We start from the raw sequence: 41,152 nt of genomic DNA, 5'->3' as shown, positions 1-41,152 counted from the left end.
GGTTGGGGCGGCTGTTTGGGGGGGGGGCGCATTTAGCGACAGTCAATAAGGTGTCGCCCCGGATGCCTGCTCACCGGGACGTTCGTCCCGATCTGTGCCGCTCACACCGTCACGAAACCACTACATGTTGTGGCCTCCGCGTGTCGCGGCACAAGATGTGCCTCTCGCGAGTGAATCTAGGTGGGCAGCCGAAAGCTCCGCACGCGGGGCCTATCGGCACATCGAAGCACACCACCCCATTTGCGATAGGAGCGCACCATGCCCGCACGCCACCACGCCGAGCGCACCCTTGTAGACCCGATTTCGACGATCAATGATTATCTTGGCCGCGCCGATTGGCGCGTGAATGCGAACGCGAACCAGGGGTACAGCGTTGGCGGGCTCGTGCTCAACTCGGCGGGAAAGCTGGTCGCGAACTACTGGCTCGATGAGGTTTTCAGCGCGGAGGCTGGCCAGGCCCACCGCGAGGGCGATCTCTATATCCATGACCTCGACATGCTCACGGGATACTGTGCGGGCTGGTCGCTGCGCACGCTCTTGCAGGAGGGCTTCAATGGTGTGCCGGGCGCGATTGCCTCCGCGCCCCCGAAGCATTTTTCCAGTGCCTGCGGGCAGATCGTGAACTTCCTCGGGACGCTGCAAAATGAGTGGGCGGGTGCGCAAGCGTTCAGCTCATTCGATACCTACATGGCGCCGTTTGTGAGGCTCGATGCGATGAGCTACGAAGAGGTGCGGCAGAACATGCAGGAGCTCATCTATAACCTGAACGTTCCGAGTCGCTGGGGGAGCCAGTGCCCGTTTACGAACTTGACGTTTGATTGGAACTGCCCGGATGACCTCAAGGATCAGTATCCGCTTATTGGCTCAGAGGTGTGCGACTTTACGTACGGCGAGCTGCAAGAAGAAATGGACCTGATTAATCGCGCGTACATCGACGTGATGACGGAGGGGGACGCGAATGGTCGCGTGTTCACCTTCCCGATTCCGACGTACAACATCACGCGGGACTTTGATTGGGACTCACCGAACTCAGAGCGTCTTTTCCGGATGACCGCGAAGTACGGCCTCCCGTACTTCCAAAACTTCATCAACTCGGAGCTTGATCCCGGGCAGATTCGCTCGATGTGCTGCCGCCTCCAGCTCGATCTTCGAGAGCTCCTCAAACGCGGCAATGGCCTTTTCGGAAGCGCTGAACTCACGGGCTCGATTGGCGTGGTCACGATCAATATGGCGCGCCTGGGCTACCTCCACAAGGGTGATGAAGCCGCGCTCATGGATGCTCTCGATCGCCTCCTTGACCTGGGTAAAGACACTCTCGAGAGGCGGCGCGCGACGGTGCAGGAGCTCATCGATCGCGGGCTTTACCCGTACACGAAGCGCTACATGGGCCACCTCGGTAACCACTTCTCGACGCTCGGGGTTAATGGCATGAACGAAATGGTGCGGAACTTTACGGGTGATGCCCACAATCTCGTGACGGGCGAGGGGCGCGCGATGTGCGTGCGGATTCTCGACCATATTCGCGGGAAAATGGTCGAATTCCAGGAAGAAACCGGGAATCTCTACAACCTTGAGGCGACCCCCGCCGAAGGCGCTACCTACCGCCTCGCGAAAGCGGATCGCGAGCGCTTTCCCGCGATCATTCAAGCGGGTACCGCCGAAAACCCGTACTACACGAACTCCTCCCAAATTCCCGTGGGTGCGACCGACGATCCATTTGAAGCGTTGGAATGGCAAGACGAGCTGCAGACCAAATACACGGGCGGTACGGTTTTGCACCTGTACATGAATGAACAGATGAGTTCGCCCGAGGCGGCGAAACAGCTCGTGAAGCGTGCCCTCTCGAACTTCCATCTTCCGTATCTCACCATCACTCCAACCTTCTCGATCTGCCCGAGCCACGGCTACCTCAAGGGTGAACACCACGAGTGCCCCGCATGCGGCGACGTGTGCGAAGTATGGACGCGTGTCATGGGTTATCACCGGCCAGTAAGCTCGTTCAACATCGGGAAGAAGGGCGAGTTCGAGGAGCGTAAGTTCTTCACGGAAGGTGCGGCTGAGCGCCACGGGGAACTTCGCGCGTCCGAAGCTCGCCCGGAAACCGTCGTCCCTGCATGAGTGAGCATTCCGCAGCCCTGAGTCCGCATGATCTCGCAATTGCGGGCCTCGTGCCGCTCTCGACGGTGGATTGGCCTGGAAAGCTTGCCGCGACGCTCTTTCTCCAGGGCTGCCCGTGGCGGTGCAGCTATTGCCACAACCACGCGATCCTCGACCCCCGAACTCCGGGCACGGTCACGTGGGGCGAGGTCGAGGATCTCTTGGCAAGAAGGCGCGGGCTCCTCGATGGTGTCGTGTTTTCCGGGGGAGAGGCGACGCTCCAGCGTGCCATCATCCCTGCGTTTCAAGAGGTGCGGGCGCTTGGGTTTCGCACCGGCCTGCACACGGGAGGTGCCTTTCCGTCCCGGATTCACGACATCGTCTCCTCGGACCCAGGCGGGCCTCTCGTCGATTGGGTCGGATTTGACCTCAAAGCACCGCCCGAAGTGTTTGAGGAAACCGTCGGACTGAGAAGCGTGAACCCGAACGCGAGCCGCGCCTTTGAACGCTCACGCGAGTCGTTCCTCGCACTTGCGCGCGCCGGTGTGGAGATTGAGCTGCGCACGACCCTCACCCCGGTGCTCGCCCCGTACGCCCCGCGCATCGTTGAGGTCGCCTCGGATCTCTGGCGCGAGGCTGGGGTGGAGAGGGGAGCGCGAACGCTGATTTTTCAGCAGGCGAGGTCCGACGGCACTTCCGACACCTTTGCGCGCACGCTTCCCGAGCGCCCCCGCTGGGATCGAATGTTCGAGGCGGTGCTCGAAAGTGCGCGGACGACCGGCGACGTTGTGGGTGTTCGAGTCGAGGCTCGTGCCTAGGTAGGACCTTCTGCCGCACCTACAGGATTAGGTTGAGGGGAATCGATCCTGGGCTGGGGCGCCGATCAAGGTGTCCCCCTGTACGCTCTCTGCCGCGTGCGAGGGATCTAAACCCAACGTTTGTGGCGGAATGAGGCCGGATACCGCCACAAACGTTGGGTACAGAACCGAAGGAGGGGAGGCGAGGAGGGAAGGGGAGACGCGGCGAGGAGGGGAGGCGAGGGGGACACGGCGAGGGAAGACGAGGGGCGGGGCGCAGACGGGCCGTGAGCGAGGCGAGCCCGCCGCCCTGCTCCGTTTGTCACGTTCCGCCGCGCACCCCTTGGTGAGGCGGGCAGGAGGCGATAGTCTCCCACACGTTAAGGATTTTGCAGTCGCTGCATAATTTTTGTGGCGGTGCACGGACGAAAAGGGGACCATGTCTACATCACTTCAAACTCGCGCGGCGCGCGGCGACGCTCCCGTGGAATTCACCGGCCTCGACCGCGACGGTAAACTCGTGTTCCTCGGCCTCATGCTCGGTATGTTTGTCGCGTCGATCTCGCAGACGATCGTCGGCCCCGCCATGCCGCGCATCGTCGCCGAACTCGGCGGCATGGAGCACTACAGCTGGATCGCGACCGCGGCCATGCTCGTCTCGGCGGTCGCGGTGCCGGTCGTCGGCAAGCTCTCCGACATGTACGGCCGCAAGACGTTCTATATCGCGGGCCTCGTCGTGTTCATGATCGGTTCGGCCCTGTCCGGCATGGCCACAAACTTCTGGTTCCTTGTGTTCTCGCGTGCCGTCCAGGGCCTCGGTATGGGCACGATCATGCCGCTCAGCCAGACGATCATCGGCGACATCATCCCGCCGCGCCAGCGCGGAAAGTATCAGGGCATCATGGGTGCCGTGTTCGGCGTGTCCTCGATCGCTGGTCCGCTTTTCGGAGGCTGGGTGACCGACAACTTCGGTTGGCGCTACCTGTTCTATCTCGCCCTTCCGCTCGGTGTCGCTGCCCTCGTGTTCCTCACAAAGTTCATGCGCCTGCCGCATACGGCAAGCGCTGGAAAGTTCGACCTCATTGGCGCGCTGACTCTCACGCCCGGCCTTGTCATCGGCCTGCTCGCCGTGTCGTGGGGTGGCAATACCTACGATTGGGACTCCTCGGTCATCATCACCATGTTCGTGGCTGCGGCAATCCTCCTTGCGCTTTTCGTGGTCGTCGAGATGCGAGCGGAGAACCCGCTCGTCCCGCTCCGCATGCTCGCCGACTCCCGCATCTCCCTATCGATCCTCGCGAGCTTCGCGATCGCGGTCGCAATGTTCGGCGGAATCATCTACATCCCCGTGTTCGCGCAAGGCGTCCTCGGGGTATCCGCAACGAATTCGGGCGCGATCCTCATCCCGCTCAACGTCGCCATGATCGTGACGTCGATTCTCATGGGCATCATGATCACCAAGTGGGGCCGCTACAAGGGACTCCTCGTTCTCGGCGGTATCGTCATGAGCGTCGGATACATCCTTCTTGCAGGCCTCGACTGGCAATCCTCGCAACTGCATCTCACGCTCGTCATGATCGTGATCGGCACGGGGCTCGGCATGTGTATGCAGACCTACACCCTCATTGTCCAAAACGCCGTCGCTCGTGAGGATCTCGGTGTCGCGACGTCTGCCGTGCAGTTCTTCCGTAACGTCGGTTCGACGATCGGCACCGCCGTTCTCGGCTCCGTCATGTCGGCGAATCTCATGCCAAAGATCCAGGCGCAGCTTCCGCCGCAGGTCGCAGCCGCAATGGGAAAGATCGGTGGCGAGTCCGGCGGTAGTGCAGCGGCGATTCTTGACCCCTCGAAGCTCGAGGGCATTCCCGCCCCGATCGTCGAGGCCATTCGCCACGGCATGGGAGACGCCATGCAGGTTGTCTTCACGACGGCGGCCCCGTTCGCGGTTGTCGCTCTCGTGCTTTCCCTGTTCATCCGCCACACCGAGCTGCGCAGCACCAACTAGCGCCCGGCCATGCTGAGAGGGACCGCTTGACGGTCACCTCGAACACGAAGATGCACCGCACGTCGATACGAGGAGGCGTGATTGACATGAGCGACACAGCCGCAACGGAGAAAGAGCAGGCGTCAGACCTGGCCGCCAGCCACGAGGGTTTGCGCGAGCGAAAGAAACGCGAATCGCGCGAAGCGATGCATCTTTCGGCGCTCGAACTCGTAGCCGAGCACGGTCTTGCCCAGGTGACGGTCGATCAGATCGCGGAGAGGGCGGGGGTATGCTCGCGCACGTTCTTCAATTACTGGGGTTCCAAGGAAGCGGCCGTGCTGGGCGTCGATCCTGAACAGAGCAGTCGTTTTGTGGACATTCTTGCCTCTCGCCCCGCGCAGGAGCCCGTTCGCGACTCTATTCGTGCGCTCCTTCGCATCCACGCTGATGACGCTTCTCGTCGCAGTGACACCCGCGAGCTCACACACCGCGTGCTTTCTCGCGAGCCGCAGCTGCTGCAAATCCTCACCGACCGTAACAGGGGAGTGAGCCGCGAACTCAGCGCGGTCATCGCCGAGCGTCTCACCCCGAGCATGGGGGCGGACGACGCTCGTGATGCAGCGGCGATTCACGTTGCCTGGGGATTCGCCATGGCGCGCAGCGTCTACGCTATTGCTGTGCGCCGCGATCTCTCGCTCGCGGACGCTTTGCCGATCGTTCTCGACTTTCTTGACTCAGGTCGTGTTCGCCTCTAACTGACCACCGCGAAGGAGCTCCTACCTCATGGCCGATATCTCTCAGCCCGACACGAACGACCTCGTTGCCGCCTACGCGTTTGAGGAGCCGCGGATTCATCTCGGCGCGGTCGTCGATGGCGGCGAGCCGAACCCCGAAGCGCCGCTTTACATGCCACTCGGAATGCTCAATAGGCACGGTTTGATCGCCGGCGCTACCGGCACCGGCAAAACAAAAACTTTGCAGCTCATCGCGGAGCAAATCGCGGCCGCCGGTACCTCCGTTTTCGTCGCGGATATGAAGGGTGACCTTTCCGGCATTGCTGTTCCCGGGCAGGCGTCGGAAAAACTCACCGAACGTGCGAAGGCTCGCGCCCAAGACTGGGTATCTCGCGCTGGCACCACCGAATTCTTTTCGCTGGGTGGACACGGTAAGGGCGTGCCGATTCGCACGACGGTTACCGAATTCGGGCCGGTTCTCCTCTCGAAGGTGCTGGGTCTCAACGAGACTCAGGAATCCTCCCTTTCGCTTATCTTTCACTACGCTGACCAGACTGGCCTTGCCCTCCTCGACCTCAAGGATCTGCGCGCCCTCATCCAGTACCTCACGACCGATGGCAAGGATGAGCTCAAGAGCATCGGCGGTATTTCCACCGCGACCGCCGGCGTTATTCTGCGCAACCTCACCCAGTTCGAAAACTCCGGTGCAGACGTGTTTTTTGGAGAGCCGGCTTTCAACGTCGAGCATTTCCTCCGGAAAGATTCCGACGGTCGCGGGATCATCTCGTGTCTCGAACTTCCCGGCGTTGCCGAGCGGCCAGAAGTGTTTTCAACCTTCATGATGTGGATGCTCGCTGAGCTCTACCAGGTGCTGCCGGAAGTGGGCGATCTTCCCCAGCCGAAACTCGTGTTCTTCCTCGACGAGGCGCATCTGCTTTTCAAGGGCGCATCCAGTGCCTTTATCGACCAAGTCATCCAAACCGTGAGGCTTATTCGCTCCAAGGGCGTCGGCGTATTCTTCATTACCCAATCGCCCAAGGACATTCCCGCCGACGTTCTCGCGCAGCTCGGCAACCGCGTCCAGCACGCTTTGCGCGCCTTCACGCCCGATGACGCAAAGGCCATCAAGAAAGCAGTCGCCACCTACCCCACAACCGAGTACGACCTTGAAAAGCTCTTGACCTCCCTCGGCACGGGCGAAGCGGTCGTCACCGTCATGAACGAGAAGGGCGCGCCGAGCCCCGTGGCCTACGCCGCGATGCGCGCTCCCGAATCCTCGATGGAGCCCGCGCCTGAAGCTGAGATCGATCGGATTATCGCGTCCAGCCAGATCGCGGTCCAGTACAGCACTGTTGTGGATCGCGAAAGCGCGTACGAGATCCTCAAGGCGCGTGCGGAGGGTGGCCAGGTCGGGCAGGGGGAGTCCGACGTTTCCCCGGCAGCCGTCGGAACTGAAAAGCCCGGTGCAGGCGCAGCCCCCGCTGCGAAGGCGAAGCCCGCGAAGGAAGAGCCTGGATTGGTGGAGAAGATCGCGGGCAATAGCGCGGTCAAGAGTTTCTTTCGTTCGGCGGGGACGGTGCTCGGGCGTGAGATTACGCGTTCGCTGTTCGGGACGACTCGCAAGCGTCGCCGATAATGGGCGACTGGAGCGCTGGTGCCTACGAACGTATCGGCGGCGCCGGCGCTATGGGACGTCCCGGAAGCCTCGGCGCTCGCGCCTTACCCGCGCTGAATCGGCAGCGCTGAATCGGCACTAAACCCCCACAACTCCTATGCAATTCGAAAAGGGGGGGGAAGCGAAGGCCCCGGGATCCGAGAGGATCTCCGGGGCCTCGTGTGTAGGCAACCGTCGGAACTCGAGAGGTTACGGGGCGGGCGTGAGCCCGAAACCCCCACAACCCCTATGCAATCCGAGAGTCTACTTTTTACCCTGGTTGGCGACGGCCTCTGCCGCCTTACGCGCGGCCTCCTCATCGAGGTAGCGACCGCCCTTGGTGACAGGCTTGAAGTTTTCGTCGAGCTCGTAAACGAGCGGCTGGCCGGTCGGGATGTTGAGGCCGACGATGTCTTCGTCAGAGATGTCGTCGAGGTACTTCACGAGGGCGCGAAGCGAGTTGCCGTGCGCAGCCACGAGAACGGTCTTGCCGGCGGCGAGGTCGGGCTTGATGCCCTCTTCCCAGTAGGGGAGGAAGCGCGCGATGACGTCCTTGAGGCACTCGGCCTTCGGAACCTCGGTGCCCTCGTAGCGGGGGTCGCCGTCCTGGCTGAACTCGCTGCCTTCCTCGATGGCGGGCGGCGGAACATCGAACGAGCGGCGCCACAGCATGAACTGCTCGTCGCCGTACTTGTCGCGGGTCTCGGCCTTGTCGAGACCCTGAAGCGCGCCGTAGTGACGCTCGTTGAGGCGCCAATCGCGCTTCACGGGGATCCAGTGGCGATCAGCGGCATCAAGCGCGAGGTTCGCGGTCATGATGGCGCGGCGCAGGAGCGACGTGTGCACAACGTCGGGAAGGATGCCCGATTCCTTGATGAGCTCGCCGCCATGAGTGGCTTCACCGCGGCCCTTCTCCGAAAGAGGAACGTCGACCCAACCGGTGAACAGGTTCTTTTGATTCCATTCGCTCTCGCCGTGGCGGAGCAGTACCAGTGTGTATGTCATGCTTCCACCCTACTCGGTCTCGATGAGTATCGTCATGGGACCATCGTTCGTGATACTGACCTGCATGTGTGCGCCGAACTCGCCCTCGTACACGGTGAGGCCACGCTCGCGCACCCTGTCAATGACCTGCTGCACGAGCGGCTCCGCAACGGGCCCGGGAGCGGCTTTGTTCCAGCTCGGGCGGCGCCCCTTGCGCACGTCCGCATACAGCGTGAACTGGGAAATGATCATGACGGGCGCGCTCTTATCGAGCGCGGATTTTTCGTCGTCGAGGATGCGCAGTTCGCAGATCTTCCGCGCCATGGTCTCGACCGCGCTCTCGCCGTCGTCGTGGGTGATGCCCAGCAGCACGACGAGGCCCTCGCCCTCGAACTCGCCTGTTGTGCGTCGGGGGCTGTCGTGAGTATCGAGCACCTCGACCTTCGCTCCGTTCACCTTCTGAACGATCGCGCGCATCAGCTCTCTCCTTCCTCGTTGGCCTTTGCTGGAGGATCCTCGGCAGCGTCGGCGCGGTGAGTATTACGCCGCACGGGTTCCGACGGTTGCGCCGCCTCCATCGACTTCAGGAATGTGTGGCGTGCGGGGCGCACGTGAGGGCGTCGCCGCATTCCCGGCACGTAGACGGGGGTGGGCGGGGACATCGTGATGCCCGCGCGCCCGAAGTGTTCGTGGGGCTGTTCGTTGGCGCCGCCGAGCGCGAGTTCCATTTGCTGACCGGACAGCTCGGGAATCGGCGGGAGCGGAATCGTCGGATCCTGCTCGAAGTGGGCGGCGCCGTGGGCGAACGAGGTGTCGGCGCTCGGAACGGATGGCACGATGATCGGCGACGGCGAGGGGGCCTGTGCCGGTTGTTCGGCTGGCGCGCCATCGGCGTCGCCCGCCGGAGCACTCGTCGCCTCGGCATTCGTCGTGGCATCGGTGCGTGGCCGGGTGGCGTCGGATCCGGAAATGAGCCCGCCCGGCATGGGCCCCACGTAGTGCGGCCCATACTCGGCGACCTGCACCCACGTTTCGGCAACGCGAACCATCGCTTCCGTGGCGCGCTCCCAATCGGGTTCCTGCTGGCGGTGCGGGCCCGTTGCGAGGGAAAGGACGACGCCGGCGGCGCGCAGCGCGAGTTCTTGCGGATCAACGCGGTTCGCGAAAACGGGATACCACGTGCGAATCGCCTCCGCGACCCGTTCGTGAATGTCGAGTGTCAGGCGACCCTGATTCGCGTAGTCGCCAAGCACGGAGAGGTGGGCGCACAGGCACGCGAGGTCGTCGGCGCGGCGGCCTGGACCAACCCCGTCAATGTCGAGGACGCCAACGACGCGGGAATTGTCCACGAACACTTGCGCCTCGTAAAAGTCGCCGTGGACGACTTCGGTGGGCTCGAGACCAATGCGACGCTCGACGTCGGCGAGGCCCAGCTCGATGCGGTACACGAGGACATCGAGGCGGTCTTTGAGGGAGGGGAGGCTCGAGGCGACAACACCAGCGTAAAACTCGGCGGAATCGGTCCACGGCGGGCGCACGGGCTGATCCATGAGGGAGACGGGGAGGCGGTCGAGCATCGCGACGAGATCCTCGGCATGGCACGCGCGCTCGCCCTCTTCGATCACCGCCTTCGCGAGAACCGTGCCGGGCAGCTCGGCGAGCACGACAAGGCCGTCCGTCGAGCCGAGAACGGCGGGCACGGGAACACCTGCCTCGAGCAGGCTGTGGTGGAGGTTGACGACGCTCGAGGTCGTGTGCGGCTGGAACACCTTGAGGAACACGTTGCGGTCGGCGAGGGTGGCCTTGAGCACGGCGCGGCGACCGGGGCGGTAGCTCACAACCTCAACCGGCACGGGGGTGCCCTCCGCGAAGCCCGTGGCAACACCGAGACGGGCGAGGGTTTCGTGGAGAACATCCGGGTAGCACACCTGCGGGAGCATCGGCAGCCACGGGTCGTGGGGGTAGCGCCACACGCGCACGTTCATGTCGCCGTCGGTCATCACGAGGGACTGCTCGGGGGCGAGCACGTTCTTTTCCTGCTCACCGATGTGGGCACTCACGCCGAAGAGCTCATCGCGAGGTTCAGCCTCGGCGCCGTCAAGCTCCACCCAGCGCACCTTCGTGCGGAACATTGCTTTCGTGGAGCGCGAAGGGCGGTGGTCGACGTGGTCGAGCGTCCATTCGACGAGCTCGCCGCCCGCGTTGGTGACGGCCGCCTCGAGCACACCTCCGGCCTGGGGCCCCGTGAGAAGCTCGGAACCGTCAAGGGTCTCTGTCATGCCCCCATTGTTGCAGGTTGTGGCCGGGCCCTTCTAAACAGCCGTGTACGCAGGGTGTATGGCACAGACACTTTGTAGGGTGGGGGTATGAGTGAAAACACGACCTCCCGCCCTCGCCCCGAGCTTGGCGGCAACCTGCTTGGCCCGAAGCCGACCTTCCTGCCCGACGAGCTCGATCGCCCCGTTCGCGACCGCGAAGGTGACGACCCGAAGAAGGTCGCTGCTGACCACCCCACCTCCCCGCTCGCCTGGGCGCTCCTCGCCCAGGAGTCAAGTGCCGACGGCGATACGATCGAGGCCTACGCATTCGCGCGCGTCGGCTACCACCGCGGTCTCGACGCGCTGCGCCGCGCCGGCTGGCGAGGCCAGGGTGAAGTCCCCGCCTCCCACGAACCAAACCGCGGTTTTCTTCTGTGTCTCCTGCACCTTGCGCGTGCCGCAGAAGCGATCGGCGAGACCGGCGAGGTAGAACGCCTGAGGGATTTCATCGCCGAATCCGACCCGAGCCTGAGCGACGCCACAACGCTCGCCCCTTAACGTCGGCAATCACCCCGCGTAAAATAGGCCTTTGCTGTTTCGCTACCGCGCGCACCAGGACGCCGCGCACAAGGAGATGTCATGCCCGCGATCGTGATCGTTGGAGCCCAGTGGGGCGATGAAGGAAAGGGAAAGGCAACCGATCTTCTCGGCGATCGCGTCGACTACGTTGTCAAGCCCAACGGCGGCAACAACGCGGGGCACACGGTCGTCGTCCACGGCGAAAAGTTCGAGCTTAAACTCCTCCCCGCGGGGATTCTGTCGCCGAACGCGACGCCCGTGATCGGCAACGGCGTGGTCGTGAACCTCGATGCGCTCTTCGAGGAAATCGACACTCTTGAATCGCGCGGCGTCGACACCTCGCACTTGCGCATTTCCGCGAACGCGCACATCGTTGCCCCCTTCCACCAAACGATGGACCGCGTCACCGAGCGCTTCCTCGGCAAGCGCGCGATCGGCACGACCGGCCGCGGCATCGGGCCCGCCTACATGGACAAAGTGGGGCGCCTCGGCATCCGCGTTCAGGACCTATTCGACGAGTCGATCCTGCGCCAAAAGGTTGAAGGCTCGCTTCGCCAGAAGAATGGCGTGCTCGTGAAGCTCTACAACCGTCGGGCCGTAGAGGTTGAGGAGATCGTGGCAGGCCTTCTCCAGTACGCGGAGCGGATCCGCCCCATGGTCGTGGACACGACCGAGATGCTGAACTCGGCGCTCGACCGAGGTGAGCTCGTGCTCATGGAGGGCGGCCAAGCGACCTACCTCGACGTGGACCACGGCACGTACCCGTTCGTGACGAGCTCGAACCCCACCGCGGGTGGCGCGTGCACGGGTTCCGGTATCGGCCCGACGCGCATCGACCGCGCGATCGGCATCGTCAAGGCGTACACGACGCGTGTGGGCGCTGGTCCGTTCCCCACGGAACTCTTCGATAGATGGGGCGAATACCTTCAGCAGAAGGGCCACGAAGTGGGCGTCAATACGGGGCGACCGCGCCGTTGCGGCTGGTACGACGCCCTCATGATTCGCCACGCCGTGCGCATCAACGGTTTCACCGATCTCGTGCTCACGAAGCTCGACATTCTCACGGGTCTCGACGAGGTGCCGATCTGCACCGCCTACGAGATCGATGGCGAAATCCATCGAGACATGCCCATGACGCAAACTGAGTTCCACCACGCGAAGCCCGTGTACGAGACGATGCCCGGGTGGAGCGAAGACATCTCGAAGGCTCGCACGTTCGAGCAGCTTCCGATCGAGGCACAAAACTACGTGCGCCGACTCGAGGAACTTGCCGGCTGCCGCATTTCGGCGATCGGTGTTGGCCCGGACCGCGATGACACGATCGCGGTGCACTCGCTCATTCCCGGCGAGGAACGCCTCGCGGGTGAAGGGTCCGACGGTGCCGGCGCGTAAGCCGATCCCGATCTCCGACGGCACGGCCGCGATCCGTTCGTGGTGCGAGAACGGCAAAGACACGGCGAGACCTACCCTCGCGCTCGCGGTGCGATTCACCCTCCAGGCGCTCGCCGAGGAATACCCGGGCGGCGCCGTCGAACTGCGCGTTCCACCGTTCGGCGCCGTGCAGATCATAGAGGGCACGAGCCACACGCGCGGAACCCCGCCCGCAGTCGTGGAGATGGATGCAGCAACCTGGATGCGCCTTGCGACGGGTGAGCTGACGTGGGCAGAGGGCCGCGCGAAAGGCGGCGGTGTGAGCGCATCCGGCGAACGCAGCGACCTCTCTGAAATTCTGCCCGTGCCGATCGCCCGGAGAATCGCCGCTGAAGAAGCGCCCGCCCGCCCCACTACGACCGAGGAGAATTAACACGTGACGAGCGAGAACACGCCCGAAGCCGGCTCCCTCCCCGCCGATGCCTCCGACGCACACGTCGAGCATCACGGACAGGACGATAGCCAGGCGAATGTTGAGGCCGCTGCGCCAGCTGAGGTCGACTCCGACGATGCGGGTGCCGCGGGCGCGGATCCTCACGCGACGCCGATGCCAACAGCGCTCTTCGTGAGGCGTGAACGCCGCATGAATCTCGGTGGGTGGGTCGTGCTCGCCCTCGTGCTCGGAGCCCTTTCCGGGCTCGTGTGGGGCATGTTCCGGGGTGTTTTCGATGTGGCGCCGCTCGTGATCGCCGCGCTCTACGGGGTTCTCTTTATCGGGGGTGCCCTCGCCCTTCTCGCCGTGATCATCGATTGGCTCCTCGAGCGCACGCGCGCGAAATAGATAACCTGAATTGCATAGGGGTTGTGGGGGTTTCGGAAGCGGATCAAACCCCCGCAACGTCTATGCAATTGGTCGGGCCTCGTGGCAAAACCCCCACAGTCTCTATGCAATTCACGAGGGGCGTGTGCCGTATTAGACTGGATTAGTGCTACCCGCAGACGGACGACTTACCCACGACCTCCTTCCCGACGATCGCCAACCGAAAGACGAATGCGGCGTTTTTGGCGTGTTCGCGCCAGGAGAAGACGTCGCCACCCTCACCTACTTCGGGCTCTATGCGCTTCAGCACCGCGGCCAGGAGTCGGCGGGCATCGCGACCTCAAACGGCGAAAAGATCCTCGTCTACAAAGACATGGGTCTCGTCTCGCAAGTGTTCGACGAAGGCAATCTCAAGACTCTTCAGGGCCACATGGCCGTGGGCCACACGCGCTATTCCACGACCGGGGCAAGCCACTGGGTGAATGCCCAGCCGACGCTCGGCCCTCGCCCCGATGGCACGATCGCCCTCGCCCACAATGGCAACCTCGTGAACACCCTCGAGCTCCTCGAGCTTCTCCACGAGCGCCAGGGCAGCGCGAAAATCGGTGAGCTCAAGCAGGGCAACACGACCGACACGGCGATCGTGACGGCGCTTCTCAATCACGACGGGAGCCTCGAGGAGAACCTCAAAGACCTCATGGGCCGTATCCGCGGTGCCTACTGCTTCGTGCTCATGAATGAAAAGACCCTGTACGCGGCGCGCGACCCGCAAGGCATCCGCCCGCTCGTGCTCGGCAGGCTGTCGAACGGGTGGGTTGTGGCCTCCGAGACCGCCGCCCTCGACATTTGCGGCGCGAGCTTCGTGCGCGAAGTAGCGCCCGGCGAGCTCATCGCGATTGACGAAGACGGCTTGCGCTGCGAGCAGGTCCTCGAACCCGCGCGCAAGAGCTGCGTATTCGAGTACGTCTACCTCTCGCGCCCTGACACGAACCTCAATGGGCGGAGCGTGAACGAGCCGCGCATCGAGATGGGGCGCGAGCTTGCGCGCGAACACCCCGTCGACGCTGACCTCGTGATCCCCACGCCCGAATCGGGCACACCCGCCGCGATCGGGTACGCCCAAGAATCCGGCATCCCCTACGGGCAGGGCATGGTCAAGAACGCCTACGTGGGTCGCACGTTCATCCAGCCCACGCAAACACTTCGACAGCTCGGTATTCGCCTCAAGCTCAACCCGCTTCGCGAAGTTATCGAGGGCAAGCGCCTCGTGGTTATCGACGATTCAATCGTGCGCGGCAACACGCAGCGAGCCGTGGTTCGCATGCTCCGCGAGGCGGGCGCGAGCGAGGTGCACGTACGGATCAGCTCACCGCCTGTGAAGTGGCCCTGCTATTACGGCATCGACTTTGCGGATCGCGCCCAACTCATTGCCAACGGTCTTGATACCGAAGAGATCTGCCGGTCGATCGGTGCCGACTCCCTCGGATACATCAGCTTTGACGGCATGGTCCGCGCGACCGCGCAACAACCGAACCAGCTGTGCTCTGCATGCTTCACCGGGGAATATCCCATCCCACTGCCCGCTCCCGATTCCGAGGGCCGCGAACTGCTTGGCATGGCCGACAAGGAGATCCAGAAATGACCAACGCACCGAAAGGCGAGGGCCTCACCTACGCCGCTGCCGGCGTCGACACGCACGCGGGGGACCGCGCCGTCGAACTCATGAAGGCCGCCGTAAAAAAGACCCACGGCGCGAGCGTCGTGGACGGTGTTGGCGGCTTCGCCGGTCTCATCGACGTGAGTGCACTCAAAAACTACGAGCGGCCCTTGCTCGCCTCGAGTACCGACGGCGTGGGGACGAAAATCGCGATCGCCCAGGCGCTCGATGTGCACGACACGATCGGTCAGGACCTCGTGGCGATGGTCGTAGACGACATCGTCGTGAGCGGTGCGAAACCGCTCGCCATGACCGACTACATCGCGTGCGGGAAGGTTCACCCCGAGCGGATCGCCAACATCGTGCGCGGCATCGCCGAGGGCTGCATCCTTGCCGAGACCGCACTCGTGGGCGGCGAAACGGCCGAGCACCCCGGCCTCATGGGCGAGAATGATTACGACGTGGCGGGCGCAGCCGTCGGCGTCGTCGAAGCCTCCCAGATGCTCGGCGCCGAGCGTGTGAAAGCCGGCGACGTTCTCATCGGCATGGACTCCAGCGGCCTGCACTCCAACGGCTATTCCCTCGTGCGCGCCGTCGTCGACCACGCAGGGCTGAGCCTTGACCAACACATCGACGATTTCGGCAAGACCCTCGGCGAGGAACTCCTTACCCCGACCCACATCTACAGCGCACAGATCCTGCGCGTACTCGAGAAGGCAGGCGTCGGAAACCTCCACGCACTCTCTCATGTGACGGGCGGTGGCCTTGCCGCGAATCTTGCCCGTGTGATTCCCACCGATTGTGGCGCTCACGTTCGCCGTGGCTCTTGGGAGCCCGGTGCGGTGTTCCGCGCGATTGGCGAGTGGGGAAATGTGCCGCTCGCGGACCTCGAGGCGACTCTCAACATGGGTATTGGCATGGTCGCGGTCGTGAGCGAAGAAAGCGCCGACGCGATTGTGCGGCATTTTGAGGCCGAGGGCGTGCGCTCGCGAGTGATCGGCGAGGTCACCCGGCGCGAGGAGCTTGCGCAGCCGCGCGGCGAAAGCGATGTGCTCGTGCAGGGGGCGAAGGGGGCGCACGGCGGCCCCGTCCTCGTCACTACGTAACTGTCCCCAAAAATCTGAATTGCATAGGCGCTGCGGGGGTTTTGGGCGCGAACTAAACCCCCACAAACCCTATGCAATTCGAGGGGGCGGGCTTCACCGCATAAAAAATGACGCCCCCAAACGGCTGTAGTTCTCGCGAATTACCTTCGTTTGGCGGCGTCAGTTCACAATGAAGGGGCGGTCAGGACTCCTCGTCCTCGTCAGCCCAGTCGTCGTACTCGCTTGCCCACTTGTCTTCGTAGCGGTCATCTTCGTCCCACGAAGCGGACTCGTTCTTTTTCCCGCTCAGCTCACGCTGAAGAGCGTTGAGATCCGTGGGCGGGCTGTAGTACTTGAGGTCCCGAGCAATCTTGGCCTGCTTGGCTTTCTGACGGCCACGACCCATAGGTACGACCCCCTGTGCGTCGAACATGCGGGCGTCTTTCGCCCTGGAGAGTAAGTTTCGGACTCTAGGTTACACTGCGGCGCCTGGGACTTAAAGTAGAAGCAGGCCCGCGCGGGGCCACGTCACACCCGACGGCGGCTCCGTCACCGGGAAAAATGCTCTGCTACCGAGTGCGAATAGCGACGAAAGAAAGCCCCAGTCATGTCCGCCGAACACGACCGCACCTATCCGCCCGTTGACGATTCAGCTCTCGTCGCGCACGGTTTTGGCATCACCCACCACGACGGCGGCGAGGATGCACTCGGGCCGTGGGGATTCACGACGATCGCGCGGCCCGCACCGAAAGAGCGGGCGACGGGCGCCATAGCGTTGTACCTCCACGGCTGGAGCGACTACTTCTTTCACCCGCACGTCGCGAACTTCTTTAACGACCGCGGCTACGATTTTTGGGCGATCGACCTGCGCCGAAACGGTCGTTCGCTGCGCGAGGGAGATGTGGCGACCGCGATTGGCGACCTAAGCGACTACGCAGAGGAGATCAGCCGCACGATCGACATGGCGAGCACGGCCGCCCGCGAGCGTGGCCTCACCCCAAAGAAACCGGTCATCTATGCCCACTCGACGGGAGGGATCACGACGGTCACCTGGGCGGCGAGGAACCCGGGGCAAGCGTCGGCCCTTCTGCTCAATTCGCCGTGGCTCGAACTGCATGGCGGGCCGCTCGTGCGGCGAGCACTCCTTCCTATGCTCGAGGCGCTCGCGCGCACGCAGCCCCTCCGCACGGTGGTTCCGGGCACGCCCGATTTTTATGCCCGCACGCTTCACACGCACTTTGGGGGTCAGTGGGATTGGCATGTGCCGTACAAGCCGTTCGAGTCGTTCCCGATGCCGGCATGCACACTCGCTGCCGTTGCACGGGCCCAGAATCAGCTCGCGAGCGGGCTCAATATTCGCGAACCCATTTTCATGACGGCATCGACGCGCTCGGCTCTCGTCCCCTTCTTCAGCCGCCGCGCCTACACGAGCGATGCGATCTTGAACGCCGAGGATCAGGTGAAGAACGCCCGACATGCGGGCCCTGATCTCACCGTTGCCCGAATCCCGGGAGCGACGCACGACATGGCGCTCGCGCTCGAGGCGCCGCGCAAGCTGTTTTTCCATGAGCTTGCGGCGTACATGGATAGCCGCGGGCTTTAGGAGCTGCGCCGCGCGATGTCCGCGCGAGAGTTGTGGACGCTTACGGGGATGGCGAGCGCACCGGCGACGACCGGGGTGAGGACCTGGCTGAGGGTGAAGGTGAGGGCGCAGGACACGGCCGCGGCGTTTGGTGCGCCGCATTGCACGAGGGCCCACGCGACGCCGACGTCGATCACGCCGATGCCTCCCGGCGTGAGAGGGATGAGGGCGAGTAAGCGGCTGAGGGCATAGATGCCGAAGAGGAGGAGCGGGCTGATGGTGAAGCCGTAGCCGAACGTGCACCAGACAATGAACGCGAGGCCCTGCACGATGCGCGCAATGGTGGGGGTGCCGAGGATCAAGGCGCGTGAACCCTGAGCGTCGGAGATCGCCATGTCGCGCGTGGCGAGGGCGGGTGTGACGATGTCGCGGCTTCGCCCGCCGTAGCCTTCGTGGAAGGCGTCGGTGATCGTTTGCACGCGCTCGAGGAGTGTGCGCAGCAGTGTTTCGCTCGAGGCTAGTCCGAGCGCCGTGCTCGTGAGGGCGAGGCTGAGCGCAGCGGCAACGATGAGGGCGATGCGGACCCACAGCGGAATGTCGAGCGGGGCGAGAGCGAGGAGCGTGACGGCGAGGATCGGCAGGAGGATCTGCGCGAGGATGTCGGCGATCGAAGCCAGGAGGGTGCCCGAGGCGATCGTTTTCGCGCTCGCCCCCGCGCGTTTGAGTCGAGCGTAGATAAGGCCGAGGGAGATGGTCGATCCCATCGGGATTGCGACGGTGACGGCTTGGGCAACAGCATTCGTTTCGGCGCTGGCCCTGAGGCTCACGCCGCGAAAGCAGGCGGAAAAACCGATTGAGTCGATCGCGAGGACGACAAGCGCGACAGCGAGGAGCGCGAGGACCCACCACGCGCTGATCCCGGTGAAGGACGCGAAAATGTGTGTCCACGATGTGTCGAGAGCGCGGGGGATGAGCCACACGATCAGGATTGCTGCGAGGGCAATGGAGCCGACGGCGAGCAGGGCGCGCGTAAGTTTTTGTTCGCGTGTGAGGGGCGTGGGGCTGGAGGAGTCGTTCATCGCGGACCATTCTCGCAGAAACGCGCGGTCTCGACGTGATGCGAGCGACCCCGTCGGGGCCCCTGAGTTTAAATGTCTCACCCCTTTCGTAGAGTGGAGTCATGCATACGTTCATGATGATTTTTGTTTTCCTCCACATCCTTTGTTGGGCCGGCGCCTTCGGCATGTGGATCGCCGCTGCCAAGAACCGCCAGCCTCGTCCCGGCATGGCGCACATGGCCGCTGCCGCACCCGTGTTTGGCCTGATCGCCGCCCTCATTGGGATCGCCGCAGACATGGGTATCAACCACATGGTGATCGGTATCAAGCTTGTGCTGTCGGTCATCGTTGCGGTGTGTGCGTTCATCGCGATCAAGAAGCGCGAAGCAACGCCCGCGCCGGTCTGGTTCGCGATTCCTACGGGCATCGTCGTGAATATCGCGGTTGCGCTGTTCATGTGAGAGCGCGTGTAAGCGCCTCCGTGCACGGGCATATCGCCGCACGGGGTAGGCCCGCAGCGCATGAACCTGTGCATGCGCGCCCACGCATCCGTTAACTATCCGCCCTATCCGTACGTGAAGGTGCCTCTATGTCCTCGCTTTTTGACGATTTTCCACTTCCCGAATCCTTCCGCGCGCTCGGCGAGGCCGGAAAGGGAAGCAAAGGCGAGGGTGGCACGGGTGCGCGCGCGCAGAGCGGGGGTGCGCGAGGGGAGTCCGACGCTTGCCCGCCTCCCGACGAATGGGATTTTTCCGAGGATGCCCCACCCGAGGATTGGGAAACCGCGTTTGACGAGCAGGTGTCGCAATCGCCCAATCCCGAGGCGGGGGTGAGCTTTGAGCCGGTTCCGGATGAGCCCGAGCCCGTGCGTCATGAGAGTTTTGCGGCCTGGGGCGGGCGCGATGAGGCTGCTCTCGAGGAGATCGTCGAGGGGCTCAACCCGCCCCAGCGCGATGCGGTCGAACATCGCGGCTCCCCGCTGTTGATCGTTGCCGGGGCAGGCTCTGGCAAGACCCGCGTGCTGACCCGCCGCATCGCTCACCTTTTGCGAAGTGGAGAGGCTCTTCCGGGCGAAATTCTCGCGATCACCTTCACGAACAAGGCCGCCTCCGAGATGAAGGAGAGGGTTGAGGCGCTCATTGGGCCCGCGGCCCGGTACATGTGGGTGTCGACCTTCCACTCGGCGTGCGTGCGTATTTTGCGGCGAGATGCAGATGCAGCCGGGCTCAAGTCCACGTTCTCGATCTACGACTCGTCAGACTCTAAGCGTCTCATCACGAACATCGCGAAGGACATGGGGCTCGACTCGAAAAGGCACTCGCCCCGAGCGTTCCAGGCAAAGATTTCCTCTCTTAAGAACGAGCTCGTGACGCCCGAGGAATACGCTGCCCAGGCGGAGAACGCGAAGAACCCCGCCGAACGGACGATCGCGCAGATCTACACCCAATACCAGGAGCGGCTGCGCACGGCGAACGCCGTGGACTTCGACGACTTGATCGCGCTGACTGTGCGCCTGCTCGCCGAGAATCCGGGGATTCGCGAAGGCTATCGCCGTCGGTTCCGGCACGTGCTCGTGGATGAGTATCAGGACACGAATACCGCGCAGTACAGGCTCGTGCGCGAGCTCGTCGGCGATGACCCTCATGCGGACCTCACGGTCGTGGGCGACTCGGACCAGTCGATCTATGCGTTCCGCGGCGCGACGATCCGCAACATCATCGAGTTCGAGCAGGATTTCCCGAGCGCCCGCACGATCGTGCTCGAGCAAAACTACCGCTCGACCCAAACGATCCTCAGCGCCGCGAACGCGGTCATCAAGGAAAACCAGGGCAGGCGGCCCAAGAAGCTGTGGACCGATCAGGGCGAGGGCCAGCAGATCACGCTGTATGTGGCCGACGATGAGCAGGGCGAGGCGCGGTACATCACCCGCCAGATTGATGCTCTCATCGATGAGGGGGCGAAGGCTGGCGACATCGCGGTGTTCTATCGGGCGAATGCCCAGTCCCGCGCGCTTGAGGATCAGCTCATTCGCGTGGGTCTCCCGTACAAGGTTGTGGGCGGAACGCGCTTTTATGAGCGGCGAGAAATTAAGGACGCGATCGCGTACCTTCGCGTGCTGACGAACCCCGCAGATGAAATCAATCTGCGCCGCATCCTCAATACGCCAAAGCGCGGAATCGGCGAGAGGGCTGAGGCCGCCGTGTCAGTGCTCGCGGAGCAGGAGCGGATCAGTTTTGGCGAGGCGCTCGAGCGTGCGAGCGAAGCTCCCGGCATTGCAACGCGCTCCCTGGGCGCGATTGAGAAGTTCGTGTCACTCATGTCGCGCGTGCGCGAAAAGGTCGAAAAGGGCGAGGGCCCGAGCGACGTTCTCGAAGAGATCCTGAGCGAGAGCGGGTATTACGCCTCCCTCCAGAGCAGCGACGATCCCCAGGATGAATCCCGCCTCGAGAACCTCGCGGAGCTCGTGAGCGTCGCCGCTGACTTCGAGGCGGATCTCGCGGCCGCCGAAGCCGCGGCTTCCGAGTTCGAGGACGAGCCGGGCGGCCCCGAGGCCCCTAGTGGTTCGCTCGTCGATCAGTTCCTCGAAAAGGTTTCGCTGGTCGCCGACTCCGATCAGATCCCCGAGGGCGAGGATCAGTTCGTGACCCTCATGACCCTCCATACCGCGAAGGGCCTCGAGTTCCCGATCGTGTTCCTCACGGGCATGGAAGACGGCACCTTCCCGCACCAGCGGACCCTCGCCGATCCGAAAGAACTCGAGGAGGAGCGCCGCCTCGCCTACGTGGGGATTACCCGAGCGCGCGAGCGGCTGTTCATTACGCGTGCGAGCGTGCGCGCTGCGTGGGGCACGCCGCAGTTCTTCCCCGCGTCCCGGTTCCTCGAAGAGATCCCCGAGGCCCTCGTGCACGTAGCGCGCGCAGGCAACGCGCGTGCGTACGCCGATTTCGGCGGTGGCTTTGGCGGCGGCTTCGGCAGTTCCGACGGTTGGGGTGCCTCGAGCAGGCGTGGCCCTTCCGTCACCGGCGTAGGCGTCGGCGGCGGCCGCCGCGACGTATCGAGGCCGAGTTTCGGCTCCGGCAAGAAGGCGAAAACGGCGAGCGAAATCCCGAACCTCGAGGTTGGGGACCGCGTGACGCACGACAGCTTCGGCATGGGGACCGTCGTCTCAGCGTCCGGGGCAGGGGAGAAGCTCCAGGTCGAGGTCCAGTTCCGGGAGCCGCACGGGAAAAAGCGCCTCCTGGTGCGCTACGCGCCGATTACGAAGCTCTGAGCGAGTGGGGCCGGCGACCGTCCGGGCATCCGTCTCTCGGGCTCGAGACGCAGTTTTTCTCGACCCTCGTGAGTTTCGGGCTGTACGTCTCGCAGGCACGCGGTAGATTCGTAGCAGGTCCCATGCGCACATGGGCATCTCGCACTAAGGAGTGACATTGCGAATCGGAATCCCGAGAGAAACACTCGAGGATCAGCCGCTCGTCGCCGCCACGCCCGACACCGTACGCAAGCTCCGGAAGCTTGGTTACGACGTCGCGGTTGAGCGCGGTGCTGGGGAGCGCGCTTCATACCTCGATGCCGCCTACGCCGACGCTGGCGCCGAGATCGTGGGGGAGGAGGTGTGGCAGTCCGATATCGTGACGACGCTCGATACGCCCCCGCGCGAGATGCGCGAGAGGATGCTCGCCGGTGCCGTGCTCATTTCTCGCATGGCGCCGGGTCGCAACCCGGAGCTCATCGACGAACTCAAGGAGCATCGCCTGACGGCTCTCGCGATGGACGCGGTGCCTCGTATTTCGCGAGCACAGTCGATGGATGTGCTCAGTTCGATGGCGAACATTGCCGGCTATCGCGCGGTGATCGAGGCGGCGAGCAACTTTGGGCGTCTCTTTACGGGGCAGGTCACGGCGGCTGGCAAGGTACCGCCCGCGAACGTGTATGTAATCGGGGCCGGCGTTGCGGGTCTCGCGGCTATCGGAACGGCGAATTCGATGGGCGCGATCGTGAAGGCTACCGATCTTCGCCCCGAGGCTGCCGAGCAGGTCGAGTCGATGGGCGCGGAGTTCGTCCCGATCGAGGCGAAGACGGAGAAGTCTGAGGATGGCTACGCGAAGGAGATGACGGCGGACCAAGCGAAGGCGGCCGCGGAGCTCTATTCGCGGCAGTCGGCCGAGGCGGACATCGTCATTACGACCGCGAATATCCCGGGCCGCAAGGCGCCGGTGCTTCTCACCGCCGCTGATGTTCAGAACATGAAGCCCGGCTCGGTGATCGTGGATATGGCTGCCGCGAACGGCGGCAACTGTGAGTTGACGAGGCCTGGCGAGGTCTACCAGACCGAGAATGGCGTGACGATCGTGGGCCACACCGACCTCGCGGGCCGGCTTCCCGGTCAGGCGAGCCAGCTGTACGGGCAGAACATCGTGAACCTCATGAAGCTCGTGACGCCTCAGAAGAATGGCGTGATGATGCTCGATTTCGAGGACACGATCGTTCGTGGCATCACGGTGACGTTCGCGCACGATGGCCAGGCGGATGTGCTGTGGCCACCGCCTCCCGTGAAGGTGTCGGCGGCGCCTGCACCTGCACCCGAAGCGGCACCGGCTCCTGCCGAAGCGCCCGAAGCGAAGAAGTCCCACGCGGGGACTATCGCGGCGATCATTGGTGGAATCCTCGGTGTGGCGCTTGTGCTTGCGAGCCCCTTCCAGGTGGCGGAGCAGTACATGGTGCTCATGCTCGCGATCGTGGTGGGCTACTACGTGATCACGTCGGTCACGCATTCGCTGCACACGCCGCTCATGAGCGAGACGAACGCGATTTCCGGGATTATTCTCGTGGGCGCGATTTTGCAGGTGGGCAGCGCGAATATTGCCGTGGCGATTCTGTCGTTCATCGCGATCGTGATTGCGAGCATCAACATTTTTGGCGGGTTTACGGTCACGCACCGCATGCTCTCCATGTTTTCGAGGGAGGGCTGATCGATGGACATGCAGCTGGTTGACTGGACGTTGAGGCTCACGACCCTCGCCTACATTGCCGCGGCCATTCTCTTCATCCTCGCGCTCGTGGGGCTCAGCGCGCAAAAGAGCGCGAAGCGCGGCAACATTTTTGGTGCGGCCGGTATGGCCATTGCGCTCGTTGCCACGATCGCGCGTGCGCTCGCGAACTCGCACGTGGATCCCGAGCATTTCAACGGCCCGATCGTCACCCTCATCTTGATTATTCTCGCGATGGGTATCGGTGCCGGCGTCGGCATTCCGCTCGCGAAGAAGGTGGAGATGACGGGCATGCCCGAGCTCATCGCCATGCTTCACTCGTTTGTGGGTCTTTCGGCGGTGCTGATTGGCTTCAATAGCTTCCTTCATCCGTACGGTGTGTCGCCCGCGATGGAGACTTTCCATCTGGGAGAGGTGGCGCTCGGTATCTTCATCGGTGCCGTGACGTTCACGGGCTCGATCGTCGCGTACTTGAAGCTTTCGGCGAAGATCAAGGGCGCGCCGCTCATGCTTCCGGGCCGCAACTGGATCAACCTCGGCGTCCTCGTTCTCTCGCTCGTTCTCACGATCGTGTTCATGGCGAGCGGCGGCGAGGGCTTTGCCGGCTGGGCCTCGATTCTCCTGCTCACGATCCTTGCGCTCTTCCTTGGCTTCCACCTGGTGGCCGCGATCGGCGGCGGCGACATGCCCGTCGTCGTCTCGATGCTCAATAGCTACTCGGGTTGGGCTGCGGCGGCCGCGGGCTTCATGCTCGGCAACAACCTGCTCATCATCACGGGTGCGCTCGTCGGCTCGTCGGGTGCGTACCTGAGCTACATCATGTGCAAGGCGATGAACCGTTCGTTCCTCTCGGTGATCCTCGGCGGGTTTGGTTCCGACGGTGGCTCCTCCACCGTTGAGCGTGATTACGGGCAGCACACCGAGATCACGCCTGAAGAGACGGCGGAGCTTCTCAAGGGTGCCTCGACGGTCATGATCACTCCCGGCTACGGCATGGCTGTGGCGCAGGCGCAGTACCCGGTCGCGGAACTCACGAAGAAGCTCCGCGAACACGGCGTGGAGGTCACGTTTGGTATTCACCCGGTTGCGGGACGCTTGCCCGGGCACATGAATGTCCTTCTTGCCGAGGCGAAAGTTCCCTACGACATCGTGCTTGAGATGGACGAGGTGAATGACGACTTCGGCGACGTTGATGTCGTGCTCGTGATTGGCGCGAATGACACGGTGAATCCGATCGCCGAGGAGCCCGGCAGCCCGATCGCGGGCATGCCCGTGCTCAAGGTGTGGGACGCGAAGCGTGTCGTCGTGTTCAAGCGCTCGATGGGCGCCGGCTACGCGGGTGTTCAGAACCCGCTGTTCTTCAATGAGAACACGGACATGCTGCTTGGCGACGCGAAGGCGTCGGTCGAGGCGATTACGAAGGCGCTCTAGCCTCTCTCGTTCAGCCAAGGGCCCCGCGCGCACCCGTCGTGGGTGGGCGCGGGGCCCTTTTATGCGGCAATCTGGCCCGCGGGTCCTGGGGCCGGAGTCAGGAGTCGAGAAGCGCTTTGAGCATTGGCTCGATGGTGTCGCGCTTCACGAAATCGGTGTCCGTGCCCCACGTGTCGAGCATTTCCTGGTCGTTCGCGTGGCGTTTGCTCGCGGGCGTCGCCTTCATGAAGGCGTGCACGCCGGTGAGGGCAGCCTTGTGGGCGAAAGACACCTTGGAGTGGGCAAGTCCGCCGCGCGCGTGGAAGCGTTCGGTACGCGCATACACGTCGCTCGGGAGGTTCGCGCGATGCACTTTATCGACCTCGTCGGTGCGGCTTGGGTCAGCCCAGGCAACGGAGAGCAGGGCGAGGCGGGCGCCTTTGAAAGCATGTGCGGCGCTCACGAAGGCCTTGACGTCGTGGAGCTTGCCCGCATAGTTGCCGCCCGCGTACACGACGAGGTCGGGTTCACCTCCGGGCGTCTCTCGTGCCGCTTCGATGGTGAATCCTTTGGTGGTGAGGGTGTGCACGTCCCAGCCCGCATCCGTGAGGGCGCTCGCGATCATCTCGGCGTATCGGCCGGAGTGCCCGTAGATCGAGGCGTTGAGGATGAGGGCTTTCATGGGTGCTCCTTCGCGGTCGTGTTCGGTACTTCCAGCCTGCCACGCACCGCCGCGTACGGGCAGGGACCACCGGTGCCCGGCGCTCAGGCTGTCACGTTAATGAGCGCGAGCGCGCCGCGTTCGAGGTCGACGAACTGGTGATTGACGGCCTTGTACGTGCCTTCTTCGTGGAACACCATCTCGACGAACCCTCCCTGGCAGCTGCCGAGGTCGAGAGCTTGCGCGCCGCCGCCGGTGGCGTTGTCGGGTCGCAACAGGTATTCGCCTTCCTTGAAGACGGTGTCGAAAACGGTACCGACGACGTGGAAGGCAATTCCTCGGCTCGGTCCCGCGGCGAGTACCCAGATGCGCACGCGCTCGCCGACCTTCGCTTCGAGGGGTGCGTGCACGTACTGGTTCGCGTGTCCGTTGAACACGGTGAAGTCGGGGCGTTCGGCGAAGATTTTTTCCGAAGAGATGGCGTGAACCGCGCAACCGTCGGGCCCCTGAACAGGGCTTCCATCCGCGCCGGTGCTGGCCTCCGGGGTGAGGTAGTGCTCGGATTGGACGAGCACGTATTCGCGGTCGGCCTGTGCAAGTCCCTGTGGCGGGACGATGAGGATTCCATACATGCCGCCGGACAGGTGCATGGTCATGGGTGCGGTCGAGCAGTGGTAGAGCCACGCGCCCGCGTAGTCAGTGGTGAAGGGGTACACGAGGTTCTCGCCGGGCGCGATCGTGCGCATGTAGGTGCTCGGCGCGACGGTGCCGGCGTGGAAGTCGATCGAGTGGCCCATCTCGCCGCTGTTGGTGAGGGTTAATTCGACTTTTCCGCCAAGGGGGGAGGTGACGACGGGCCCCATGACCTCGCCGTTGTACACCATCGATTCCATCGCGATGCCGGGTGCGATCTCGAGGTTCGCCTCGGTCACGTCGAAGGCGAGTTTTTGCGGCGTACCGGGGGAGGGGACTGCAGGCACGACCGGGTCACGCCGCGTGCGTGAGGTACCTGGCGCGGCAGTGAGGTCGGCGCTTACTCGGGTGAGGGGGTCGGTTCCGACGCCTGCTGCGCCAGCGTTGCCGCCCTCGGTTTCGCTCGTGCTCGCCCCGGTTGGGGTGATCTTGAGGGTCATGCCCATCGCGCGGTGACCGACGATCGAACACCAGCCTTCGACGGGTTCCGTGATGATGCCGGCCTCGAGCACGGCGGTGTCGCCTGGGTGGAGGCGCGCCGTGTGTGGGCCCGTGGCGAGAACGAGGTCGTGAGTATTCGCGGGATCGACGTTGCGGACCTCGATTTCGAGTCGGTCACCCGCGGGCACCTCGAGCGTGTTCGGAACGAAGCGCATGTCGGCATTCGCCTCGACCTTGAGGCGCGTCGTGCGACCGGTCGGGGCGATGGCGGGGCCCGCACCGTTCGTGTGCTCGGCCCCTCCGGCGGGGTTTCCGACGGCCGCCGCGCCTGCAAGGGTGCCGTCGAAAGCGCGCCCGACCGCGGCAAGGGAGAACACGGTCCCTACGCCAGCGAGTGCGCTCGTAAGGTGGCGCCGGTCGAGCATCGCGGGTTCGCGCGAGGGCTGTGCTTCGCGCGCGTCCGCACGAGGTGCACTCACGGCAGAGGACGTGGATGCCGAAGTAGCACCGCCTGCTGCGTGCATCGGTGCGGTCGGTGCGCCCACTCCCGGCATGCCAAGCTGCGCCGAGCGCTCCTTGAACTCGAGGCGCTCGCGCAGATTCACCTTGACCATGCGGAGCATGAGGACGATGAACGACGCGAGTACGATAAACGCCACCGCCGACACGAGAACGCGCGTGACCGAGCCGAACTGGCTCGGCGCGAAGGTGCCGAGAGTGAGAGCACCAAAGAGCGCCTCGCCAACCGTGCCGGTGACGCTCGCGAACGCGAACATGCCAAGTGCGAGGTTGAGTGTCACTACGCGGAAGATCGCCCAGCGGCTCATGACGGCGAGACCCGCCTTGAGAGCGCGCGGACCGCCGCCCATCGAGGCCGGCAGAAGGTAGCTCATCGCGCCCAGGAGAAGTTGCAAGAGGAAGCCCGCGACGAAGGGGACGCTCAGATCGTGGAGGCGTGCCGCGGTGAGCGAGAAGTTGAGGGGCGAGGTGACCGGGGAACCGTCGGAACTGCCGATCGAGCTGAACCACAGCCCCCACAGCGCCACGCACGTGCCGAGAAACCACAGCGCGGCCGTGCCGATCGAGAGCACGGGGAAGAGGGCGAGCGGCTCGCGACGGGTTTGCTGAGCCGATTGTCGCGCAAGCGCCACGAGGAGCGAGCCGAGGACGACCTGACCGAGAATGTAGAGGGTGAGGCCCGCGAGCCCCACGAGGACGTTGTCGACGAGCGCACCGAGCATCGCGATGAGCGTGCCGATCACCATGACGATGAGGAAACGCGAGGCGCGCGAGGCTTTCGCCGTATCGAGCTTCGTGCGCAAGACCGTGGGCCAGAGCGTGAGCAGCGTTGCCGAGACCGTGACGCCCACGAAACCGAGGATATTGACGACTTGATGAGCGAGGAGCAGACGCCCCTGCCACGGTTCGCCGGGGGAGAAGGCGAGGATCGCGCCGAGCGTTGCACCGAAGGGGAGGAGGCACGCGGCAATGAGGTAGGCCCGCACGACGAACGAGAAACGCGGGGCGAGGGCTGCTTTGAGCTGCGCGCCAAGCGCAAAGGCATACCAGAGGATCATGGCGCTCACGCCGACGGCACCGAGCACCGTGACGGGCGGGAGATTCGCGAGCATGCCCGCCATCGTGAGCACAATCGACGCCGTGAGGCCCCAAATGCGCCCCACTTGCGTCGGGCGGGATTCCTCGGCGAGGCGAGTCTTAAGGAGCGCCTCCGTGAAGTGCTGGCCCCAAATCATGATCGATGTCGTCACGAGGCCGAGCGTCACCATGTGCACGAGTAGCCACCGAAACTGCGGGATGAACGGGTGCGCGGCGACGGCGATCACGAGCGCGATCATCCAGTAGGAGACGGGTTTCGTGGCCTTCCTGTGCCAGCTGCGGCGGGTGAAGCCTTTGGGGCGATTCTCGGTCGAGTGCAAGGCTGACCTTCCGTGCGGGGACGACAAACGGGGCGCGAAAAGCGCCCCGTTCATGCTATCGACGAAAAGGGAACTCGATCAGGACTTAAACCTCTTGACCTTCGCGCCTTCGGGGAGCTCCTCGCCAGGAATGCCCTCCGGATCGTCGAGGTCTGTTTCTTCGTAGGCGTCCTGCATGAGAGCGGCAATGATCCGCAAGAGCACGATCACCGCGAGGAGGATGAGCATCCACGTCACCGGAATAGGGATGATCCTCGAGAACACAAACCAGATCGCGCCGAGCGAGAGGGCGATGATTGACGTGTCGCGCAGGGCCGCGAGCAGGCGCTTCGTCATATTCGCGCGGCGATACCGGCGCCCCGCGACCTTCGCGGCCGCGCGCATCGTCTTTGCCGATTCGCTCGCCGAGTTCTTCGCGCTCTCGGCGCCACGGCGCACGTTATCGGCTGCTTTCGCCTCCCACACTTTCTGCGCTCCGCTCGCGTAGGCGCGGGCCTCCCGCTGCACGGCGCGCTTCGCGCCGGGAGCCTGCTTGCGCGCCGTGTTGCGGGCCGCCTTCGCGTAGGTCTTCCAACTGGCCATTACTTCTCATCCCTCATGCGGATATCGCCATCGCGTCTGTCGCGCACATTCGCGCGGCCCTCGCGGATCGCGGCACGCTCGCGGTCGCGACGCCATTCGTAGTAGTAGGAAAGCCCCACGTTGAGCGCGAGCGTGAGCAGGATCGACAGCACGAGGCTCGCGAACTTCGCCTTGATCCCCATGAGTGAGAGGACCACGAAAAAGAGCGTCATGACCACGACGGAAAAGAAAAGGTGATCCATGATGCGCTGGCGGAGCGTTCTACGCTGGGGGCGGGGGCTCGTCATTGTTCCATCGTAACGGGCCCGGTATGGCGGGTGTGACGGGCGCGCGGGTGTCCGCTGAGCCGCTTGGCTGTGGCGATCCCCTAACCTGGAGTGACAATTGCCTGCCATGAAAGGACCCCCGTGGACCTTCTCGAACATCACGCGCGTGAGCTATTCGCCCGCCACGGCGTTCCCGTTCTCGACGCCCGTCTCGCGACAACCCCGCAGGAAGCGCGCACAGCCGCGGAGTCGCTCGACTCTCCCGTGCTGGTCGTGAAGGCCCAGGTCAAGGTCGGCGGTCGCGGAAAGGCCGGCGGCGTTCGGGTCGTTCGCACTCCAGCGGAAGCCGAAGATGCAGCCCGCGCGATCCTCGGTATGGACATCAAGGGGCACACGGTGCATTCCGTCCTGGTTACCGAGGGCGCCGAGATCGCCGAGGAACACTACTTTTCGATTCTTCTCGACCGCTCGGCGCACGGCCTCACGGCGCTGTGCTCGAAAGAGGGAGGCGTCGAGATCGAGCAACTCGCCAAAGACAAGCCCGAGGCGCTCGCGCGCCACGAAATCGACCCGCTCGAGGGCCTCACGGCGGAAGCATCGCGCGATCTTCTCGAAGCTGCGGGCTTCGATGCCGAGCAGATCGGCGCCATCGTCCCGGTTCTCGAACGGCTTTGGGAGGTTTATCGCGACGAAGACGCGACTCTCGTCGAGGTCAACCCCCTCGTGACCACCACGAGGGGAGAGATCCTCGCCCTCGACGGCAAAGTGTCGATCGACGATAACTCGCTGTTTCGTCACGACGACCTTGCCGCCCTCGCCTCAACCGACAGCAAGGACCCCCTGGAGGAAGAGGCCCAGCGCCTCGGCCTCAATTACGTGAAGCTCGACGGCGAAGTCGGCGTTGTGGGCAACGGTGCAGGCCTCGTGATGTCGTCTCTCGACGTTGTCGCTTACGCGGGTCGCGACTTCGGCGGGATTCATCCGGCGAACTTCCTCGATATCGGCGGCGGTGCATCGGCGAGCGTCATGGCCGATGGGCTCGGGTTGGTCCTCGCCGACCCTCAGGTGAAAAGCGTATTTATCAACGTGTTTGGCGGTATTACCGCGTGCGATCAAGTCGCCCTCGGCATCGTCGGCGCCCTCGAGAGAATCGGCGACCGCGCAGCGAAGCCGATTGTCGTGCGACTCGACGGCAACGCCGTGGAGGAGGGGCGCGAGGTTCTTCGCCGCGCGAAGCACCCGCTCGTGCACATCGCGGATTCAATGGACGACGCCGCGAGGCAAGCCGCCGCGCTCGCCGCTGGAAAGTAGGGCAATCATGGCGATTTTTCTTGACGACAACTCCCGCATCATCGTGCAGGGCATCACCGGAAGCGAGGGTCTCAAGCACGCGCGCCGCATGAGCGCCGCGGGCGCCCAGATCGTGGGTGGGGTCAACCCGAAGAAAGCCGGGAGCGACGTGGACCTCGGCAACCGTCGGACCCCGGTTTTCGGCACGGTGGCCGAAGCGATGCGCGAAACCGGCGCGAATGTCTCCGTGGTTTTCGTGCCGCCCAGGTTTGCGAAGGGGGCCGTGATCGAAGCGATCGAGGCGGGTATGCCACTCGTCGTCGTCATCACGGAGGGCATCCCTGTTCTGGACACCGTCGAGTTTTATGCGCGCGCGCAGCGCAGTGGTCGCACGCGCATCATCGGGCCGAACTGCCCGGGGATCGTCTCGCCGGGTCTGTCCAACGCGGGGATCATCCCCGACCACATCACGGGCCCGGGCCCGATCGGGCTCGTTTCTAAATCCGGCACCCTCACGTACCAGATGATGCACGAACTCTCCGACATCGGCTTCACGACCGCGATCGGAATCGGCGGCGACCCGGTCGTGGGCACGAGCCACATCGATGCCCTCGATGCTTTCGAAGCAGACCCCGCGACGGAGGTGATCGTCATGATCGGTGAAATCGGGGGAGACGCCGAGGAGCGCGCCGCCGAATTCATCCGCGCGAAGGTCACGAAACCCGTCGTCGGCTATATCGCTGGCTTCACCGCTCCCGAAGGCAAAACAATGGGGCACGCGGGCGCTATTGTGAGCGGCTCAAGCGGAACGGCGCGCGCGAAGAAGGCGGCGCTCGAGTCTTCGGGTGTGCGCGTGGGAACGAGTCCGAGTGAGACCGCGAGGCTCGTACGAGAGGGCCTCTAGCGGGCGTCCCCTCCCGTCACGGATAGGCGAAGCTCGACCTCGCTCGCTCGCGAGTCCTGCACCGCGTTCGCTGTCTCAAGATTGCGACAAGTTGCGCGCCCCGCGACGCCGGCACACTCAGTAGCCTTGCCGCATGAGTACATCAGGACCCACCAGGAAAACGCCGAGCGAGGCCCCACGCTTCAACCCCTCGATGCTTGAGGGCGCTTCGAATTGGGACTCCACGCCCGCGCGCACCTCTCGCAGCGGCGCGTTCCTCAAGTACCTCTTTGGCACGGGTCTCGGCCTCGCCGCGCTCTCGCTCGTGCTGAGCTTTCTCGGTCTTGTCTGCGTCGTGTGCTCGTTCGTCGAACCTTTCGAGCGCTTTGGCCTTGGAACACTGCCCCTCGCGGCTCTCGCGCTCGTGCTCGCGTTTTTGAGCGTCCGCCTTTCGCAGCGACAGGGCGGAAGCGTCCTCCTCTCGTTTGCCGCGATCGCCGCCTCGTTCCCGCTCGTGTTCTTCGGGCTGACTCCGTACGCGTTTATGTTCCTCATGCCGGTGGGGAAGGCCTGAGATCCGACGGTTTCTCGCCCCACGCGTTGCCAAAGGTTTCTAAGGAAGCCGCTTTTAGGATGGGAGGCATGAGTACTCCTTACGGCAACGATCCCGTCAACAATCCCCAGGGCTACCCAGAGCCCGAGAAACCCGAGAATTCGCCGAGCGTCGAGAACGCCCAGCAGGAGCAGTCATCGGCACCGAATTGGCAGGCGCAGGAAGCGCTCGCCCCTTCGCACGACGAGTCCGCTGCTGCGACGCCCGAGGGCGGCGTTGTGCACGAGGTCGGCCCGTTCGCCTCGCAGAATGCTGAGGCTGAGGGAGATCGAAAGTCCCCCGAAGCTTCGCAGAATCCCGAAGCGACTCCGGACACAAGCGAAGACGTGCCGTCGTACGGCTCGACCTACCAGCCCGCCCACTACGGCAACGCCGCAGAAGCGGCTCCCGCGGCTCCGAGCTACGGTGCGTCCGCACAGAATGAGCAGGCGCAGCCGGAAAAGGTCGAGGCTGCTCAGGGTGAGCCGGCGGGCGTTGAGCCCGAACAGCCGCGCGAAGAATCCACGCAGTTTGGTTCCTACGGCGCACCGTCGCACGGCGGTGAGTCGAGCGCCACCGAGCAGCACAGCGAGCAATCCACGCAGTTTGGCGCCTACGGCGCACCGGGCCACGAGGGCGCGGCGTCCCAGTCGCAGAGCTACGGCGGGGCCAGCTACGGCGCACCCAGCTATGGCGCGCCGAGCGAAGCGCCCAGCTACGGTTCGTCGCAGCAGAACCAGACTTATGGCGCCCCGAGTGGCGCGCCTGATAGCGGCTACTCGAATACGGACAGCAGCGCCGCGCAGTACGGCACGGCAGCATCCGCAGCGTCGGCAACCTCGGCAACCCCGGCAGCGTCGGCAACCTCGGCAGCTCCCGCGTACTCGGCTCCGTCGGCCCCTTCGGCGAACGAGCCGCAGCAGTTTGACTCGACCGCCGCGGGATCCGGGCAGGCGTCGGCCTTCCAGCAGCCCGGTGAAGCGCAGGGCTTCGGCGCCCAGACTTCAAGCGCCGTGAGCGAGGGGTACGGCAGTGAATCCGCACCCCAAGCGCAGAGCTATGGCCAGCAGAGCTACGGCAACGACTACAGCCAGCAGAGCTACGGCCAGCAGAACCAGCAGCCTAGCTACGCCCAGGGCTATGGCCAGCAGCAGGCCCCCGAGGGCGGCTACAGTGCGATGAACTCCGGCGATCACGGGGCAGCGCCGCAGGGCGGCTACAGCGCCCAGAACTCGAGCGCTAACCAGTTCCAGCCGAGCAACCCGGGTGTGCAAAGCGGTTACTCGGCACCGAGCGCAAATACCGGCTACCCGACCCCCGCGGGCTACAACCAGCAAGCGCCCACCGCCGCAAGCACACCGAAGAAGAACGGCACTGTGCTCGCCATCATTGGTCTTGTGCTGGCCCTGATCGGTATCGGGCTCTCGTTCGTGCCGCTCATGTTCGTGTATGCCCTTGCACTCCCGCTCGGCCTCGTGGGGCTCGTGCTCGGTGCTTGGGGCGCCGCGCGCGGCTTCAAGGGCGGTAGTGGCAAGGCGCTCGGCATCATCGCGTCGGTGCTCTCGGTTATCACGATCATCATCGGCGTCGTGTCCATCATCATTGGCCTCATCGCGATGCTGTCGTAGCACACCTCTGCTCAATGCGATTTCGCCTCGTGCCATCTCCTTCGAGGAGCGTGGTGCGGGGCGATTTCTTTATTCGCACCGGGAGGGTGTGACCTGTCATACCTTTGTGGCCGGCCGGCGTCTATGATGGCCGCATGAGCGCACCGTCCCTCGGTCCCGGAATGAATCAGCCGCAACCCACGCCCGCACCTCTTCAGACCGGAACGCCCGGCACTCCCGTCGATGCGGGCCAGGTTCAGGTCACCGCGAAGAGCAACGGGAGCAATGCGAACGCGAGGCAATTTTGGCTCACGAGCAGCGCACACCAGGGGGTACGGGCCTACGAGGATGACGATGGCGTGGAGCATAACGTGCAGTGGCGTGTTAATTGAATGGCATAGCGAACGAATCCCATTGAAACTTGAGGCCAGGTGACACCGTGACCATGCACGCCCCCGCCCCTTCGCGCTCTCCGCTCCTTTTGCCCGCTCTTGCCATTGGCGCTCTATTTCTCGCAATCGTGGGCGGCGCACTCGGGCTCCTCAAGTGGGCGATTGTTATAGGCATCGGCATCGGACTCGCAGTGGCGGGGCTCGCCCTAGCCGCGTGGGTTCTCGCGCGTGCAGTCCGGGACGGGGATACCGCCGGCATGTTCGTCGGTTCCGTTGCGGCGATTGCGGCGTTTTTTGCCTCGACGGCAGGAGTGCTCACGCTACTCGCGAGGATCGTGGCACACGACGTGTAGTGCGAGGCGCTTTGTGCGTCTCGGTCGAGGCGGGGGAGCGCAAGCAATGTGGGGTCCGACGCTTGCCGGGCTGCCGTCGGAACCTCACTTATAGAATCGAGCAGCGCCCCCATATTTAGCGCCCCATATTTTCTGCGCCCCGTGCGCCCCACTCGAAGGAGCATCGTGACTGACCTGATCGATACGACAGAGATGTACTTGAAAACGGTGTTCGAGCTGCTCGAACTCGGGATTACGCCGATGCGGGCGCGGATCGCGGAGCGACTGCATCAGTCTGGACCCACCGTTTCGCAGACGGTTGCGCGCATGGAGCGCGATGGCTTGCTCTTCCTTGACGATGAGCGCGTCATTCACTTGAGTATCGAGGGAGAGCGGATTGCCACGGGCGTGATGCGCAAGCATCGCCTCGCCGAGCGCCACCTCATCGACGTCATCGGCCTCGAGTACTCGAAAGTGCACGAAGAGGCGTGCCGCTGGGAGCACGTGATGAGCCTCGACGTTGAGCGTAAGATCGCGTCGCTCCTCACCCCTCCGTATCGCGATCCCTACGGAAATCCGATCCCGGGCCTCGCCGAACTCGAGGGCGGCCTTGAAGATATCCACCCCGGTGTAGCCGAGGGGGTCAACGGCTCGGGAGTTCGGCAAAGTGCGGGTCAAAGACTCGTGGATTGTGACCTGAGCGCAGGGCCGTGCACTGTGCGGGTTGCGTCGATCGGGGAGGTCATTCAGTCGGACGTGTCATTCCTGGCGGATCTCGAGGCCCACGGGGTCGTTCCCGGTGCTGACGTGCGCGTTTATGCCGACGCGGACGCGATCGTTCTCGAGACCGAGGGCGGCGAACCGATCTCGCTTACTCCTTCCGATGCGGGCCACATCGGGGTCGATCCAGTGTGACCTGATTCCGTCTAGGTAAAGGACTGTCAAAGACTTGGAACAGCCTCCGTCAGATCCCACTGACGGAGGCGTTTTGTTTCGTAGAGTCGTACTCGGTTGCGGAAGAGCCGCGCCCTAGCTCCTGGATTTTCATACCTGCTCCGGGAAGCTCGAACTCTTAGGCAGGAGCCGCAAGGTCGAGAACATGGAAGGTCCCCACGTGTCGAATCGTTTCGCGAACACCCATCGCCGCCAGATGCGCCCCGTTACCCCCGTGGCGCGCGCTACCCGTGGCACCGCTGGCGTTGCTTTCGCTGCGACCTTCGTGCTCACCGGCTCCACCGGCGCACTCGCTGACGGCACGACTCAGGCCGATGCCGCTGCCGAGTCGACGAATGTCATCGCCCCCGTCACCGCCCCGGCTGTGACCATCCCCGTCGCTCAGAAGCACGACGACTCAGCTTTCGGCGTGTTCGCCGCTTCGGCCGCGACCCTCAAGCCCAAAGCTCCCGTGGTTGAGGTTGAAGAGCCCGAGGCTCTTAATGACCGCGACGAAGACGAATCCGACAACCGCGAAGAGGATTCGCGCGAGACCGAAGAGAATTCGCGCGAGACCAACGAGACCGAAGAGCGTCGCTCGGACCGCCGCGAAGAGCGCGCAAACGACGAGTCGGAGGACACCGACAACTCCGAGGACACCTCCGATCGCAAGAAGCGCGAAAAGAAGAGCGAGGAGCGCGACAACGAGACCGAAGAAGCCCCGAGCTCGTCGGCTGCTACTGGTTCGATCTTCTCGACTGCTAAGCGAGGCATCGGCGTTCGCTACGTGTTCGGTGGCAGCTCGCCCTCGGGCTGGGATTGCTCCGGCTTCACGTCGTGGGTGTACCGCCAGCACGGTATCCACCTCCCGCACAGCGCGGGCGCCCAGGCACGTATGGGCAAGCGCATCTCCCGCTCTGAGGCTCGCCCCGGCGATCTCGCCTACTACCCCGGCCACGTCGGCATCTACGCCGGCAACGGCATGATCCTCGACGCGGGCAACAGCGCAAAGAACACGAGCATCCGCAAGCTCTGGAACGCGAACTGGTCCTTCTACCGCATCGCTGACTGATCACGACTTTGAGAACGCCACCCCGGATCGTGCCGGGGTGGCGTTTCCTTTTAAGAGGTATGGCCGGTTCGGTAAGGTGAGCCTATGACTATCGTGCGTGAAATCGGGGCCGTGCTCCTGGTGCTTGTCTCGTTCGTGGCAACAACCGTGAGCGTGCCCGCCGCGTGGGTGCGCGACCGCATCGTGAACCGCGAGGGCTTCTTGACGCTCACGAGCCCCCTCGCGCGCGACCTCGACCTGCAAAAGACTCTCGCGAATGAGGCGATGAACCAGGTCGGTGCGGGGCTCCCCATCCCCGAGAGCCTACGGGCAGGGGTGCAGGACATGCTCTTGTCCCAAGTCGGTGCGGTCACAGGCACCGAGGCCTACGGGACGATGTGGTCGGGAACGATGGGGGACATCCACGACCAGCTCACGAGCGGCGCCACGACCGTGACGGTGCACGCCGATCTCACGCCAATCTGGGATGCGCTCCTCGCGCCCGTGAAATCAATTCTCCCGTTCGACATCCCCGATGTCGGACCGACCGTCGTCAACCTCGGTACGTTCGATGCCGGCTGGTTTGAGATTCTTGAGGCCATCGCCGTAAACGCAACCCTCCTTACCGTCGTCGGTATTGCTGCGGGCATCGGCGCGCTTCTCGTGTCGAGCGTTCGGCTGCGCACGCTCATGCTCCTGGGCGTCGCCGTACTGGTGACGGCCCTGACTTGGATCGGCGTGCTCTACGGCCACGCGCTGTGGGTGCCCGAGACTCTGACCGATTCGACCGTTGCCGGGCCCGTGGTCCAGCGCGTTCTCGACGTTGCTGCCCACGACGTTTTCGTTCCGGCGGTCCTGTGCGCTCTCGCGGGTCTCGGCCTCATCATCGCTGCCGTCACAGGCATGTCGATCGTTGCGGCGCGACGGTCGGCCGCGCAGCGCCAGGCGATTCCCGCGACACAGGGCGGATATCCTGAGCGCTGGTAGCCTCGCCCGCATTCGGGGCTTCTTGCTGCCACGAGCGGTTGATAGTGCGCTGACCTACTGGAAACGGCGTGAGGTCGGCGCGAATCTTAATTGTCGATGAACAGGTTCCGACATTTCGATGCTTGTCTTGCCGAAAACTCCCGGCATTGATTTATTTAAAGCGGCTTTAAAAACTACTGGCCCGAACGCGGCAGTCGCTGAGGTGGGGAGGTTCGCACATGGCGCGCACGCGAAATGTGAGTGCAGCATCGCGCTCGGTTCAACCCGAACTGCGCGCAACCGGTCTTCACGTTTCCCCCGAAGAACAGTGCCTCCTCCTGCTGCGCGACCACCGCTCGCTCACGGCAAGCGCTATCGCGAGCCGCACCGATCTTTCGCGGCCCACGATTGACGCTGCTCTGCGTTCTCTTGAGACGGCAAAAATCGTAACCTCGGATCTACGTCCCACAGGAAAAGCCGGTCGACCAGGGCGAACATACACCTTCGTTCCTAGCGACAGGATGGTGGGCGTCGATATTGGTGAGCACGCGATCAGGGCGATCGCCACCGATCGCGCGGGCCGCATTCTTGCGCGCTACGAGGCGGATCGCGTGCGCGAACCCTCGCGCGACACGTTCCTGCGAGACCTCGACGACGTGGTTCGGATCGTGGGCGAAGGCGCCTCGATCGCGGGGGTTGGCCTCGCAGTTCCGGGTATCGTCAAAGCGCAGAAGGTCAAGCTTTCGCGTGTTCTGCCGTACCTTAATGATTGGGATTTTCATCGCGAAATTGAATCCCTCATAAACGTGCCGCTTTTTGTGAGTAACGACGTCAAGGCTGCAGCGCTCGGCGAGGCCCGCCTCGGGGCCGGCACGGTCGACTCATCCCAGGTGACGGTGTGGCTCGGGCGCCGCGTCTCGAGCGCGGTCACCTTCAATGGCGAGCTCTTCGAAGGCGCCAACGGCGTCGCCGGCGAAATGACGACAGCCGTCGGAACTCAATGGACCCCCGGATCGGTATGCGGTGACTGGCAGTGGCCATCTGGCAGAAGCCCCCTCCAGACCGCCGAGCGGGCCCACGCGGGGGATGCCGAATGCCTCGCGAGCCTGCACGACTATCTCAAAGCACTCGCCGACCCCCTTTCGCGCCTCGTCGCGATCCTCGACCCGGAGGTTCTCGTTCTCGCGGGCGCGCTGAGCGAGACATCCGCACCGCTCGCGGATTTCCTCGCCCCCTACCTGAAGGAACGCCTCACCGTCCCCTTCCTGCCGCGGATCAGGCGCTCGGCACACGGGCGCTATTCGACAGCCGTCGGAGCCCTCTACACCGCGTTCACGAACCCGAGCGCACCAGCGCTCGCACATTGGCAACTGCCCGCCCCCACGACCCTGACCGAAAACGACCCCGCAACCGAGCAGGCTGACGACCCAAGTCACGCGCTCGCCAGCTGACCCCTACCCCTATACCCGCTATTCAAGGAGCACATCATGTCGACATCCACCATCGCCCGCCGTTCCCTCCTCGCCGCGGGTGGCGCTGCGTTCGCAGCCGCCGCCGCTGGCTGTGGCGGTTCCGGCACTGGAGGCACCTCGAGTGAGGGCAAGAAGAACGAAATCGGCGACGACCCCGCAAAGATCAAGGGCAGCATCTCCTACGCGTTTTGGGACGTCAACCAGCAGGAAATGCTGGAGGACATGATCAAGGCGTTCAACGAGAAGTACCCGAACGTGAAGGTCAGCCTCCAGATGACCCCGTGGAAGGATTACTTCGGGAAGCTGCGCACCCAGGTGTCCTCGAAAGCTCTCCCTGACGTGTTCTGGATGACGGGCCCGAACTTCCGCTCCTACGCCGAGAACGGCCAGCTCGCCTCGCTCAAGGGGCTCCAGGATGCCGGTCTGTTCGATCCGAAGAACTACCCGGAAGCGCTCGCCGACATGTACAGCGTCGACGGCGAGCCTTTCGCCGCGCCGAAGGACTTCGACACCGTCGCCATCTGGTACAACAAGAAGCTCTTCGACCAGGCCGGCGTTGCCTACCCCGATGAGACTTGGACGCTCGACACCTACAAGGAAAAGGCCGTCGAGCTCGGCGAGAAGCTGCCCGACGGTGTGTGGGGCTGCGCGGAGGTGTTCTCGCGCACCGCGTCCTACTACCACTCGATCGCCATTACGGGCGGCTACGTGATCTCCGACGACAAGAAGAAGTCGGGGTACGACGATCCCAAGACCATTGAAGGCGTGAAGTTCTGGCGTGACCTGATCGAGATCGGCGCATCGCCCGACCTGGACTACCTTGCCGAAAACTCTGCCTACGCTCTGTTCGAGAGCGGCAAGTGCGCGATGCAGTGGTCGGGCAACTGGCGTGTGCCGGCCATGCTCAAGGCCTCGACCAAGGATGATGTGAGCGTCGCGACACTGCCCGGTGGCGATATCCCGAAGACCGTCGTGCACGGCATCGGCAACTGCATTTCCGCGTTCACGAAGAACATGCCGGCAGCTCAGGCTCTCGTTGCTTTCCTGGCGGGTGAAGAGGCCGCAAATATCAGCGCCGAATCCGGCGCGGCGAACCCCGCCCTCAACGGCACTCAGGACGAGTACGTCAACGCCCACCCGGAACTCAACCTCCAGGTGTTCATCGACCAGGCTGAGAAGAACGGCGTGGCGTTCCCGATCTCGAAGAGCTGCCCCGACTGGCAGGAGCTTGAGGGCGAGTACCTCACGAAGGTCTTCACCGGTGAACTCACCGCCGAGGAAGGCTGCACCGAGCTCGCCAAGGCCATGAACGAGGTGCTCGCGAAGGAGAAGGGCGAGTGAGCTCGCTCGACGTTTCGAACGCTGCCGCTGGCGCCGCCTCTGAGGAGATTCACGAGGCGACTCAGCGGCCCCCGCGGAAGAAAAAGCACCGCGGAAGCATGAGCGACGGCATCTGGCCGTGGCTCTTCATCGCCCCGACCGTGATCGGCATTGGCCTCATGTACTTCGTGCCGATGATCATGAGCTTCGGCATGTCGCTCACGTCGTGGTCAACCTTCGAGCCCGCGCACTTCGTGGGGCTCGATAACTTCAAACGCCTCGCCGAGGATCCGCAGCTACCGCGTGCGTTCCTCAACACGGTGATCTACACGGTCATCATTCTGCTCGCGATCCCCATCTCCGTGCTTTTTGCGGCGCTGCTCGAGCGCCCGGGGCTTAAGGGCGCCGGCATCTACCGCGCCCTGTTCTTCCTGCCGTACATCGCGATGCCCACGGCTATCTCGATGGTGTGGCGCATGATTTTCCACAGCGAAGCCGGCATCGTCAACGTCATCTTGCGGCTCTTCGGTATCGAAGGCCCTCGGTGGATCACAACCGAATGGGTGGCTCTCATCGTCGTTGCGATCGTGGGGCTCTGGATGAGTATCGGCTTCAAGATCATCGTGCTCGGGGCTGGCCTCAAAACGATTCCGCCCGAAGTGTACGAGGCCGCGCA

Annotated in this window: 37 protein-coding genes (1 of these 37 only partly in view); 28 read left to right on the top strand and 9 right to left on the bottom strand. The window is 64.0% G+C overall.

Annotation, left to right across the window (positions count from 1 at the left end):
* Positions 1 to 258 precede the first annotated feature (258 nt).
* The 5 genes from E6X30_RS06315 to E6X30_RS06295 all read left to right on the top strand — a co-directional run bounded on the left by E6X30_RS06315 (position 259) and on the right by E6X30_RS06295 (position 7,248).
* Positions 259 to 2,118 (top strand): ribonucleoside triphosphate reductase, encoded by a 1,860-nt coding sequence (locus tag E6X30_RS06315; RefSeq protein ID WP_016663914.1) that lies wholly within the window; start codon positions 259 to 261, stop codon positions 2,116 to 2,118.
* Positions 2,115 to 2,915 carry an anaerobic ribonucleoside-triphosphate reductase activating protein gene (locus E6X30_RS06310; protein WP_016663915.1) on the top strand — a complete coding sequence of 267 codons (801 nt, stop codon included), beginning with the start codon at positions 2,115 to 2,117 and terminating at the stop codon, positions 2,913 to 2,915. The genes E6X30_RS06315 and E6X30_RS06310 overlap by 4 nt, the downstream gene beginning before the upstream one ends.
* Before the next feature lie 418 nt (positions 2,916 to 3,333).
* A complete protein-coding gene (locus E6X30_RS06305; RefSeq protein ID WP_016663916.1) occupies positions 3,334 to 4,899 on the top strand; it encodes an MDR family MFS transporter in 1,566 nt (521 codons plus the stop codon).
* 86 nt (positions 4,900 to 4,985) lie between these two features.
* On the top strand, positions 4,986 to 5,633 hold the full coding sequence (locus E6X30_RS06300; protein WP_016663917.1) for a TetR/AcrR family transcriptional regulator: 648 nt from the start codon (positions 4,986 to 4,988) through the stop codon (positions 5,631 to 5,633).
* A gap of 28 nt (positions 5,634 to 5,661) precedes the next feature.
* Positions 5,662 to 7,248 (top strand): helicase HerA-like domain-containing protein, encoded by a 1,587-nt coding sequence (locus E6X30_RS06295; protein ID WP_016663918.1) that lies wholly within the window; start codon positions 5,662 to 5,664, stop codon positions 7,246 to 7,248.
* A gap of 282 nt (positions 7,249 to 7,530) precedes the next feature.
* On the opposite strand, the gene E6X30_RS06290 is transcribed toward E6X30_RS06295, so the two are convergent.
* The 3 genes from E6X30_RS06290 to E6X30_RS06280 are packed head-to-tail and all read right to left on the bottom strand — an operon-like array spanning position 7,531 to position 10,529.
* A complete protein-coding gene (locus E6X30_RS06290) occupies positions 7,531 to 8,271 on the bottom strand; it encodes a phosphoglyceromutase (RefSeq protein WP_016663919.1) in 741 nt (246 codons plus the stop codon).
* Between the two features lie 9 nt (positions 8,272 to 8,280).
* Positions 8,281 to 8,727 carry a D-aminoacyl-tRNA deacylase gene (gene dtd, locus E6X30_RS06285; RefSeq protein WP_316335912.1) on the bottom strand — a complete coding sequence of 149 codons (447 nt, stop codon included), beginning with the start codon at positions 8,725 to 8,727 and terminating at the stop codon, positions 8,281 to 8,283.
* A complete protein-coding gene (locus E6X30_RS06280; protein ID WP_316335911.1) occupies positions 8,727 to 10,529 on the bottom strand; it encodes a phosphotransferase in 1,803 nt (600 codons plus the stop codon). The genes dtd and E6X30_RS06280 overlap by 1 nt, the downstream gene beginning before the upstream one ends.
* Positions 10,530 to 10,616: 87 nt before the next feature.
* On the opposite strand from E6X30_RS06280, the gene E6X30_RS06275 reads away from it, so the two are divergent.
* The 6 genes from E6X30_RS06275 (at position 10,617) to purM (ending at position 16,041) form a co-directional block, all read left to right on the top strand.
* Positions 10,617 to 11,066 (top strand): DUF3151 domain-containing protein, encoded by a 450-nt coding sequence (locus E6X30_RS06275; protein WP_016663922.1) that lies wholly within the window; start codon positions 10,617 to 10,619, stop codon positions 11,064 to 11,066.
* An 81-nt stretch (positions 11,067 to 11,147) separates the two neighbouring features.
* Positions 11,148 to 12,479: an adenylosuccinate synthase gene (locus E6X30_RS06270; RefSeq protein WP_070435493.1), complete on the top strand. Its 1,332-nt coding sequence runs from the start codon at positions 11,148 to 11,150 to the stop codon at positions 12,477 to 12,479.
* Positions 12,466 to 12,891, top strand: coding sequence for a sterol carrier family protein (locus E6X30_RS06265; RefSeq protein ID WP_016663924.1), 426 nt, complete (start codon positions 12,466 to 12,468; stop codon positions 12,889 to 12,891). Before E6X30_RS06270 ends, E6X30_RS06265 begins: the two co-directional genes overlap by 14 nt.
* Positions 12,892 to 12,894: 3 nt before the next feature.
* Positions 12,895 to 13,299: a hypothetical protein gene (locus tag E6X30_RS06260; protein ID WP_016663925.1), complete on the top strand. Its 405-nt coding sequence runs from the start codon at positions 12,895 to 12,897 to the stop codon at positions 13,297 to 13,299.
* A 145-nt stretch (positions 13,300 to 13,444) separates the two neighbouring features.
* Positions 13,445 to 14,920, top strand: a complete 1,476-nt coding sequence (purF, locus tag E6X30_RS06255) for an amidophosphoribosyltransferase (protein WP_316335910.1) — start codon at positions 13,445 to 13,447, stop codon at positions 14,918 to 14,920.
* Positions 14,917 to 16,041: a phosphoribosylformylglycinamidine cyclo-ligase gene (gene purM / locus E6X30_RS06250; protein WP_316335909.1), complete on the top strand. Its 1,125-nt coding sequence runs from the start codon at positions 14,917 to 14,919 to the stop codon at positions 16,039 to 16,041. The genes purF and purM overlap by 4 nt, the downstream gene beginning before the upstream one ends.
* A 181-nt stretch (positions 16,042 to 16,222) precedes the next feature.
* Here the strand turns inward: purM and E6X30_RS06245 are convergent, their stop codons facing one another.
* The gene (locus E6X30_RS06245) at positions 16,223 to 16,426 is read right to left on the bottom strand and encodes a DUF3073 domain-containing protein (protein ID WP_016663928.1); all 204 of its coding nucleotides are present in this window, start codon (positions 16,424 to 16,426) and stop codon (positions 16,223 to 16,225) included.
* A 201-nt stretch (positions 16,427 to 16,627) separates the two neighbouring features.
* Between E6X30_RS06245 and E6X30_RS06240 the strand changes: the two genes are divergently transcribed.
* Positions 16,628 to 17,623 carry an alpha/beta hydrolase gene (locus tag E6X30_RS06240; RefSeq protein ID WP_316335908.1) on the top strand — a complete coding sequence of 332 codons (996 nt, stop codon included), beginning with the start codon at positions 16,628 to 16,630 and terminating at the stop codon, positions 17,621 to 17,623.
* On the opposite strand, the gene E6X30_RS06235 is transcribed toward E6X30_RS06240, so the two are convergent.
* Positions 17,620 to 18,681, bottom strand: a complete 1,062-nt coding sequence (locus tag E6X30_RS06235) for a lysylphosphatidylglycerol synthase domain-containing protein (protein ID WP_316335907.1) — start codon at positions 18,679 to 18,681, stop codon at positions 17,620 to 17,622. The two genes, E6X30_RS06240 and E6X30_RS06235, sit on opposite strands and share 4 nt — an antisense overlap.
* A gap of 101 nt (positions 18,682 to 18,782) precedes the next feature.
* On the opposite strand from E6X30_RS06235, the gene E6X30_RS06230 reads away from it, so the two are divergent.
* The 4 genes from E6X30_RS06230 (at position 18,783) to pntB (ending at position 25,079) form a co-directional block, all read left to right on the top strand.
* A complete protein-coding gene (locus tag E6X30_RS06230) occupies positions 18,783 to 19,121 on the top strand; it encodes a hypothetical protein (protein ID WP_016663931.1) in 339 nt (112 codons plus the stop codon).
* Between the two features lie 128 nt (positions 19,122 to 19,249).
* The gene (gene pcrA / locus E6X30_RS06225; RefSeq protein ID WP_316335906.1) at positions 19,250 to 21,931 is read left to right on the top strand and encodes a DNA helicase PcrA; all 2,682 of its coding nucleotides are present in this window, start codon (positions 19,250 to 19,252) and stop codon (positions 21,929 to 21,931) included.
* A 157-nt stretch (positions 21,932 to 22,088) separates the two neighbouring features.
* Complete coding sequence (locus E6X30_RS06220; protein WP_316335905.1) at positions 22,089 to 23,630, top strand: Re/Si-specific NAD(P)(+) transhydrogenase subunit alpha; 1,542 nt, start codon at positions 22,089 to 22,091, stop codon at positions 23,628 to 23,630.
* A 3-nt stretch (positions 23,631 to 23,633) separates the two neighbouring features.
* On the top strand, positions 23,634 to 25,079 hold the full coding sequence (pntB, locus tag E6X30_RS06215) for a Re/Si-specific NAD(P)(+) transhydrogenase subunit beta (RefSeq protein WP_070435492.1): 1,446 nt from the start codon (positions 23,634 to 23,636) through the stop codon (positions 25,077 to 25,079).
* 97 nt (positions 25,080 to 25,176) lie between these two features.
* Here pntB and E6X30_RS06210 read toward each other — a convergent pair whose 3' ends face one another.
* The 4 genes from E6X30_RS06210 to E6X30_RS06195 all read right to left on the bottom strand — a co-directional run bounded on the left by E6X30_RS06210 (position 25,177) and on the right by E6X30_RS06195 (position 29,659).
* Positions 25,177 to 25,740 (bottom strand): flavodoxin domain-containing protein, encoded by a 564-nt coding sequence (locus E6X30_RS06210; RefSeq protein ID WP_070435491.1) that lies wholly within the window; start codon positions 25,738 to 25,740, stop codon positions 25,177 to 25,179.
* Positions 25,741 to 25,823: 83 nt separating this feature from the next.
* A complete protein-coding gene (locus tag E6X30_RS06205) occupies positions 25,824 to 28,790 on the bottom strand; it encodes a multicopper oxidase domain-containing protein (protein WP_316335904.1) in 2,967 nt (988 codons plus the stop codon).
* 78 nt (positions 28,791 to 28,868) lie between these two features.
* Positions 28,869 to 29,372, bottom strand: coding sequence for a hypothetical protein (locus E6X30_RS06200; protein WP_016663937.1), 504 nt, complete (start codon positions 29,370 to 29,372; stop codon positions 28,869 to 28,871).
* Complete coding sequence (locus E6X30_RS06195; RefSeq protein WP_016663938.1) at positions 29,372 to 29,659, bottom strand: hypothetical protein; 288 nt, start codon at positions 29,657 to 29,659, stop codon at positions 29,372 to 29,374. Before E6X30_RS06195 ends, E6X30_RS06200 begins: the two co-directional genes overlap by 1 nt.
* A 120-nt stretch (positions 29,660 to 29,779) precedes the next feature.
* Here E6X30_RS06195 and sucC point away from each other — a divergent pair, with 120 nt between their 5' ends.
* The 12 genes from sucC to E6X30_RS06135 form a co-directional block, all read left to right on the top strand.
* The gene (sucC, locus tag E6X30_RS06190; RefSeq protein ID WP_016663939.1) at positions 29,780 to 30,949 is read left to right on the top strand and encodes an ADP-forming succinate--CoA ligase subunit beta; all 1,170 of its coding nucleotides are present in this window, start codon (positions 29,780 to 29,782) and stop codon (positions 30,947 to 30,949) included.
* 7 nt (positions 30,950 to 30,956) lie between these two features.
* Entirely contained in the window at positions 30,957 to 31,832 is an 876-nt protein-coding gene (sucD, locus tag E6X30_RS06185; RefSeq protein ID WP_016663940.1) for a succinate--CoA ligase subunit alpha, read from the top strand.
* A 133-nt stretch (positions 31,833 to 31,965) separates the two neighbouring features.
* Positions 31,966 to 32,385, top strand: a complete 420-nt coding sequence (locus E6X30_RS06180; RefSeq protein ID WP_016663941.1) for a hypothetical protein — start codon at positions 31,966 to 31,968, stop codon at positions 32,383 to 32,385.
* Positions 32,386 to 32,453: 68 nt separating this feature from the next.
* Entirely contained in the window at positions 32,454 to 34,031 is a 1,578-nt protein-coding gene (locus E6X30_RS06175; protein ID WP_316335903.1) for a hypothetical protein, read from the top strand.
* 134 nt (positions 34,032 to 34,165) lie between these two features.
* On the top strand, positions 34,166 to 34,402 hold the full coding sequence (locus E6X30_RS06170) for a hypothetical protein (RefSeq protein WP_016663943.1): 237 nt from the start codon (positions 34,166 to 34,168) through the stop codon (positions 34,400 to 34,402).
* 47 nt (positions 34,403 to 34,449) lie between these two features.
* Positions 34,450 to 34,755 carry a hypothetical protein gene (locus E6X30_RS06165; protein WP_016663944.1) on the top strand — a complete coding sequence of 102 codons (306 nt, stop codon included), beginning with the start codon at positions 34,450 to 34,452 and terminating at the stop codon, positions 34,753 to 34,755.
* Between the two features lie 165 nt (positions 34,756 to 34,920).
* Positions 34,921 to 35,649, top strand: a complete 729-nt coding sequence (locus E6X30_RS06160; protein ID WP_016663945.1) for a metal-dependent transcriptional regulator — start codon at positions 34,921 to 34,923, stop codon at positions 35,647 to 35,649.
* A 184-nt stretch (positions 35,650 to 35,833) separates the two neighbouring features.
* Positions 35,834 to 36,739: a C40 family peptidase gene (locus E6X30_RS06155; RefSeq protein WP_016663946.1), complete on the top strand. Its 906-nt coding sequence runs from the start codon at positions 35,834 to 35,836 to the stop codon at positions 36,737 to 36,739.
* An 84-nt stretch (positions 36,740 to 36,823) separates the two neighbouring features.
* Positions 36,824 to 37,705 (top strand): hypothetical protein, encoded by an 882-nt coding sequence (locus E6X30_RS06150; protein WP_016663947.1) that lies wholly within the window; start codon positions 36,824 to 36,826, stop codon positions 37,703 to 37,705.
* A 218-nt stretch (positions 37,706 to 37,923) separates the two neighbouring features.
* Complete coding sequence (locus E6X30_RS06145) at positions 37,924 to 39,135, top strand: ROK family transcriptional regulator (RefSeq protein WP_316335902.1); 1,212 nt, start codon at positions 37,924 to 37,926, stop codon at positions 39,133 to 39,135.
* Positions 39,136 to 39,171: 36 nt separating this feature from the next.
* Complete coding sequence (locus tag E6X30_RS06140) at positions 39,172 to 40,497, top strand: sugar ABC transporter substrate-binding protein (RefSeq protein ID WP_096883267.1); 1,326 nt, start codon at positions 39,172 to 39,174, stop codon at positions 40,495 to 40,497.
* Positions 40,494 to 41,152, top strand: partial view of a sugar ABC transporter permease gene (locus E6X30_RS06135; protein WP_316335901.1) — the 5' portion only. 313 nt of this gene lie beyond the right edge of the window; the window shows 659 of its 972 coding nt (coding positions 1-659); its start codon is at positions 40,494 to 40,496; its stop codon lies beyond the right edge, outside the window. Before E6X30_RS06140 ends, E6X30_RS06135 begins: the two co-directional genes overlap by 4 nt.

Origin of the sequence: Dermabacter sp. (genome assembly GCF_032550575.1) — a bacterium.
Lineage (GTDB): Bacteria > Actinomycetota > Actinomycetes > Actinomycetales > Dermabacteraceae > Dermabacter > Dermabacter hominis.
Note: the sequence above shows the minus strand (reverse complement) of the source record. Positions and strands in the feature narration are given on the sequence as shown.

Bases quoted from the DNA above. Each gene is read 5' to 3' on its own strand.
- E6X30_RS06315 (WP_016663914.1), top strand. From the start codon at position 259: ATGCCCGCACGCCACCACGCCGAGCGCACCCTTGTAGACCCGATTTCG.
- E6X30_RS06310 (WP_016663915.1), top strand. From the start codon at position 2,115: ATGAGTGAGCATTCCGCAGCCCTGAGTCCGCATGATCTCGCAATTGCG.
- E6X30_RS06305 (WP_016663916.1), top strand. From the start codon at position 3,334: ATGTCTACATCACTTCAAACTCGCGCGGCGCGCGGCGACGCTCCCGTG.
- E6X30_RS06300 (WP_016663917.1), top strand. From the start codon at position 4,986: ATGAGCGACACAGCCGCAACGGAGAAAGAGCAGGCGTCAGACCTGGCC.
- E6X30_RS06295 (WP_016663918.1), top strand. From the start codon at position 5,662: ATGGCCGATATCTCTCAGCCCGACACGAACGACCTCGTTGCCGCCTAC.
- E6X30_RS06290 (WP_016663919.1), bottom strand. From the start codon at position 8,271: ATGACATACACACTGGTACTGCTCCGCCACGGCGAGAGCGAATGGAAT.
- dtd (WP_316335912.1), bottom strand. From the start codon at position 8,727: ATGCGCGCGATCGTTCAGAAGGTGAACGGAGCGAAGGTCGAGGTGCTC.
- E6X30_RS06280 (WP_316335911.1), bottom strand. From the start codon at position 10,529: ATGACAGAGACCCTTGACGGTTCCGAGCTTCTCACGGGGCCCCAGGCC.
- E6X30_RS06275 (WP_016663922.1), top strand. From the start codon at position 10,617: ATGAGTGAAAACACGACCTCCCGCCCTCGCCCCGAGCTTGGCGGCAAC.
- E6X30_RS06270 (WP_070435493.1), top strand. From the start codon at position 11,148: ATGCCCGCGATCGTGATCGTTGGAGCCCAGTGGGGCGATGAAGGAAAG.
- purM (WP_316335909.1), top strand. From the start codon at position 14,917: ATGACCAACGCACCGAAAGGCGAGGGCCTCACCTACGCCGCTGCCGGC.
- E6X30_RS06245 (WP_016663928.1), bottom strand. From the start codon at position 16,426: ATGGGTCGTGGCCGTCAGAAAGCCAAGCAGGCCAAGATTGCTCGGGAC.
- E6X30_RS06240 (WP_316335908.1), top strand. From the start codon at position 16,628: ATGTCCGCCGAACACGACCGCACCTATCCGCCCGTTGACGATTCAGCT.
- E6X30_RS06235 (WP_316335907.1), bottom strand. From the start codon at position 18,681: ATGAACGACTCCTCCAGCCCCACGCCCCTCACACGCGAACAAAAACTT.
- E6X30_RS06230 (WP_016663931.1), top strand. From the start codon at position 18,783: ATGCATACGTTCATGATGATTTTTGTTTTCCTCCACATCCTTTGTTGG.
- pcrA (WP_316335906.1), top strand. From the start codon at position 19,250: ATGTCCTCGCTTTTTGACGATTTTCCACTTCCCGAATCCTTCCGCGCG.
- pntB (WP_070435492.1), top strand. From the start codon at position 23,634: ATGGACATGCAGCTGGTTGACTGGACGTTGAGGCTCACGACCCTCGCC.
- E6X30_RS06210 (WP_070435491.1), bottom strand. From the start codon at position 25,740: ATGAAAGCCCTCATCCTCAACGCCTCGATCTACGGGCACTCCGGCCGA.
- E6X30_RS06200 (WP_016663937.1), bottom strand. From the start codon at position 29,372: ATGGCCAGTTGGAAGACCTACGCGAAGGCGGCCCGCAACACGGCGCGC.
- E6X30_RS06195 (WP_016663938.1), bottom strand. From the start codon at position 29,659: ATGACGAGCCCCCGCCCCCAGCGTAGAACGCTCCGCCAGCGCATCATG.
- sucD (WP_016663940.1), top strand. From the start codon at position 30,957: ATGGCGATTTTTCTTGACGACAACTCCCGCATCATCGTGCAGGGCATC.
- E6X30_RS06180 (WP_016663941.1), top strand. From the start codon at position 31,966: ATGAGTACATCAGGACCCACCAGGAAAACGCCGAGCGAGGCCCCACGC.
- E6X30_RS06175 (WP_316335903.1), top strand. From the start codon at position 32,454: ATGAGTACTCCTTACGGCAACGATCCCGTCAACAATCCCCAGGGCTAC.
- E6X30_RS06170 (WP_016663943.1), top strand. From the start codon at position 34,166: ATGAGCGCACCGTCCCTCGGTCCCGGAATGAATCAGCCGCAACCCACG.
- E6X30_RS06155 (WP_016663946.1), top strand. From the start codon at position 35,834: ATGGAAGGTCCCCACGTGTCGAATCGTTTCGCGAACACCCATCGCCGC.
- E6X30_RS06150 (WP_016663947.1), top strand. From the start codon at position 36,824: ATGACTATCGTGCGTGAAATCGGGGCCGTGCTCCTGGTGCTTGTCTCG.
- E6X30_RS06145 (WP_316335902.1), top strand. From the start codon at position 37,924: ATGGCGCGCACGCGAAATGTGAGTGCAGCATCGCGCTCGGTTCAACCC.
- E6X30_RS06140 (WP_096883267.1), top strand. From the start codon at position 39,172: ATGTCGACATCCACCATCGCCCGCCGTTCCCTCCTCGCCGCGGGTGGC.